This window comes from Nostoc sp. ChiQUE01b, from assembly GCF_034531255.1.
Classification (GTDB): Bacteria; Cyanobacteriota; Cyanobacteriia; order Cyanobacteriales; family Nostocaceae; genus Nostoc.
This window is the reverse complement of record NZ_JAVRBM010000027.1, coordinates 57,672-98,599: the sequence shown is the minus strand read 5'-3', so window position 1 is coordinate 98,599 and position 40,928 is coordinate 57,672. Positions and strand designations below refer to the sequence as shown.

The 40,928-nt window shown below is 42.7% G+C and carries 29 protein-coding genes and 5 pseudogenes (1 of these 34 only partly in view); 19 read left to right on the top strand and 15 right to left on the bottom strand.

Annotated features, from left to right (window positions below):
- Window positions 1–259: 259 nt before the first annotated feature.
- Both RMY63_RS19075 and RMY63_RS19070 read right to left on the bottom strand, forming a co-directional pair.
- Window positions 260–1,273: a glycosyltransferase family 2 protein gene (locus RMY63_RS19075; protein ID WP_322730198.1), complete on the bottom strand. Its 1,014-nt coding sequence runs from the start codon at window positions 1,271–1,273 to the stop codon at window positions 260–262.
- 14 nt (window positions 1,274–1,287) lie between these two features.
- The gene (locus tag RMY63_RS19070) at window positions 1,288–1,992 is read right to left on the bottom strand and encodes an NlpC/P60 family protein (RefSeq protein ID WP_322730197.1); all 705 of its coding nucleotides are present in this window, start codon (window positions 1,990–1,992) and stop codon (window positions 1,288–1,290) included.
- Window positions 1,993–2,001: 9 nt separating this feature from the next.
- Here RMY63_RS19070 and RMY63_RS19065 point away from each other — a divergent pair, with 9 nt between their 5' ends.
- Complete coding sequence (locus tag RMY63_RS19065) at window positions 2,002–2,934, top strand: serine hydrolase (protein WP_322730196.1); 933 nt, start codon at window positions 2,002–2,004, stop codon at window positions 2,932–2,934.
- Window positions 2,935–3,158: 224 nt separating this feature from the next.
- On the opposite strand, the pseudogene RMY63_RS19060 reads toward RMY63_RS19065, so the two are convergent.
- The 4 genes and pseudogenes from RMY63_RS19060 to RMY63_RS19045 all read right to left on the bottom strand — a co-directional run.
- Window positions 3,159–3,350 (bottom strand): annotated as a pseudogene (locus tag RMY63_RS19060) (IS5/IS1182 family transposase); the annotation flags it as partial.
- Window positions 3,351–3,431: 81 nt separating this feature from the next.
- Window positions 3,432–3,812 carry a calcium-binding protein gene (locus tag RMY63_RS19055; RefSeq protein WP_322730195.1) on the bottom strand — a complete coding sequence of 127 codons (381 nt, stop codon included), beginning with the start codon at window positions 3,810–3,812 and terminating at the stop codon, window positions 3,432–3,434.
- 445 nt (window positions 3,813–4,257) lie between these two features.
- Window positions 4,258–5,241, bottom strand: a complete 984-nt coding sequence (locus tag RMY63_RS19050; protein WP_322730194.1) for a DUF1517 domain-containing protein — start codon at window positions 5,239–5,241, stop codon at window positions 4,258–4,260.
- Window positions 5,242–5,571: 330 nt separating this feature from the next.
- Window positions 5,572–8,352 carry a DUF3536 domain-containing protein gene (locus RMY63_RS19045; RefSeq protein ID WP_322730193.1) on the bottom strand — a complete coding sequence of 927 codons (2,781 nt, stop codon included), beginning with the start codon at window positions 8,350–8,352 and terminating at the stop codon, window positions 5,572–5,574.
- A 581-nt stretch (window positions 8,353–8,933) separates the two neighbouring features.
- On the opposite strand from RMY63_RS19045, the gene cax reads away from it, so the two are divergent.
- The 3 genes from cax (at window position 8,934) to RMY63_RS19030 (ending at window position 11,638) form a co-directional block, all read left to right on the top strand.
- Window positions 8,934–10,025 (top strand): calcium/proton exchanger, encoded by a 1,092-nt coding sequence (gene cax / locus RMY63_RS19040; protein WP_322730192.1) that lies wholly within the window; start codon window positions 8,934–8,936, stop codon window positions 10,023–10,025.
- 207 nt (window positions 10,026–10,232) lie between these two features.
- Window positions 10,233–11,384, top strand: coding sequence for a protein kinase domain-containing protein (locus RMY63_RS19035; protein WP_322730191.1), 1,152 nt, complete (start codon window positions 10,233–10,235; stop codon window positions 11,382–11,384).
- A complete protein-coding gene (locus RMY63_RS19030; RefSeq protein WP_322730190.1) occupies window positions 11,381–11,638 on the top strand; it encodes a DUF4433 domain-containing protein in 258 nt (85 codons plus the stop codon). The genes RMY63_RS19035 and RMY63_RS19030 overlap by 4 nt, the downstream gene beginning before the upstream one ends.
- 258 nt (window positions 11,639–11,896) lie before the next feature.
- Here RMY63_RS19030 and gndA read toward each other — a convergent pair.
- Window positions 11,897–13,318: pseudogene (gene gndA / locus RMY63_RS19025) on the bottom strand (NADP-dependent phosphogluconate dehydrogenase); the annotation flags it as partial.
- A 216-nt stretch (window positions 13,319–13,534) separates the two neighbouring features.
- On the opposite strand from gndA, the gene RMY63_RS19020 reads away from it, so the two are divergent.
- Complete coding sequence (locus tag RMY63_RS19020) at window positions 13,535–14,272, top strand: Ycf66 family protein (RefSeq protein ID WP_322730189.1); 738 nt, start codon at window positions 13,535–13,537, stop codon at window positions 14,270–14,272.
- A gap of 45 nt (window positions 14,273–14,317) precedes the next feature.
- Here RMY63_RS19020 and RMY63_RS19015 read toward each other — a convergent pair whose 3' ends face one another.
- Both RMY63_RS19015 and RMY63_RS19010 read right to left on the bottom strand, forming a co-directional pair.
- Window positions 14,318–14,770 (bottom strand): nuclease, encoded by a 453-nt coding sequence (locus tag RMY63_RS19015; RefSeq protein WP_322730188.1) that lies wholly within the window; start codon window positions 14,768–14,770, stop codon window positions 14,318–14,320.
- Window positions 14,767–15,051, bottom strand: a complete 285-nt coding sequence (locus RMY63_RS19010; RefSeq protein ID WP_322730187.1) for a hypothetical protein — start codon at window positions 15,049–15,051, stop codon at window positions 14,767–14,769. Before RMY63_RS19010 ends, RMY63_RS19015 begins: the two co-directional genes overlap by 4 nt.
- A 403-nt stretch (window positions 15,052–15,454) precedes the next feature.
- Here RMY63_RS19010 and RMY63_RS19005 point away from each other — a divergent pair, with 403 nt between their 5' ends.
- The 6 genes and pseudogenes from RMY63_RS19005 to RMY63_RS18975 all read left to right on the top strand — a co-directional run.
- On the top strand, window positions 15,455–15,718 hold the full coding sequence (locus RMY63_RS19005) for a hypothetical protein (protein WP_322730186.1): 264 nt from the start codon (window positions 15,455–15,457) through the stop codon (window positions 15,716–15,718).
- Entirely contained in the window at window positions 15,699–16,106 is a 408-nt protein-coding gene (locus tag RMY63_RS19000) for a type II toxin-antitoxin system VapC family toxin (protein ID WP_322730185.1), read from the top strand. Before RMY63_RS19005 ends, RMY63_RS19000 begins: the two co-directional genes overlap by 20 nt.
- 207 nt (window positions 16,107–16,313) lie before the next feature.
- A complete protein-coding gene (locus tag RMY63_RS18995; protein ID WP_322730184.1) occupies window positions 16,314–18,194 on the top strand; it encodes an SUMF1/EgtB/PvdO family nonheme iron enzyme in 1,881 nt (626 codons plus the stop codon).
- 75 nt (window positions 18,195–18,269) lie between these two features.
- Window positions 18,270–19,480 (top strand): annotated as a pseudogene (locus RMY63_RS41840) (ISAzo13 family transposase).
- 136 nt (window positions 19,481–19,616) lie between these two features.
- Window positions 19,617–19,970 carry a diversity-generating retroelement protein Avd gene (gene avd, locus RMY63_RS18980; protein WP_322730202.1) on the top strand — a complete coding sequence of 118 codons (354 nt, stop codon included), beginning with the start codon at window positions 19,617–19,619 and terminating at the stop codon, window positions 19,968–19,970.
- A 59-nt stretch (window positions 19,971–20,029) separates the two neighbouring features.
- A pseudogene (locus RMY63_RS18975) lies at window positions 20,030–20,788 on the top strand (reverse transcriptase domain-containing protein); the annotation flags it as partial.
- 52 nt (window positions 20,789–20,840) lie between these two features.
- On the opposite strand, the gene RMY63_RS18970 reads toward RMY63_RS18975, so the two are convergent.
- Entirely contained in the window at window positions 20,841–21,866 is a 1,026-nt protein-coding gene (locus RMY63_RS18970) for a diguanylate cyclase (protein WP_322730182.1), read from the bottom strand.
- 1,368 nt (window positions 21,867–23,234) lie between these two features.
- Between RMY63_RS18970 and alaS the strand changes: the two genes are divergently transcribed.
- The gene (gene alaS / locus RMY63_RS18965; RefSeq protein ID WP_322730181.1) at window positions 23,235–25,877 is read left to right on the top strand and encodes an alanine--tRNA ligase; all 2,643 of its coding nucleotides are present in this window, start codon (window positions 23,235–23,237) and stop codon (window positions 25,875–25,877) included.
- Between the two features lie 499 nt (window positions 25,878–26,376).
- Here the strand turns inward: alaS and RMY63_RS18960 are convergent, their stop codons facing one another.
- Window positions 26,377–28,179, bottom strand: a complete 1,803-nt coding sequence (locus RMY63_RS18960) for a hypothetical protein (protein WP_322730180.1) — start codon at window positions 28,177–28,179, stop codon at window positions 26,377–26,379.
- Window positions 28,180–28,189: 10 nt separating this feature from the next.
- On the bottom strand, window positions 28,190–29,941 hold the full coding sequence (locus RMY63_RS18955) for a hypothetical protein (protein WP_322730179.1): 1,752 nt from the start codon (window positions 29,939–29,941) through the stop codon (window positions 28,190–28,192).
- Window positions 29,942–31,027: 1,086 nt separating this feature from the next.
- On the opposite strand from RMY63_RS18955, the gene trpB reads away from it, so the two are divergent.
- The 6 genes from trpB to RMY63_RS18925 all read left to right on the top strand — a co-directional run bounded on the left by trpB (window position 31,028) and on the right by RMY63_RS18925 (window position 36,510).
- On the top strand, window positions 31,028–32,263 hold the full coding sequence (gene trpB, locus RMY63_RS18950) for a tryptophan synthase subunit beta (protein ID WP_322730178.1): 1,236 nt from the start codon (window positions 31,028–31,030) through the stop codon (window positions 32,261–32,263).
- Window positions 32,264–32,294: 31 nt separating this feature from the next.
- Window positions 32,295–33,452, top strand: coding sequence for a class I SAM-dependent methyltransferase (locus tag RMY63_RS18945; RefSeq protein ID WP_322730177.1), 1,158 nt, complete (start codon window positions 32,295–32,297; stop codon window positions 33,450–33,452).
- A gap of 134 nt (window positions 33,453–33,586) precedes the next feature.
- Window positions 33,587–33,874, top strand: coding sequence for a hypothetical protein (locus RMY63_RS18940; protein WP_322730176.1), 288 nt, complete (start codon window positions 33,587–33,589; stop codon window positions 33,872–33,874).
- Window positions 33,875–34,300: 426 nt separating this feature from the next.
- Window positions 34,301–34,831, top strand: a complete 531-nt coding sequence (locus RMY63_RS18935; RefSeq protein WP_322730175.1) for a CAP domain-containing protein — start codon at window positions 34,301–34,303, stop codon at window positions 34,829–34,831.
- A gap of 411 nt (window positions 34,832–35,242) precedes the next feature.
- On the top strand, window positions 35,243–35,791 hold the full coding sequence (locus tag RMY63_RS18930; RefSeq protein ID WP_322730174.1) for a CAP domain-containing protein: 549 nt from the start codon (window positions 35,243–35,245) through the stop codon (window positions 35,789–35,791).
- A gap of 89 nt (window positions 35,792–35,880) precedes the next feature.
- Entirely contained in the window at window positions 35,881–36,510 is a 630-nt protein-coding gene (locus RMY63_RS18925) for a ribonuclease D (protein WP_322730173.1), read from the top strand.
- 579 nt (window positions 36,511–37,089) lie between these two features.
- Here the strand turns inward: RMY63_RS18925 and RMY63_RS18920 are convergent.
- Window positions 37,090–37,536 (bottom strand): annotated as a pseudogene (locus RMY63_RS18920) (rhodanese-like domain-containing protein); the annotation flags it as partial.
- Between the two features lie 1,362 nt (window positions 37,537–38,898).
- On the opposite strand from RMY63_RS18920, the gene RMY63_RS18915 reads away from it, so the two are divergent.
- Entirely contained in the window at window positions 38,899–39,618 is a 720-nt protein-coding gene (locus RMY63_RS18915) for a response regulator transcription factor (protein ID WP_322730201.1), read from the top strand.
- A gap of 123 nt (window positions 39,619–39,741) precedes the next feature.
- Here RMY63_RS18915 and RMY63_RS18910 read toward each other — a convergent pair whose 3' ends face one another.
- Entirely contained in the window at window positions 39,742–40,587 is an 846-nt protein-coding gene (locus RMY63_RS18910; protein ID WP_322730172.1) for a hypothetical protein, read from the bottom strand.
- 125 nt (window positions 40,588–40,712) lie between these two features.
- Window positions 40,713–40,928: the end of a hypothetical protein gene (locus RMY63_RS18905; RefSeq protein ID WP_322730171.1), read on the bottom strand. Its footprint extends 2,157 nt past the window's final position; only the last 216 of its 2,373 coding nucleotides appear in the window; the start codon falls outside the window, past its right edge; it ends in the stop codon at window positions 40,713–40,715.

The following is a 40,928-nucleotide window of genomic DNA, read 5'->3' as shown; positions in this document are numbered from 1 at the left end:
ATTTGTCATTTGTCATTTGTCATTTGTCATTTGTCATTTGTCATTTGTCATTTGTTTAGAGTCAACTAATATTTATTCTTAAACCGCATCTACGTTGAAAACCATAGTTTTTGGGTAAAGCTCAGAACTTAAGCCACGAGAGAATAATATACTCTCCTGAAAAACTCTAATTTCAAAATGGACGAGATTTAACTCTTTACTAATGACCAATGACCAATGACCAATGACTAATGACTAATGACCAATGACTATTGTTACATTACTTAACATTTTTTGCTACCACCTCTCGCACGCGATAGATAGGGCGTCCTTGGGATTCGTGGTATGTACGCATGAGCAATTCTGCTAAAAGTCCGAAGCAAAACAACTGTACTCCTGTTAGTAGCAGGAGAACTGCTAAAATCAGTAAGGGACGATTGCCAATCATCTCACCTAAAGCCAATTTGACGAAAGTTAAGTAAATTCCGATCGCAGTCCCTGAAAACATTGAAATCAAGCCTAACAGCCCAAAAACGTGCATCGGACGGGTGAGGAATTTTTTCATAAACAAAATGGTTAACAAATCCATCAATACCCGGAATGTCCGCCAAATTCCATATTTACTACGACCAAAGCGGCGGGCGTGATGACGTACAGGTATTTCGGTAATTCTAGCTCCTTCGATGTACGCCAAAGCAGGTAAAAATCTGTGTAATTCCCCGTAGAGGTTCATATCTGCTAGCAGTTCTGCACGATAGGCTTTCAGCGAACAACCATAGTCATGAATATTCACGCTAGTGGTGCGGCGAATTAGCCAATTGGCAATTTTGGAAGGAAGTAACCGATTTACGGCCCCATCTTGGCGTTTTTGCCGCCAACCACTTACTAAATCGTAACCTTCGTCCAGCTTTGCTAATAACATGGGGATATCAGCCGGATCGTTCTGGAGATCGGCATCTAAAGTAACGATCGCTTTACCGACTGCATAATAAAATCCAGCAGCCATCGCCGCAGTTTGTCCGTAGTTGCGACGCAAAATCACCGCCTTTAAATCAGTGCGGATTTGTGCCTGTTCTTTAAGAAAATCCCCAGAACCATCTGTAGAACCATCATCCACACAAATGATTTCATAATTTATCTGACCAGAGGATAAAGTAGAGGCGATCGCTTCTAGTAAAAGTGGCAAACTCTCCACCTCGTCATGTATTGGTACTACCACCGAAACATCTGGGACAATTGCTGAAATCGCCCCATTCTCCTCACTACTCCTTTCAAAAACCAACCCACTCCTCATAAGCCTCAGCGTCCTCAGCGTCTCTGTGGTTCGTAACTCTTAAAAACTTTACCAGCACCTCGCAGCTGCTGATAGTACGACTGACTAACCGCATCTCCCTGTTCCGAGAGAATATCAATTCCGATCCCATTCCGTCCCTGCTCTTTCCCAGAACTATGGATATAATAACCATCCGCCAAATAAAGCCCGACATGGGTGGCTTTTTGGCTAGTTCCAAAAAATACCAGATCCCCGGCTGCTAATTCTGCAATCGTAATTGGTTGAGTGAATCCTTCCTGTTGATAGGCATCTCTAGGTAGCCAAATACCCACCGAAGCAAACGCCGCCTGCATCAACCCAGAACAGTCATAATTTGGCCCAACCGTACCACCCCAAAGGTAATAATTTGATTGTTGCATTGCTTTTTGGGTAAAGGCGATAATCTCTGCTAGAAGTTTTTTAATCTCCGATTCAGAAAATGTTGCAGCCTGATAAGGTACAGTAGCAGATTGTAATGAATCAAAATCTGAAACAGATACCCATCCCGGATAGTCATCTTCACATAAATACACCTCAACCGCCGAATTTTGATGATTTGATGTTACCCACAAATGTCTTCCAGATGCAGCTTGAGTTGCTAAACGCGTACATTCAGGAGAATCATATAAATTCAGGTTAGCTAAACACTGATATTCCCCTGATTTTGGATTTTGGATTTTGGATTTTAGATTAAAGGACATTATCAGAGAATGATTTTTTTTAATAAAGACGAACAACTCGAAAATCTTGGGTTAGGCATTTTAGATGCAACTTGGGCAGCATTTGGGACTTTAGCACGAAACCAAATTGCCCTGACTTGGGTTATTTACGATCCACCTGTGCGAGTAAATACTGGTGGGGCGCTGACTCCTAATGCTTTTTGGGATCACCCTGTTCGTGGTTTCACTTATCGCGGTGTTGAGCGGATTTATCCTGCCAGTGTAGTCAAGTTATTTTATCTGGTGGCGGTAAACGAATGGCTAGAAAAAGGCATGAGTCAAACCTCCAAGGAGTTGGAGCGAGCTTTGCGGGATATGATTGTCGATTCTAGTAACGATGCTACCAGTTTAGTTGTGGATATTTTGAGTGGCACCACATCAGGCCCAGAATTACCAATCGGCCCCTTTGAAACCTGGAAATATCAGCGTAATATTGTGAACCGCTATTACCAATCTTTGGGTTGGGAAGAATTGGAGACAATTAACGTCTGTCAAAAAACTTGGGGTGATGGCCCTTATGGACGGGAACGGGCATTTGTGGGAGAGTTACTAGAAAATCGTAATATGTTGACCACAAATGCGATCGCCAGATTACTGCATAGTATTGTAGGTGGGGTGGCGGTTTCAAGTGCGCGATCGCAAGCCATGATGGCTTTACTGAAACGTCCTCTCAACGATTTGCCCACTGACACCGAGGAAAATCAGGTGACAGGTTTTTTAGGTGATGGACTGCCTAAAAATGCTCAAATTTGGTCAAAAGCAGGTTGGACAAGTCAAGTTCGCCATGATGTTGCGTATATTGAGTTACCAGAACAGCGTCCTTACCTCTTAGTGGTATTTACTGAAGGTAAAGCCCAGGCTAAGAGTCGCGCTATTTTGCCCTTTGTTTCTAAACTAGTTGCCGATGCGATCGCTAGTCTATAGCAATCCTAAATCATTTGCGAACAACAAGATCCCCGACTTCTTAAAGGATACAGCTGGCGAATAGGGGGTCAGACCCCCCTCAATAACAAGCCAGTTTAACAATAACAGAGCAATAAGTAGGCAACCTCAAAAAAGTGTGATACCTACCGGACTTTATTTGAGCATGACAATTTCAGACCAAAACACAAGCAAAGCAGGTGTACTTGGACAAAATTGAACAGTGCTAATTGTTCTCGCTCATTTTGATTTTTCGGTAAGCGGTAATTATCAAATCGCCCACTGTATCTCTCAAACCACTCATCACTAATAATCGCTTTCAACCATAATGGTGCAACTGACGCTATTTCGTTAAGTGTTGCTCTTAATGTTTCTCCTACCAATTCCAAACGATTGACTTGACGTATTGCTGCTATCACCAAAACAGTGCTGTTAGCGGAAGCGGGGCGTTTAGCCCGTGCCTAGTTATGAGTGCTAAGTAAAAAGTAAAATCGGAGAATTTAAAACTTATAACCTCTAGCAATCCAATAGAGCCAGTCTGCGATCGCTTCTTGAGTTTCACTGTCAACATCAATAGCTGCTATTTCAGATAATTTTGCAGAATATACATCATCATCCTTACCATTAATATAAGCCACTTCTACAAGCATATCTTTTAAGCACTCATCATCTGGGGCCATTCCCAGTACTTCAACTTGTTTCTCTTCGACAGCACCTGATTTGCGTCCCTTCTTAGTCCATTTAGCCATAAAGGGAAAATTCAGAGCCTCTTCGAGGTAGTAGTACCAACCCATGGCCCGGTCTTCTTTGTCTTCAGCATCTACAAGGATCTCTGTTTTAATGCGATGCTCTCGGTTTTCGTCGGCTTCAACACTAGGCATAAGATAACACTTTGCGTATAATTCATTTTGATAATACTACCAAAATGTTTCTAAAATCATAGTTAAATATATCTATTATGTCCACTTAATTACTTATTCACCTCCTTGAACCCCACCCCTTAAACCAATTCGCAATTCGCAATTCGCAATTCGCAATTATGTGTTGTAACGGGGATAAAGACAAGCAGCCCAACACTTGCGGCTTGATAGAAGCCGGGGATTTAAACCCCTACACTTTGTTAATCTTCTCTTTGGAAACTCTTAGGGTAAGGTGGGGTGAAATGACTGTGGCAATCATAACTAATTATCTGGAAATGATATAAACTCTACAAAAAACCGCTTGTCAATGACAAACGGTTTTCTAGTTATTGTTCTTAAGGGGAACTTATTCGTTGCACTAAGATGCAAAGTTTTTCTTAGCGCTCAAGCGCAAAATTTTCACAGATTAAACAAGTCTCAAATCAGGATAATTTGCTAACACATCATCAGATGTGAGGGTATCATTTTCAGCTTGTGGAGTCCAAAGAACTTCAATTGCTAGAAGCTTATCGCTAGGGATACTACCAATTCGCCGCAAAGCTTGACGCAAATCATCACCACTATTAATCGCTGTGGGGATTTCAAACTTACCTAGTGTCGCCGCCAACAAGGTGACGATAATGTATTCACCAGGACCTTCGGTAACTAGGCGGGTGGGGTTGTCGAGTTCACCAGTCGGAGGTAAAGCATCTTTGGCAAGGGCTGCTTTTAGCTGGTTGTTGACGTTAGAAAGAGTTTCTTCGCTAAACTTGCTGCGTTCTGCCAGTGACAGTCGATTAAACTGACCTTCAGCTGAATTCAAACTGGCTTGTTGAGTGCCACCACCTGCATATACAAAGTATTCGGGATGGCGGAGTAAAGCGAGGCTGGCTTCTTGGAGAATTTCTGCTCTGCCTTCTGGGGTGTTAGTATCAGCAGTTTCAGCAATGTGGTTGAGTTCATTTTGCAATTCACGAGCTTGAGCTAACAAACCTACTTGCAAACGAGTTACAGAAACAGGAGAATTACTGCTGTAATCTGCTTCTAGAGTTTCACCGCTAGAGACGCGGCGGAAAGTTTGCAATAAGAAATTAGCGATCGCAAAGAAAATTAAGATGCCAAATAGACCACCAAATCCTCCTCCAATACCCCAGAAGGGAAGTAGGAAGGGAAAGCCAAAGCCACCACCAAAACCACCACCAGGATAGTATCCGCCCCCGCCCGGAGGTGCATAAGTGCGTGGTGTATAGGTGCGGCTAGAAGGCGCTCTAAAGGAGCCACCACCGATGCGACCCCCACTGCGGGCTGCTAATGCGCCGTCAGCATGACCAAGTGCCAAAGCTAACACCAAGCTTAGGGCTAAGAAGGCTTTTAACAGCGGTTTGATGGTTTGTTGTAGTTTTTTACGCATAAGACTATCGCTTCAAAAACGGAATCATTATTTATGATTTCTCCCATGTTGGAACCAGTGTTGCAAGATGTTGCTAACGCTAGCCCGTAACAAGCAAGTTTGTAGCATTCACGTAGCATTCCCTTTTAGAGGCTACATATTTAATTTACCGCGTCTTATCTTGGGTAAGTAGCGATCGCAGGGGGGATTTCTCGACAGGGAAACCGTACCTGAAGACATGTTTATCATCACATGAAAAACTCCATCGCCCAAGTGGCGTGGAGTTTCCCGTCGCTTTCAATGAGGTTTTGACTGAAGTTGATGCTAATGTAGGGACTCACAGCCCTACATCTATCCCAACTGATTTGAGATCGAGCTAACATCAACGGCTAATTTTTTACCCAACTTGAGCAACTGAAGACACTGATTATCTGCTTCATTACCAAGGCTAGTGATACACACTGGCGCTATCTGACTGTGCAGACAACTAAAATATAATTCTTGCGATCGCTGTAGGGAAATATGAATATTTAGTTGATCCCCGACATCAATCAATCGCTCCAATAGTTGGATATCTGCATTAAAACTACCATTGGCATCGTGCAGCAATTGCCAGAGCGATCGCGCAATTAACTGTTCTAACATCTGCTTACCGTCGGGGATATTCAGCCGACAACGCAGATGTTTTGCTTCAGTAGCGATCGCCTCTAATTCTAAGATGTGACTCCAATTCTTTTGGGGATCGGCAATCTCTTGCTCAAGCGATCGTAATGTCATCAGACAGCGATGCCCTAAAGCAATATCTGCTGCTACCTGCAATTCTTGCGGTACTGCGATTTCATCTCGATGAAACGCCATCAGCACACCATAATTATCGCGGTAGGCTTGGGTATACAACTGCCCTAAACGTGCCAGTGTTTCCTGACTCAGCAGCCCCATAATCCGATGGCGTTCTTCAGCAAATAGATTTTGCAAGCTGAAAGCTTCTTCTCCAAATAGCTGGGTCATCGCCAAAATAGTATGAGCCGCACTAGCTTGTTTTAGTGCCCCAAACAGCTTTTCTTTGATTTGGCTGTAGTCACGCCGCCCAGTAAATTGCTGAATGCAGCAGTGGAAATCCCAGCCTCCCAAATGCAGAACCGCAAATACCAAATGCTCACTTTCCCAGGTAATCTCTGATACCAGCTTTAAATTTCCCACAGCCAGAGTTAGCGATCCCATGCGTTGCAGTTGGTAATCTAGCTCATTGGCAGTGTAGCAATAAACCCGCTTCTGGTAACGCTGAGATTGTTTGTCAGCAGCATCTTTTCTCGGTAGGGAATTATGTGTCTCTGCTGGTTTCTGATTGGTAAACAGGGAAGTAATGGCGTAATGGGCTGCTACTTGCTTAAATCCCAGTTGGGCAGTTAACACGAGTTGCCGATAAATTTCCGCACCGTGTTTGAAGTCATCCACATTACTGGGGGCTAAACCAAGACGTTTGACGAAGCCTTTTTCCAATTGCACACCGGCGACTTCCCCTGCCAATTCCAAAGCACGGGCGGCGTAGCGCAGAATTTGTGTCCCCTCTGGACGGGAAATTTCTTCAAAAAACCAACCGCAACTAGTGAACATTAACAACGCGTGACGCTGCATTTCTAACAAGCGCAAAGCGTCTACTTGTTCGGCTGCGGTTAGTTTGTGGGTTTGATGACGGGTGAGGAAACGGTTGACATTGCTAGCAGAGCGATCGCGTATCACTTGGATATATTCATCCCGCGCTAGCCAGGGATCGCGAAATAACTGTCTACCATGTTCTGCATACACTTCAGTTAGCTGATCCCGCAGCCAATTTAGGGCATCCCGCAAAGGACGACGCCATTTCTGATGCCAAATACTGCCTTCCCCACCACAACCACAGTCATCTTCCCATCTGCCGACACCGTGGGCGCAGCTCCAGGCTGTGACTGACTTCAATTCCACTTCCCAACTGGGAGAATTTAAACTCAGGTAGTGGGCGAAGTTCGTCACCGTCCAACCCTGTTGAGGAAACTCTTTGGTAAAGGCGTAGGCTAAAGTTTTCTCAGTTCCCTTTTTGTGGTGTCCAAAGGTTTCCCCATCCGTCGCCACAGAAATCAACTGTGCTGGGCGATGATCCCCACGCACTGCTGAACCGATACGTCCGGCAAAGTGACTAGAATTATAAACGACATCACTAAAACCCATGTCCCGCGATATCGGGCCATCATAGAAGAAGATATCAATGTAGGGGGGGGAGTGGGTAGAGACGCGATTAATCGCGTCTGTACTGGGGAGTGGGGAGTGGTTACTATCCCCATTCCCTACTCCCAATTCCCTACTCCCTTCTTTGATCCCACTTAGAGGTGAAGATGAAGTGTCTAGTGTCGGCTTCAAATAACAACGATAGGGACGGGTAGAATCAATCTGACTACCACCGACTTCGATCCATTCAGGATGGGGACGATCTGGAGTCGGGAGGGGACGGCAACGCAGTGCTTGAGACGGTGCCAGGACAATGAAGCGAATACCCTCAGCAACAAGAGCTTCTAGGGTGGCGTAGTCTACAGCAGTTTCTGCTAGCCACATCCCTTCGGGATCGCGGCCAAAGCGGGAGCGAAAGTCTTCTTTACCCCAGCGAATTTGGGTATATTTGTCGCGTTCATTCGCCAGAGGCATGATGATGTGATTGTATACTTGCGCGATCGCATTGCCATGACCATGCAAGCGTTGGCTACTTTTGGCATCCGCCTCTAAAATTCGCTGATAAACTTCCACATCGTAGCGTTCTAGCCACGACATCAGCGTTGGCCCAATATTAAAACTGAAATATTCGTAATTATTGACGATCCTCACTACTTCGCCTTGGTCATTTAAGACTCTGGCAAAAGCATTTGGACGATAGCATTCCCAATGAATCCGCTCATTCCAATCATGGAAAGGTGCAGCGCTCGGTTGGCGTTCAATTGCGTCCAGATAAGGGTTTTCCCTTGGTGGCTGGTAAAAATGACCATGCACCGTCACGTAAACACCATTAGCCTTTCTCAGGGGATCGGTTTCTTTAGTGTTATTGGGATCTGAATGTAATGTTAACGTTGAGCCAGAGCTAGCTGGCATTTGGTCAGCAGAAGTCATGTATATTTATCCAAAACAAAAAACTTGCAGTTGCACCGAAAAGATTGTGCATAAACCTTTCTACAATAGTTTTTACACCAAATCCGGTATAAACGACAACTAGAGAATCCAACCAAATTTTTGACAAGCCGGTTTTATCGTAGTGGGAAATCTGCGTTATCGCACAGCGCAAAGTTCGTTGGGCGGCTCTGCCGACTTAAAGGAACTTTGCAAAACAGCCCTTTCCCTCAAGGCTTAAAATAATTAGCCATTGAACAAAGCCTCAGTTAGGGGTTTATTCTTCTTTAGCGCCAATCAAAATTTTAATTGTCTTTTAATATATTAAACCCCATTTTTGGTGTAATATTTTGGCTCAAATTCATAGTTTTGCAACAAAAGATTACGAAAACTCATTATATCGCAATTTTGCTTTACACAACATCCACAGCGGTGAACGGAAAACAGTACAATCTCTGAATTGTTCTACAGGCGGTTGAGAGTACCATATCGGAGTGCTGAATGAAAGTGATGTTAATTCAACACTCCAAATTTGAAACTTAGGATTGCTCGCTGTGAATGATACCCTCAACTTAAGACAACAAATGTCAACCAAAAACATTATTCTTTTCGTTTTACTACTCTTCATCCCGGTTTCTGTAGCAGCCCACTTTCTGGAATGGGGAGAATTGACAGTTTTCATTACAGCTGGATTAGCAATTTTGCCCCTAGCAGCTTGGATGGGTACAGCTACAGAAGAAATTGCTGTCGTAGTTGGGCCATCGCTGGGGGGCTTGTTAAACGCCACCTTTGGCAATGCTACAGAATTAATCATCGCCCTAGTAGCGTTGAACGCTGGGTTAGTAGATGTAGTCAAAGCTAGTATCACGGGATCGATTATTAGCAACTTACTACTGGTGATGGGTTTTTCCATGCTTTTGGGAGGACTGCGCTACAAAGAACAGACATTTCAGCCAATTGTGGCGCGGGTGAATGCTGCTTCGATGAATTTGGCAGTGATTGCCATTTTGATGCCAACGGCAATGAACTATACCTCTCAAGGAATTAACGAACAAACACTGCAAAATCTTTCTATTGCTGTTGCCGTAGTTTTAATCTTGGTTTATGCCCTAACGCTGCTATTTTCGATGAAAACCCACTCCTATTTGTATGATGTGGGTGTAGCAGAGACAGAAGAAGAGGAAACCTCTCACGGGAAACCAAATATGATTTTGTGGGTTGGCGTGCTGCTAGTATGCACCTTGTTAGTGGCAATTGAGTCAGAAATGCTAGTAGATTCTCTGGAAGTGGCTACATCTCAGCTAGGTTTGACGGCGCTGTTTACAGGGGTGATTTTGGTTCCCATCGTCGGTAACGCGGCTGAACACGCTACAGCAGTCACCGTGGCGATGAAAGATAAGATGGATCTTTCGCTTTCGGTAGCTGTGGGATCGAGTATGCAGATTGCCCTATTTGTTGCACCCGTATTAGTGATAGCAGGGCGGGTATTGGGGCAACCAATGGATTTGGATTTCAAACCCTTTGAATTAGTCGCTGTGGTTGTGTCAGTGTTGATTGCCAACAGTATTAGTTCCGATGGTAAGTCAAATTGGCTGGAAGGTACTTTGTTATTAGCTGCTTATACAGTGTTGGGATTCGCCTTCTACTTCCATCCAGTGATGGAAAGTATGGGGTAGTACCGTAAGGCGGAAGTCAAAAGTCAAAAGTTTGTATATCAAGGCTTTTGCTTGTTTAAAATGGTGGCTTGATTTCCGCCGCGCTGTACTAGCAAGTAGTGCGACGCCGAATAGCCGATCGTACAGATTGCTCATATTTTAACGGATTCGCAAAAGTCTCCACCCTTAACGCCAGTAAAATAAAGAGATATAAGAGCGATCGCCTGTATGAGCTACTGCCTTAATCCCCATTGTCCCAAGCCTGAAAATCCCGATCATGTCAAGTTTTGCGTGACTTGCGGTTCTAAGTTACTCCTCAAAGAACGTTACCGTGCTATCAAACCAATCGGACAAGGTGGTTTTGGCAAAACCTTCTTAGCTGTGGATGAGGATAAACCTTCAAAACCACGCTGCGTAATTAAGCAATTTTATCCTCAATCCCAAGGCACTAACACTCTGGCAAAAGCTGTAGAGTTATTTAACCAAGAAGCAGTACAGTTAGATGAATTGGGCAAACATCCCCAAATTCCCGAACTACTGGCATATTTTACTCAAGAAAATCGGCAGTATCTTGTACAAGAATTTATTGACGGGCAAAATTTAGCCCAGGAGTTAGCACATAGAGGTGCTTTTAGCGAAACACAAATCTGGCAACTATTAAACGATTTATTATCAGTTTTGCAATTTTGTCACGCCAAACACGTAATTCACCGCGATATTAAGCCAGAAAATATTATTCGTGAGAGCGATGCCCAAGGCAAACTAGTATTAGTAGATTTTGGTGCTGCTAAATCTGCTACTGCCGCTGCCTTAAATAAAACTGGTACTAGTATTGGTAGTCCAGAATATGTTGCCCCTGAACAAATGAGAGGTAGGGCTATTTTCGCCAGCGATATTTACAGTTTGGGTGCGACTTGTATTAATTTATTAACAGTGCGATCGCCCTTCGATTCTTATGATATCAACAACGATACTTGGGTCTGGCAGCAATACTTGCAGACTCCCGTCAGTAATGAGTTGAGCCGCATTCTCAACAAGATGTTAGAAAGTATCCCGATTCGGCGTTATCAAACAGTAGACGAAGTTCTCAAAGACTTAAATAAATACTTGCCAGTAGCATCAAAGCCAGCAGTTACACCAAAACCTATCCCTCAATCACCACCAAATTCTCCACCCGCTTTTGTATCGAAATCTCCTAGTCAAATCGAGAAAGAATTAGAAGAAATGAAAACCCAATTTTTGGGTAACAGCAAACCTCAACCAAATAAAATACAGCCACAAAATCCCACACCTCAACCTTCTAGTAAAAGCAAAATAGATGAAGAACTAGAAGAATTGAAAGCTAAATATCTTGGGAAGAATAACACGCCAAATCAATGAGAAAACCAGATATAAAAAGCCTCTATTACATCACACACATTGAAAATCTGCCCTCAATACTTCAAAGAGGTATCTTATCTCACAAAGCAGTTGAGGAGTTAGGTGTTTCATATACACCAATCTACGATAGTGGGATTGTTAGCAAGCGTAAAGACAAGTCTACGCCTGCAAGGAGTAGTTTGTGGGAATACGCTAACTTATACTTTCAGCCACGTAACCCAATGATGTATCGGGTGGTTCATGAAAAGGACTAATGATTACTTGCTAAATCGCTCTTGATTCGCACTTTGCCGTAGATGCCTTTTCTCTAAAATGAAAAATATGTAAGTTAAAAGTGCATTAGCTTAACAATGAATAATTAACAGTGATAATTGACAAAAAAAAGTGACTCTGACAGAGCCACTTTTAAATTTACAAACTAAAACTCTCTAAACTTTTGGAGATGTTGTAGGTGTTGTAGGTGTAGTTGGTTCTGTAGCTTGCAGCTCTCTTGGTGTGGAAGTTTGCACGGATGCTTCCGAAATCGGTGTCCATTCGGTGTGGAAGGCTCCAGGCTTATCAAGTCGCTCGTAGGTGTGCGCCCCGAAGTAGTCGCGTTGAGCTTGAGTGAGGTTTTGGGGCAAGCGATCGCGTCGATAGCTGTCAAAATAATCTAATGACGCACTGAATGCTGGTACTGGAATTCCCAGTTTTGCTGATGTTACCAACACTTCGCGCCAAGCTGGTTGTCTGTCGAGAATTGTCTGCTTGAATTCAGGAGCCAATAGCAGGTTAGGTGGCGCTGGATTTTCGTTAAATGCGTTCTTAATCTTATTCAAAAATCCAGCACGAATAATACAGCCACCCTTCCAAATGCGCGCCAATTCACCCAAATTCAAGTTATAGTTGTAGGTTTTTGAAGCTGTAGCTAACAGTGCCATGCCCTGAGCGTAAGAACAGATTTTCGAGCAATACAGAGCATCTCGCACCATGTTGATAAAAGCTTTGGTATCTCCCTCATACTTGCCAGAAGGGCCTGTAAGTATCTTGGATGCTGCTACCCGCTCTTTTTTGAAAGAAGACATGATTCGGGCGTTCACCGCTGCAATCATTGTTGGTACAGCAACCCCCAAATCCATTGCAGTTTGCACTGTCCAGCGTCCGGTTCCCTTTTGCCCTGCGGCATCAACAATCAAATCGACTAAGGGTAGATTTGTTTCTGAGTCAATGTAGGGGAAAATCTTTGACGTAATTTCAATCAAAAACGAATTGAGTTCGTCGGTGGTGTTCCATTCGGCAAAAACTTCGTGTAGCTGATTATGGTCTAGTCCAGCAGCATTTTTCAGTAAGTCGTAGGCTTCTGCAATTAACTGCATATCGCCGTACTCGATGCCGTTGTGTACCATTTTGACGTAGTGACCGGCACCACCAGGACCGCAATAGGTTACGCAAGGGCCATCATCAACTTGGGCAGCAATTTTATTGAAAATTGGTGAGAGATACTCGTAGGAGCTTTCTGTACCTCCAGGCATCAGTGAGGGGCCATTTAGCGCCCCTTCTTCACCACCACTAACACCCATCCCGATAAACCGAAGTCCAGCAGGTTCTAATTCCTGAGTGCGTCGTTCGGTATCTTCAAACCAAGAGTTGCCACCGTCGATAATGATATCGCCTTCGTCTAACAAGGGTTTGAGTTGAGCAATCACCGCATCCACTGGCTTACCAGCTTGCACCATCACTAGGATTTTGCGAGGACGTTCCAATGCAGCAACAAATTCTTCCAAGGTAAAGGCGGCTTTGACATTCCGTCCTGGCGCACGCTCTGCCATGAATCTGTCGGTTTTATCGCGCGAGCGGTTGTATACTGCGATTGGAAAGCCATTACGTTCGACGTTTAGAGCGATGTTCTCACCCATAACGGCTAATCCAATCACACCAAAGCTTTGTAGTGTCATAAAAAATTTCTGGCTAACTCTTGCAGATCCTTTTACCTTAAGGGTAGTCCGATATTTTCCCTTCTCCCCTAAAGAAGACCTTAAGACTTGATCTAAACGACAAAAATCCACAACTAACATGGATAATTAATTTTAAATTGTATCTAAATCAACAATTGACTTGCAAAATTTGCAAAATTGAAATAATCAAAGGACGCAGTAAGGAGTAACCAAATAATGCTGGCATTTGTCCTAGCTTTGGTAGTGGGTCTTGGTAGTTTAGCCATTTATATAGCAGCTTTCTTTTTCCCAGAAATCCACCGCAAGAATGACTTTATCTGGAGTGGCATAGGATTGTTCTATGCTTTAGTCTTATGGGTGTTTGCACCACGCATTACTGGGGGTTTGTTGCTCGGTCATCTGGCTAGTGTGGCTCTTTTGGTCTGGTTTGGCTGGCAAACTCTATCATTACGTCGGCAATTGACCCCGCAGGCACAACAAACCCAAGTACCCAGTGCTGAGACGGTAAAAACTGGCATTCAAGAACAGGTGAATAAGTTGTCCCTTCAGGAACGGCTGGGCCAGTTGCAAAAAGGTCTTAGTAGTACCTTCAGTGGCGCAAAAGACAAAGTGCAGCAGACTGTGAGCAAAAAGACACCCACAACCCCCAAACCTGAAGATATTACTTCTGTACTGTCAGAGAAACCTGCTATTGAGATTATTGACAAAACTATTGTCATACCAGAACAACCAGGAGAAAAGACAGTTACTACTGACACTGAAGCAAAAACCGAGAGTGTACCGGAAGCGATTCCCCCACATCCCCCATCTCCTGAATTGGTGGAAGCAGCGCAACCAGATTTTGAAATTGAGAACAAGCAACCGATTTCTGTAGAGGAAATTGCGCCGGATGCGGTACTTGCTCCCCCAGGGGAAACGCCACCTGAGCAAATACCGCCTAATCAAGGTAGTTAAATTCTGTGAAACCCAACGTTAACCTAATATAATGTTGGGTTTCACTCAACTTGTTTTAATCTTTTGCCACAAATTGGCTGCAACAAATCTAGATAAATGACCAACATTAGTTGTTGCGATCGCAACATCTGCACCAATAATAGTTACAGCTTGGGCTACTAAAATTATGTCACCGTCAATTGTCTTATCACCAGCTGTTGGTTGTCCTTGTTGACGAGCTTGTGCCCAGAATAATGCAGCTTGACGCATTGCAGCTGTTGTGATGGGTAAATATTCTAGAAGTTGACTTAATTCATCTAAGCGAGCAATACTTTTAACTTTGTTTGCGCGTAATAATTCTCGCCGCACTTCATAATCGGCGATTTCAGGAATTATAACTCGACTGCCAGAGGAAACGAGTAGTTGCAACCATTGAGTACAAGCAAGGCTTTCAGCAGACAACTTTGGATTTGTGACTAAACCTAGTGGCCCTGAATCTAACAGAATAACTTGACTCACCAAGTTATACCTTTTAACTCAACAGGGAATAATTTTCGATTAGATAAACGATCCTCATCTAAGGCATGAATTAAGTACTCTCCTGTTTCTTGCTGCTCATCAGTGTCACCTTCATCAATCCAAGACTGAAGCGCATTGACTAATTTAGACTGTTTCTCTTTTGGCAGAATATATTCTTGCAAAATCTGCAAAGTATATGTTTCAACAGAAAGCCCTTGCTGTTTAGCTTGTTGTGCAAGATACTGTTCTAATTCTGGTGGTAAGTTCAGGGTTAAGGCCATAAGTCTCTTTTGAGTGACAGCATATATTTTAAACCTCTAGGACTTACGCACTATACAAACGAATCATCTTGTGTATAACGTAAATAGGTTGTTTCAGCTGTTTACAAACTATCCTTTGTTAGCCGCGATCGCAAAAAGACAGTTGAAAAATCTGGTCAAAAGCCTTGAAAAGCATACCTGCTATTTCGGCTTTTTTGTCAATGCGTAAGTACTAACCTCCTTCCAGCCTTAACCCGATTTTGTAGGGCAATACGTTGACACTACGCTCTTTTGAAAGTTTTAGGCTCTAAAAAGTACAATCATTTAGATGTGCGACAGCTTACTAAAATCCCGCGACTTTAGTCGTGGGGAATGCGTTAGTTATATTAAAATTAAAAATTGGAAAATCAGGAGAGATTAGGTAATGCACGATTTTGAATGGAGAGTTAAAGTCTTAGAAGAAGTGCAGCAAATCCCAGATGCTAAGTTAGCACAACTCTATGAGATGATTCACGGATTTAGACTTAGCTCAGAAACTAACAGCCACAACACTGCTGCTATTATGCAGTTCGCAGGTTGCTGGAGCGATATGTCAGATGAAGCATACTGCGAATTTTTAGACGAGATTGCTATCCGTCGTCAGCAAGCATTTTCTCAAAGACGAAACCGTGAAACCAGCATTGATTGATACTGATATTTTGTCCTTGTTCTTTCGAGGCAATACCAATGTAGTAGCTCAGTTTCAGACTTACTTGATAACCTATCGTCAAATCAACATTAGTATCATCACTTATTACGAAATTCTCAGTGGCTTAAAGCACCGTGATGCCCAAAAGCAACTCACCTTATTTTTGGAGTTTGTCGCCCAAAATACTGTCTTGCCCGTTACTGAACAATCAGTCACCCTATCGGCAGATATCTACGCAAACTTGCGCCTCCAAGGGATTCCCATCGACGATATTGACTTGCTCATTGCTGGGGTTGCCATTGCCAATAATCTAGTTATGATTACTCATAATCAGCGTCATTTTAGTAGAGTTGAAGCACTAGAGTTGCAAGATTGGAGTCAAGCTTGACGTGCTTTGATTGCGATAAAAGTTACCCTATCGATTTTATGCAGCGATCGCAGTAGCATCAGAATGGAATAGCGATCGCAATTTTATATCTTTGGGTTAAAACGATGAGGAGTTGCACTAGCGATCGGGGTTAGTTTATCAAGGAAATCACGCAAAAATACTATAATTTGTAAGAAGCGTAATTTATACTACTCCTAAAGACGCAAAATGGCAGATGTTTCGTTAGAACCACTCAAGGTGTTTTGTTCCTACTCTCACAAGGACGAACCCTTAAAGGATGAACTGGCTAAACACCTGACTATGTTGGAACGGCAAGGTATTACTTCAACTTGGCACGATCGCAAGATACCACCTGGAAGAGAATGGGATCGGGAGATTAATGAAAATTTAAATACAGCCGATATCATTTTATTACTAGTCAGTTCAGACTTTATATATTCTAAATACTGCTGGGATGTTGAAGTTACCAAAGCGATAGAACGCCACGAAGCTGGAGAGGCTTGTGTCATTCCAATTATTCTGCGAAACGTTTTTTGGCAAGACGCACCATTTGCTAAACTACAAGCTCTGCCCAAAAATGCCCAACCTATTAAGTCTTGGAGTAATCAAGATGATGCATTCACAAATGTAGCTCAGGGAATTAAGTTTGCAGCTGAACAATTAATTAAACAGCGTCAACAACAACGGTTCATCAGGGAAGCCGCAATAGTTGAGTATCGCCAAAAGGCTGAAGAATTTGCGTCTGATGGCGAGATTTCTCTTGTGGAATCTGATATATTAAAAGACTTACAAGAAAAATTAAAATTAACAGATCGAGAAGCTAGTGCAGTTCGAGAAAAAGTATTAGAACCTTACGGTATATATAAGAAAAATCTAGACAAATACAAGCAATACTTGACGAGTTTTGTAGATGAACAAGGATATCCATTGGCTGAAAAAGCTGAAGCTGAATTAGAGAAGTTCCAAAAATATTATCTGCTTAAAGATGAAGATGTAGTTCGCCTAAAAAAAGAACAAGAAATAGAGTATCAAAAACGACAAGCTGAAAAATTACGTCTAGAGCAAGAAAGAATTGAATATCAAACACAGCAAGCAGAAAAGTTACGCCTAGAACAAGAAAGAGCCGAAAATCAAAGACGGGAAGCAGAATTACGAGAAAGGGAATCATCTCCCCCAGGTATTCAAACTCAGCCGTTTGAGTTTAACACTGCCATCCTAACGCCCAAATCAGCAGGATTTTTGGGTATGGGGAAAAAAACTTATGAAATTAACCGCAGTCGTGGACGCACCGAGTTTTTTAGAGAAAACTTGAGTAATGGCGCAGTTCTGGAGATGGTTGCAATTCCGGGCGGTAAATTTCTTATGGGTTCGCCAGACAATGAGCCAGAAAGATTTGACTGGGAAAGTCCACAGCATTCTGTTACCATTCAATCTTTTTTCATGGGGAAATTTCCGGTAACTCAGAGTCAATGGGCAGCTGTTGCCGCTTTACCCAAGGTTAATATTGATTTAAATCCCGACCCATCCAATTTTAAAGGTGCTAATCGACCTGTTGAACAGGTTTCTTGGGATGATGCAATTGAGTTTTGCGCTCGACTATCTAAAAAAACTGAGAAAACCTATCGCTTACCCAGTGAAGCAGAATGGGAATATGCTTGTAGGGCGGGAACGAGTACGCCGTTTTATTTTGGCGAAACGATTACAACTGATTTAGCGAATTATCGAGGTACTGACTGGGATTATAACGAAACACTATACCCAGGTAATTATGCTCAAGGGCCAAAGGGTGAATTTCGTGAGCAAACAACAGATGTAGGAAAATTCCCTGCTAACCCCTTTGGTTTATTTGATATGCATGGTAATATATGGGAATGGTGTCTGGATGAGTGGCACAAAAATTATAACGGAGCGCCAAAAGACGGAAGCGCTTGGTTAAATGATAATGATAATCAAAATCGGCTGCTGCGTGGTGGTTCGTGGAACGACTTTCCCAGGGATTGCCGCTCGGCGTTTCGCGTCAGGTTCGCGCGTGTCGGCAGGTACCTCAACGTGGGTTTTCGGGTTGTGGTGGTTGGGGGCAGGACTTAGGAATGAGGATTAAATAAAGTGCAAAACTGGTGACAGAGCATAGTAGATTGAATTCGTAGGTTTGGTGGGCGCAGTATGGTGATCAGAATCTATTCTCCAATGATAGAAAAGCAGATGCAATCTTACTATAAATCGCTATCAGAGAAAGACCGTCGGCGATATGCAGCGATTGAAGCGGAAAAGCTTGGTTACGGGGGTATCCGCTATATAAGTAAATTGTTTGGATGTAACTACAGAACAGTTAATAAAGGGATTACTGAGCTAGAACAGCAGAGTTTAATCAGTAGCCCAAGAATTCGTCGGTCAGGTGCAGGAAGAAAAAAAGCGCTTGAGACGATACCCGGAATAAACGTTGCATTCCTGGCGGTAGTAGAAAGCTACACCGCAGGTTCCCCAATGGACGAGGAGATAAAATGGACGAACTTAACCCGTCAACAAATAGCAGACTTATTAGCAGAAAAAGGAATCAGCATCAGCGTTACAGTTGTAGACCAATTACTGTTAAAACATAAATTTCGTAAACGAAAAGCAGTAAAAACGACTGCTTGTGGAAGCAGTGAACATCGCAATGAGCAGTTTGAGAATATTGAAAATCTCAAAAATGAGTATTTTTCTCAGGGGAACCCAGTGATGAGTATGGATAGTAAAAAAAAGAGTTAATTGGTAATTTATACCGAGAAGGTAGTATTTATACTACCAGTCCAATTAAAGTGTTAGACCACAATTTCCCAAGTCTGGCAACGGGAGTAGCAATTCCACATGGGTTGTATGATTTGAATGAGAATATTGGTTTCATACAGATTGGTACTAGCCATGATACAAGCGAATTTGCATGTGATTCTATCCGTTATTGGTGGAATAACTACGGAAAAAATCGCTATCAATTGGCTACCTCCATACTAGTGTTATGTGATGGCGGTGGTAGCAACAGTTCTCGTTACTACGTATTTAAAGAAGCCTTGCAAGCTTTGGTTAATGATATTGGTATTGAAATTCGTATTGCTCACTATCCTCCTTATACATCAAAGTACAACCCAATTGAGCATCGCTTGTTTCCACATCTAAGTCGGGCTTGCAAAGGTGTTATTTTTGACAGTGTAAATACTGTATCCAAATTTATGGCAAAAGCTACTACCCACAAAGGTTTGCAAGTTTTTACTGCCATCATTGATAAAACTTACCAAACAGGTAAGAAAGTTGCTGAGGGTTTTAAAGACACTATGGAGATTTTCTTCGATGATTTTTTGCCACAGTGGAACTATACTGCTCAACCCCAACGACACTGAGAATTGTAACTTATTTAATCCATGTTCCTTAGTAGCCCTTTACACTCTTGCCCTTTAGCACTCTGCTCTTTATTTCTTTACTCTTCTTAATGTCTCGCGCTCTGCGCGATCATTTTTTTTGGAAAATTGTGTCTGGATGAATGATTTATCTATCATACAGAAAACATCCGATTTAATCAAGTGGTATGTGCCAATTTTAAACCGTCTGCCTAGAGATCATAAATTTTTGCTAGGAAATCGGATTATTGCAGAACTATATGACTTATTAGATGGTTTAATTGTAGCACGGTATGCAAGGCAAAAATTAGCTCAATTAGAAGACTTAAATAGCAAGCTAGATATTTTACGTTATCAAACTCGATTACTTTTAGAGTTTAACTTAATTAAAACAGAGCGTTATGAATATGCCCAAAAACTTTTAAATGATATTGGCATGGATTTGGGTGGATGGATTAAACAGCAAAAAATTAAACCAAGTACTTCTAATTAAACCAGGCAATTATAAATCGCGGCTATACAGACAAAACCCGCCTGCGCGGGTTAATCTAAATGAAAAGATATGGAAATCTTTGGAATGAAATTATAGCATTTGAGAATTTGCTATCAGCCGCCCAGCAAGCACAGCGGGGTAAACGTTTCCGAGAAAATGTTTTAGAGTTTAACTACAATTTAGAGCAAGAGTTATTTCAACTGCAAGAAGAATTACAGTCAAAAACATACTCTCCCGGTAACTACACCACATTTCAAATTTTTGAACACAAACCGCGAATGATTTCAGCGGCTCCCTATCGAGACAGAGTTGTACATCATGCTCTCTGTAACGTAATTGTTCCCATATTTGAACGTACATTTATCAGTGATTCCTACGCCAATCGTGTTGGTTTTGGCTCCCATCGCGCTTTACGTCACTTTACAAAATTTGCTCGTTCAAACCGTTATGTTTTGCAAGCTGATATTCGGAAATATTTTCCTAGCATCGACCATGAAATTTTAAAGTCGCTTGTGCAACGTAAAATCAAATGTTCTGATACAATCTGGCTAATTAATACCATTATTGATAGCAGCAATTATCAAGAGCCAGTACTTAATTATTTTATTGGAGATGATTTATTAACACCTCTTGAAAGAAGACATGGTTTACCAATTGGTAATCTAACCAGCCAATTTTTTGCTAATGTATATCTAAACAATTTTGACCATTTTGTTAAAGAAAAAATCAAAGCATCTCAATATATTCGTTATGTAGACGACTTTGCCTTATTTTCAGATGACAAACTATTTTTAGAAAACGCCAGAATCAAAATTGAGTCGGATAGCTTGGTAGGCTGTAAAGTCGAATAGTTGTCCGATTCATCTAATTTCACGAAGAAACAGCTTTCAAATGTGAGCCATGATGAGATAAGTAGTTCGAGTTAATCACCCGATTTCGCCCAGAAGTTTTAGCCTGTAATAGACATTGATCGGCACGATGCAGCAAACTCTCTCCTTTTTCATCATCTTCAGGTTGCAGAGAGGCTGTACCCAGGCTAATGGTGACATTAATTGTCAGTTTATTGTTGAGTGCAAATGGTTCGTCGCTGACTACGCGATTGAGACGACGGGCTACTAATAGTGCTTCCTCATCGGTAGTGTTAGCTAGAAGAATTACAAATTCTTCGCCACCATAGCGGAATGCTGTATCTTGACAGCGCAGATTGTGGCGCAAACGCTGACATAATACTTGCAAAATGCGATCGCCTACTAAATGCCCATGAGTATCGTTAACTTTCTTAAAATGATCTACATCCAGAATAATCAAACTCAGGGAAGTTTTTTGAGTCCTGGCTCTTTGAATTTGTCTGGGCAAGTCCCATTCTAAAGCACGACGATTATTTAATTCTGTCAATGAATCTGCTAAGGCGATCGCAGATAACATATCATTTGTCCGAATCAAATCTCGGTATTTTTGTGCTTTCCGCAAACCAACTGTCAATTGAGCAAATATTAGTCCATGATTGGCAGTCAACTCTGCCAAGCTATAGTCTGTTTTTTCTTCAATAAGATGCCAAATATATGCATCGGCTCCTTGCTTTAGGGCCGCAGCACTCATCTCCAATTCCCTTTGCCAACCCTTATTTCTATCAGTCAGCTGCTGGGAACGATCCTCGAAAAGAATACAATATATCCACGATAGTTTTGTCTGATCTTTCAACCAACCGCAGAGTTCCATACTGCCATCTAGGCTAGCCTGCACCAGGATTATATCGGGGGGTGTTGTTTTAATTTGTGACACTGCTTGATCCAAATTGTCTATAACTTCTACACTAAAAGCAGTCGCATAACGGATCTGATCTGGAAGTGTGGCGATAAAATTATTTTTTCCAAAGATCAGAATAGAAATATTCATTGCTTTATTTTTTATCCTATTCAAATTTTAAATAAATTCACTTGGGTAACTACTGCTCTTGTCGTCTAATACTAAATATGATGTTCTCAGCTAAATTATATTTTTTGACATCTTGTTTTTGGAGTATCGATTAGATAGTGAACTTTCAAATTTAATCTCATTTTAAAATTTTATATTTACTACTAATTTTCTACTATCTTTTTGGAAATATTCATTTCTAACAACTAATGTCTTCTTTACAGTTTATTTTTAAAACAGTAGAAATACTGAATATTATTTAAATGTATAAAACCTATTGCTGTGGTTTCTTAAGTACTATTTCCCTGATGAAATTACCGAAATAAATAGTTTGTAAGAACCATTGTATTACGTAACTAAATTTATTTTTCAGTAGAAAAATAAATAAAATATAAAATTTTTTATTTACTTATCAAATTCAAAATTCGATTATTTAATTAAAAATGTTATTTTCCATAAACTTTTTTAGCCCTTTCCTTTACAAACTAGTTTTGAACAAATATTAAAAAAGTATTTAAATTTTTTTAATAAGAATTCAGAATTCAGAAGTCAGAATTCAGGAGCAAAGCCGGAGACGTTTCCGTTGCAAGGAGTCAGAATCAAGACGCGACGCTCGAGTACTCGCTAACACTGCGCTATCGCGGACTCGCTCTAAGCGTTCGCGTAGCGTCTCCAAGAGTTGCTATGCCGTTGGCGTTCGCGTTAGCGTCTCTGAAAGAGAAGCCTCTCGTTCGCGTTAGTGTCTCTGAAAGAGAAGAGAAGGCTTTACGCTTCGCTATCAGTCGGGGATTCAGACCCGCGACTGAATTGTTGCACCACCAAATCGTAGATTTAGTGGGGGTTTTAAACCCATTTATTCATCCGCCACTCGTTCAGAATTCAAGCCTGTATTCTGACGACTGACGCCTTTATTCTGTTTTGATAAAAATATATAGTAAAACTACCTCCTGCGATGTACAGTAGCTCTTTGGGGCTTACCTACCTCGAAATAAAAACAGAATTTGATACTTTCAGTTTTAGTTCCATTTGTTACCTCAATATGGGAATTTTAAAGTATTTCTTAATGATTAATTTTAAGCATCGAAATGCGATGTCTACGACGGTTACTGAGCTTTGTCGCTGGCGTAGCCTCTCGTAGAGAAGTGCAGGCTACGTCTACACGTATCTTGCCAGAGTCGGATTATGTTGTAAAAGCGTCCTAATGAATGCATTTTGCTCACCCACTAGCAGAATTCGCTGGCAGTAATATGAAACAAAATGCAAGAATATATAAAGCTATTTATGAAAATACACCTACCTAGTGCCGCTACTCCCAAGTCGAAAGTCTAAAGTCTAAAGTTAAAAACACCTATGTCTTCAAATCGCCAGTACCTAAGCGGTAACGAAATTCGCAACATATTTCTCGACTTCTTTGCTCAACGGGAACACCAAATTCTCCCAAGTGCCTCCCTCGTGCCAGAAGACCCAACTGTACTGCTGACGATCGCGGGGATGCTACCATTTAAGCCAATATTCTTAGGGCAGCGCACACCAGAATTTAAGCGGGCTACGACTTCGCAAAAGTGTATCCGCACCAACGACATCGAAAATGTCGGACGCACCAAACGGCATCACACGTTTTTTGAGATGCTGGGCAATTTCAGCTTTGGTGATTATTTTAAAGAACAAGCGATCGCTTGGGGTTGGGAAATCTCCACACAAGTCTTTGGCTTTTCCCCCCAAAATCTCGTCGTTAGCGTTTTTGAAGATGATGATGAAGCTTTTGCAATTTGGCGCGATCAAATTGGTGTGCCGATAGCGAGAATTAAACGCTTGGGCGAAGATGATAACTTTTGGGCATCTGGGCCGACTGGCCCTTGTGGACCTTCTTCGGAAATTTATTACGACTTCCACCCTGAACGCGGTGACGAAAATATAGATTTAGAAGACGATTCCCGATTCATTGAGTTTTACAACCTCGTCTTCATGCAATATAACCGGGATGCTTCCGGGAATTTAACGCCGCTGCAAAACAAGAACATCGACACCGGTATGGGTTTGGATAGAATGGCGCAAATTCTCCAAAAAGTGCCCAATAACTATGAAACTGACCTAATTTTCCCAATTATCCAAACAGCAGCGCAAATTGCTGGTGTTGATTACCACAAAAGTGATGAGAAAACCAAAGTCTCTCTAAAAGTTATTGGCGATCACGTTCGTTCTGTTGTCCACATGATTGCTGATGAAATTCGCGCTTCCAACGTCGGACGCGGTTATGTGCTGCGGCGATTAATTCGGCGGGTGGTGCGTCATGGGCGATTAATTGGGATTTCTGGCGAATTTACTACCGAAGTTGCTGAAAGTGCGATCGCTCTTTGTGAATCAGCTTACCCCAATGTGCGCCAACGGGAAGCAGCAATTAAAGCTGAGTTGCAACGGGAAGAATCTAATTTTCTCAGAACTCTGGATAGAGGTGAAAAACTGCTAGAAGAAATCATTCAAGAGGTGAAACAGCGAGGAGAAACTCAAATTAGCGGTGAAAGTGCATTTACCCTCTATGACACCTACGGATTTCCCCTGGAACTTACTCAAGAAGTTGCCGAGGAAAATAATCTGACAGTTGATGAAGCGGGATTTGATGCCGAAATGCAAAAACAGGTGGAACGTGCCAAAGCAGCACATGAAACCATCGATTTAACTGTGCAAGGTTCCCTCGATAAATTAGCAGAACACATCCACGCTACCGAATTTATCGGCTATACCCAACCTGCCGCAACTGCAAAAGTTGAAGCGATTTTGGTAGAAGGTGTTTCCCAAGAAGAAGCAGAAGCCGGGACACAAGTGCAAATAGTCCTTGACAAAACGCCATTTTATGCTGAATCTGGCGGACAAATCGGCGATCGCGGTTATATTTCTGGTGATGGTATCGTAATTCGGGTAGAAGACATGAAGAAAGAATCTGATTTCTTTGTTCACTTCGGACGCATCGAACGCGGTACACTGCGTGTAGGCGATCGCATCACCGCCCAAATAGATCCGGCTTGTCGCCGTCGCGCCCAAGCTAACCATACCGCAACGCACCTATTGCAAGCGGCATTGAAAAAAATTGTTGATGAGGGCATATCTCAAGCAGGTTCCCTGGTTTCCTTTGACAGATTACGCTTCGACTTCAACTGTCCCCGCGCGTTGACAGCAGAGGAAGTTCAACAAGTTGAAGAACAGGTGAACACTTGGATTGCTGAGGCTCATACTGCAAAAGTGGAAGTATTACCTTTAGCAGAGGCGAAAGCTAGGGGTGCTGTTGCCATGTTCGGGGAAAAATACGGTGAAGAAGTGCGGGTAATTGACTTCCCCAGCGTATCAATGGAACTATGCGGTGGAACTCATGTGAGTAATACTGCTGAAATTGGCGTGTTCAAGATTATCTCAGAAGCTGGCGTGGCTTCTGGGGTGCGGCGGATTGAAGCTGTTTCTGGGCCAGCAATCCTAGATTATCTGAATCTGCGGGATAAAGTAGTTAAAGATTTGAGCGATCGCTTTAAAGTTAAACCTGAAGAATTACCAGACAGAATCACAAGTCTGCAAAGCGAACTAAGAAATAGTCAGAAAGAATTAGAAACCTTAAAGGTACAACTAGCGATCGCTAAATCAGACAGCTTGCTACAAACAGCCCAAACCGTAAGCGATCATAAAATTATTGTCGCCCAATTAGAAGATGTCGATCCAGAATCATTGAAAACCGCAGCCGAACGCTTGTTGCAAAAAATTGGTAATGGTGCAGTGGTGCTGGGTTCTGTTCCAGAAGTTGGGAAAGTAAGTATAGTTGCAGCTTTTAGTCCAGAAGTGAACAAAAAAGGTCTGCAAGCTGGTAAATTTGTGGGTGCGATCGCTAAAATTTGCGGCGGCGGCGGCGGTGGAAGACCGAACTTAGCCCAAGCCGGCGGACGCGATGCAAGTAAATTACCAGATGCATTAGGACAAGCGGAAAGTGATTTAAAGTCCGCATTGGGTTAATAAGCTAACGCGAAACCTAATCTCCAAACCCCATTTTCTATAGGGGATTTCCAAAAAATAAAACATCCCCTTTAAGATAATGCTCAATGGAAAAACAACGGTAGAAACGCGTTATTTTATTAGCAGTCTTACTGATAACCTGAGGGGGTGACAAGCATCTGCAAAACCAGACACAGCAAGCCTTTTAGCCCAACCACCTTCAAAAAGATTGTCTGGCTGTTGTGTAACAAAACTGGTACATTTAACCAGAGTATGGGATCAATCCATAAAATGATCGCAATTTGATTGTCAATAAAACTCTATCTTTTCGGAGGTCAAATAGATTAAAAGCTTGATGGGCCAAGGTTTTAGGGGTCTTGTCACCCCGTCAGCTGATAACGCTCAAGAATTTGCTCTGGGTATTCGTTCGGTGCATCGCTGTTCTCAAACGTCCACAAACCTTGTTGGGTGATGTTTGACCGCTCATCTTTAAGTTTGTTATTGGCAAAAGAAACTATGGTCAGATTACGTCAAAGACGTGGTCGAGCAGCATAATTACTACACAGCCGAAGACTTGCCCGGACGTATGCGAACTCAACAGATGGCCTCCAATAGTCGTTGCAGCAACTTCAGGTTTGGTGCCTTCAGACACAGGATTAATGTTTTGCACTGTCAGATGGACATCCCATTTACCCGGATTTTCGTCAGGCAGCAGTTGAATACTTCCTGTAAAACAGCACCGATTGACCTGTATCTGCGAACTTGTCAGGTTGAGGTTCGGCAGTTCTGTACGAATACTCACCGCCAGTGGTTCACCAAGATTAACCATAAAATTCTCGCTCTGAAGGGGAGTGATGCAGTAAAAGATCAGCAGTCCCTCGTTTCCACCGCTCCGCAGAAGCACATGCACAATGCCGTTGCCACGCAGCACCAGTTCATGCATCACGTCTCTCTCGGCTGATTCGGTCACTTGATCTATGATCTGCCCTGCCGCATTAAAGGCTACAGCTGTAATTGGGTCACCTGCTCCATGAGCTACGCACAAACGCACTTCGCTAGCAGGAGCGTGTTCCAGTGACAACCCTCTGCTGGAAAATTGCAGAGCTTTGGTATTCTGAAACCAACTGACGACATACACTGGGGTTTGTGCAAGATTGGTATAGCGCAGCCACGCAAACGCGCCCTTGTAAATATATTCGCCCTCCTGAAAGTTCTCAAAGGTCAAACATACTTCTTCCTGCGGCTCGTTCGCCTTAGGTGGTTCAAGCGGGATGGTACGTGGGCAAGTACTGGGGTGCAGCACGACACGCAGCGCTGTATCGGGCTTGTTGTGTGAGATAAGGTGCGCAACGACATGATAGCCATCGCAAGGACGCGGTTGATAATCCCAAATCGCTGCGGTGAGCTTAACGAACTCGCCAGGGCGGTATTGTGCTTTATCAGTCACCACAAGTTTGCCGAGCAAGATTTGGGTGTTAGTGTTCGTTTCAGCAACCTCATGGGTCAGCAAACGGTCAGTCGTTTCACGCGCATACGCCCACTTAACTTCCGTTTGGAAAGGGATGCCCGGAAGCGGCAGCGTGGGATATTCAATCGTCATGTCCACCGTTTCGCGCAGGGTCAATTCGCCGGGATTAGTGGGTGTGTTGTCCTGTCCACGCCGCGTTGGGTCTCGATAGTCGCTGGCAGCGGCAGCAGCAGCAGCAGCAGCAGCACCTCCATACAAGCCGAGCGTGAGCGGTGACGGTGCACTCCATTCAATGAGCGAGGTGAGCAGAGGCCCACAAGCGGCAACCTTGCTGATAGCTTCGAAATGATCACCAGTAGTTGGGTACCCCGGTTGGATAATCCGGTCGCCCTCGTCACCACCATTGCCCCAGACATGCCAATTGGATAAGGCCACTGGCGAACCGTCGGCGTTATCACGGGCGAGGATACCGAGGGTACCCCATCCGTTGAACCACAGAATGTGTCCTTCGGCATTCCCAGAGGCGACACCACCCCGTAGAGGGTCGAATTTGATTTCGTTACGGTCGCCCGCGGCATCCGCATGTGGACGTACTTTTAGCTCCTGCACATCAGTCCTGAAGCCTTCGATCTCAGCCGGAATTAGCTGCGAGCCTACACCTTGTATGCTACGTTCGGATGGCAGTTTTTGCTTAACATAAAAGACGATGCTGATACCATTTTCTGGATTGCCACCGCGCTGTGCCAATCCCCACCCAACCGTTTGAACGTTCGGGTCGTTTGCGTATTGATGGCGCAGGCGCTCGACCAGTGCTTTCACCCTTTGAATCATGTCTTCTTGTTCTTGAGAGGGCATAAGATTCTTCCTATATTGTGATATTCATGCGGGTTTGTACATCCGCAAGCAGGGATGCAAACGCCATCATATTGTCATCGTTGCCGCTGTGGTTAAGTCCCACAGGGCGGCGGCTCGATGTGTGTACCCAAACCGAACCTGAGTCACCGTGATCGCTTACCGGTTCGCCAAAATCTGGATCGCTGATGATAATCACCTGATCTATGTTCCACGTAGCCAGATCGTGACCTGTCGGAGCAAAGCCGGAGATGATGCCGTGCGTAAGCCCCGTGCGCCCCCCCGACTTGTGTAATTTGCGTTCCGGCGCATCAATCGGCAGCAGCATTAGTGCATCAAGTTCAGTGCGGGTCATTACGGGGCCGACGAGGTCAATATTGCCATTCAGCGAGATGATTGCATTCTGAAAATCCTCGTTCGACTGTGCATCGAGCGTCTGAAGGAATGCAAGGGCGCGGTCGGTGTCCAGCATACACAATGCCGCGTCCACATCATCGCGTTGAGTGCGTCCTAGCGTGCCAATGACAAGATCTTCGTCCTGATAGGCTGTATCCGCTGCTTCCGAGCTCGCACCTGCGATGAACAGGATGAGCGCGATGATGAGCAGCAGTACTTTCCACCACGGATCGTCAAACGGAATTGGGCCATATTGACCGGGAAACGGTGTGCGCGGTATGACGCTGTACGAGAACTTGGTCGGGAAAGCATAGATAGGTTTGTAGCAAAAGCGCCCGTCGCGCGGGTTGAATGGATCTATGCTGCCTCTACCATCATCCCTTGGAACAACGGTACAGTAACACGCCAAAATCTGTTGGATGACGCATGGATCAACGGGCTTGCCATCGAGCAACGCTTGCAGGGTGTGGCGCAAAGTATCAATCGTACCACTGTCTTGCTTGCGACGTTTGGAAGGTGGACAGCGCCTGCGACCCTTGCGTCCATTCTTCATATCGATTGCCAATTCCTTCAGTTTGAAGCGCAGCGTCCCTTCTTGCACCTCGGCAACGAGTTCGCCAGTGGCGGTGTCAGCCGTTGTGCGGCTTACGAATATTTGTTTGCGCACGCGCCGAGCAGGATGGTTCGGATCTGCCATGCCCATCATGTTACGACAAATGAATTCCACCTGATGTTTCCGTGGCGCCGCGTTGGTGACGTTCACTTTGAAATATACCGTGCGTGCTGCACCGGGCACTAGCGGCCCAAGCACCATACCAGTGCCATTTTGTGTCTGTCCCAGTGCCGTGAGTTCGGCGTGTGACCAAGCGTCAATAATCTGGACGCCACGCATGGCGAGTTCAGCGCGACTTGCTGCCGAAATGTCCAGCACATGATTGTTGGTGAAAGGCAGTCCCCAACGATTAACGACACGGACGCCCATGTAATACGTCCCAAATGCGGTTTCAAAAATCCCATCGGGCATTTGGAATAAATCTTCGGGACGGATGGCATAGGGGCGATACGGAATGTCCAACATCGTGCCGTCCAGATACTCGGCTTGCCATTGAATGTCTTCAAAATCGCGTTCGGGTAGGGGATCTTCTGCGCCAATGATTGCCTGAATGTCCACACGTTCCAAACCAGGGTCAATCATCATTTCATCTGGTTTCCACGAATCGGCTGGTGACTCACGGTATTCACCGCGCAGTTGCCACGAGGGGCCGTCGGCGGTGACATCCACTCCCACTGTCGCTGGATAGACACCACTGCCGGACGTTGCACCATCAATGACGAACCGATTTTCCCAATTGTGAATGGCTTTGGTCACGTTTAGGTACCAGCGCCCATACAACTGTATGCTCAAAATAGTCCTCCTTTGCAATTCATCTTCTGCTCAAAATCTTTAAAATCTAGACTTTGTAAGGCTTCTGAGACTCTATTTCCGCTTTTGCAGGGAGATCAGCTCTATGCCTAGTTGCCCCTGAAAAACTTCGTCGATTTTCGCGGTTTTACTCATTAAGTGGTACTGGAGAAGGAGTTTGGCAGTAAAATCTCGTCAACTGGCATTTTTGCACTACCCCTGAATCGGTGTTTGAAACCTTCCAAAGGACACTAATTTCACTAGGTTTTGCAATAATTTGAGCTTTTTTTGCAATTTCAAACGGGATTTTAGAGGCTGAAAGCCTTAATTATAAAGGGCTAATTAGGTTTTTCAGGGATGACTAATTCTGTATTAAATAATGTCCATTTATCTTCTTCTCGATACGTATGCGAAATCTTACGCAAATTCTTACAAAACTTAATATGCTTTCCCATCACTATGGGTATTGAGTCGAGATGACTACGAAAACGGAAATAGAAGCTGGAAAGCCTTGCCCAATTTAGACTTCAAAGATTTAAATACTTATATAAATATTGCAGCGAATCCTTAGTGACTGGCCAGATGCGATAATCGGACGGGGTTTTGGCTTGTCGTAACTAAATGCGCCGTGCCCGTAGTGATGCCAGCAGTGTGTAAGGCTCCTGCCTGTTTAGCTGAAAGCGGTCTTAATTAGCTTTAGCTTCATGCTGACAATGGGGGAAGAAATCGGCAGCAAACGGCTGCTGGTTTCTTCACCATAGTAATGATTATCATTATGGAATAACTGCCCAAAGGTTAATTCTTTGGGACAATTTATTCTTTAGAAGTCCCTAGAACTTACGTACACGCGCTTAGGGGCAATTCATGAATTGTCCCTACCTAAAAATCAGGATTTTAACTATTAGTTTGCGTCTTTTCTTTTTACTTTTTACTTTTAGCTTTTGACTTACTAGCCCCTGCCCCCGGCCCCCTGCCCCCTTGCTTCCTCCTCATTCCCCAGATATACTTCAGACTTTTCTATAATTAAGTCATTCCCGTCATCAAAAACAGCCTGTGACTACCACTCCCCTATCTCCAAGTTCAACTGCTCAGGTTCCAGATACGCTAGGCCGCTTCGGACGCTTTGGCGGTAAGTATGTACCTGAAACGCTCATGCCTGCCCTGGCTGAATTAGAAACAGCTTATCAGCAATACCGTAATGACCCTGGTTTTCAAGCAGAACTACAGCAGTTGTTACGAGACTATGTAGGACGTGCGACACCATTGTATTTTGCCGAACGCCTGACTGCTCATTATGCCCGACCCGATCGCACCGGGCCACAAATTTACTTGAAACGTGAAGATTTAAATCATACTGGCGCTCACAAAATCAATAATGCCCTTGGTCAGGTATTGTTGGCGAAACGCATGGGTAAGCAACGGATTATTGCCGAAACGGGTGCTGGACAACATGGAGTTGCTACAGCCACAGTTTGCGCTCGTTTTGGGCTGGAATGTATAATTTACATGGGTGTTCAGGACATGGAACGCCAAGCTTTGAATGTTTTTAGAATGCGGCTGATGGGGGCAGAAGTGCGACCTGTGGACGCGGGAACCGGAACTTTGAAGGATGCTACTTCCGAAGCAATCCGAGATTGGGTGACAAATGTGGAAACTACTCACTACATCCTGGGTTCGGTAGCAGGGCCTCATCCTTACCCAATGATGGTACGTGATTTCCATGCAGTAATCGGCGAAGAAACCCGCGCGCAAGCAATCCAAAAGTGGGGTGGATTACCTGATATTCTCTTGGCTTGTGTAGGTGGTGGTTCCAATGCGATGGGACTATTCTATGAGTTTATGAATGAGCCTTCTATACGCTTCATTGGGATTGAGGCAGCCGGGGAAGGTGTCAATACCGAAAAACACGCAGCTACCTTGACAAAAGGACGAATTGGTGTATTGCATGGAGCCATGAGCTACCTACTGCAAGATGAAGATGGGCAAATCATTGAGGCACACTCAATTAGTGCGGGGTTAGATTATCCCGGTGTGGGGCCAGAACATAGCTATTTAAAGGATACTGGTCGCGCTGAATACTATAGTGTGACAGATGCAGAGGCATTGGCGGCATTTCAACGATTATCGAAATTGGAGGGGATTATCCCGGCATTGGAAACAGCCCATGCGATCGCTTATCTCGAAACCCTCTGTCCTCAACTAACCGGCAGTCCTCGGATTGTAATTAACTGCTCTGGACGTGGTGACAAGGATGTACAAACGGTAGCCAAATTATTATATCCAGCGTAAATCTACATAAAATATTTGGGAGAAAACAATAATGGATCAACAATTCCAACACCCAATGTTACCGCAACCCACTCATGACGAGTTGGCACGCCAAAGCTTTGTGCAAACTATGAAAATGCACATTTTCAAGAATATCCTTCCTGGTAATAAAGAAATTTATGAAAAACTAGCGAAGCCGAAGTTTGAACAAGCACATCAGCGCCCTCCCCAGAATCGTTATGAAATTCGGAAAGTAATGCAGCACGAACCCTACTATCGCTGGACTAGTGCCCTGAAGCGCATCAACCAGGAAATGTTATGGGATGCTGTAAATGCCAACGTTGATAGACAACTACCAGAGTTGATAGAGCGTGCCAAAGATAAGGGCGGTGAGCTGGGTACTTTAAGCCTCGATCCAAATTTTCAAATACCTACTTATCAAAAGGCTGTAGACATTCACTGTATGCCCGGAGGATATCACAGTGAATTCACTGCTGATGATGTCGCAGCTGGTGCAACCTACGATCGCGGCGCTTACGTTTATGGACTCGGTTGGTTGGGGCCGCTCAACGATGATATGGGGCTATCTATAGTCCAAAACTACCTTTTAGCAGAGTTTCCCAACTTTCGACCGAGAAAAATCCTCGATATGGGATGTTCTATTGGCAATAGCACATTACCTTATGTCGATGGTTTCCCAGATGCAGAAGTCCATGCCATAGATATAGGTGCATCTATACTGCGTTATGCTCATGCAAGAGCCGAAGCCTTGGGAAAACCCGTACACTTCTCTCAGCAAAATGCCGAACATACTAACTTCCCCGATGAATCATTTGACTTAGTGGTTTCTCACATTTTGCTGCATGAAATCCCCCCGTCATCTGTGCGTAAAGTTATGCAAGAGTCTTATCGTCTACTGGCTCCCGGTGGCATGATGATTCATCTGGAAGCACCCCTGTATCATCACATGGATGTTTATAAACAGTTTATTTCTGATTGGGAAACTGCTAACAACAACGAACCCTTCTGGAGTGCTGTACGTGATTTAGATTTGGTGCCGCTAGTTACTGAGGCTGGTTTTGCAGCAGATAAGACATTCGAGAAATTTGTCCCCAATGGGGCATGGAAAGCAAAAGAAACTAATGGTATGTTTCAAAATCGGAACTCAGCCACCCAAGGCACTTGGTTTGTGGTTGCTGCAACTAAGTAAGCAGAGAAAGTTTCGTAATTCGTAATGGGCTATGGCCTGCTACGCTAACGTAATTCGTAATTGAGAAAGTCAGATTTTATCTGGCTTTCCTCGTTTTGTATGTCTAGTCTTATTTTTGGAGAATTGGTATTAGGATGACAAAAATAGCCAAGGGTAAACGACCTGTTTACTTAGAAAATCCGCAAACTGATAAATTGTTAGCGATCGTCATGGCTTTGACTGGTGAGGTGTCCGTGCTGCATGAGCGGCTAGACACCATTGAACGGTTGCTAGAGGTAAAAGGTATTTTATCAACTAGTGAGATTGAAGCTTACGAGCCAGATGTCAAAGTAACCAAGGAACGGGAACAGTGGCGTGCAGAATATATTGCACGGGTGTTGCGCGTGGTACAGGAAGAGTTAGAAAACCTCCAAAACAGCTAGTTAAAATCACGTATAAATTTTGCTGAATAAATCTAGCCATTTTTATCCGACATTCCACATCTTCGAGTGTCACAATCGGTCTTTACTGTTTTTTTACATATAGAAGCTATTTAAAATACTTAAGCACAGCAAAATGACTGAGTTTATGAAGCTAAAAAAGTATTATATAAGACTCACAGATTCTAATAAACTTAGTAATTTTACTAGATAATAGCCTAAGTACGGAATCTGAAATAAAAATAATTATCCTAATAAGATAAAACGATTATTGATTAAATAGTAGCATTTTTGCGTAATATCATGATTTTAAACGTTTGCTAGTAGTTTTTAAACAAAAAAGCCTACAAATAGAGCTATATAGACCTATAATCAATTTGTCACATTGATATTAGTTGGTTACATTGTCTAAAAGTTTACTTCTAGCAAATGATTAAACCAATAATTTACAGCGTTGCTTTAGGCACTATTATTCTCAGTAGTGGAGCTATCGCTACTCCTGTAACAAATCCAGCTTTTACGCCAATGAATTCAGATGTGTCAAATAATACTGTTAAAATTGCAGCATCTAGCATCGACACTGCTGCTCTAGAACAGTCGATTTTTAACCAAATTAATAACTACAGAATTTCCCAAGGGCTACCAGCGCTGACTCGTAATGCTGCCATCGATAATCAAGTAAGGATTCACAGTCAGAATATGGCTAATGGTACTGTTCCCTTTGGACATAATGGATTTTCAGAACGTGTTAAAGCAACCCGTATTTCTTACAGATCAGCTGCTGAAAATGTCGCTTACAACCAGGGATATAGCGATCCTGCCACAAAAGCTGTTCAAGGCTGGCTCAAAAGTCCAGGGCATCTTGCCAATATCAGAGGTAATTATAATCTGACGGGGATTGGTGTTGTTAAAAACAGTCAAGGCGCAATCTATTTCACACAAATGTTCATTCGCTCATAAGTTTGACGCAATGTGCAATTTAATATTCTGACCTCACTTCCATTCTTGTCTTTGGTAAAGAGAAAGGCTTTGAAAGCAAGGGGCTGAGAAATGAAGTTTGAGTAAAAATTGCACACAGCGTTAGATTTGAGAAAAGTTAGGTTTTTTCTCAAATTTCGCAGACTTCAACCTGTTAGCAAAGATTTTGCGAGATATTTCCTGAAAATCTGAAATTATCAGCAAAATTAACCGTGATTTTCATGAAGCTGACCTATTGAAATACTGACAATTAGAAATGATTGTTTGTGTTATTTGTAAAGGATGTAGCCAAATTGCCGAAATTCATCATTACTTAACAGTATTGTGGTATATATTTTCGGAACAATAGGGTAGAGTAGAAGTCTTATATCTCTACACATTACGCAATTCTCCATGTTCCGACAAACTGCTTTTGGCATCGCTTTAAGTGCGCTTGTCCTTGCTAGTGGATTAACGACTGCTCCGATACCAAATCATACTTCTACGAATACATCCACCCGTAATAAGCTGTTGTCGCTTTTTTCTAGTCAGGTTGCAATATCGACTCCTACTTTTAAAACTACTGAGTTAGAAAAATCAGTATTTGACCAAATTAATCGATATCGGGCTTCTAAAGGGCTGCCAAAGTTGACCTTAAATGCAAATTTAACTCGACAGGCAAGAATTCATAGTCAAAATATGGCTAAAGGTAAAACCCCATTTAGCCATCAGGGATTTGAAGGGCGAGTCAAAGCTATCCCTATTCGCTACAACAGTGCAGCGGAAAATGTTGCTTTCAACCGAGGATATAGCAACCCCGCAGCCGAAGCTGTTACTGGTTGGATCAAAAGCCCCGGACATCTCAAGAATGTTAAAGGAAATTACAACCTGACTGGAATTGGCGTTGCTACTAATAGTCAGGGCGAAGTCTACCTGACGCAAATCTTTTTTCGCACAAGGTAGATTTAATTTTTGATATTTTTGCACAATAATAATGTAGTGTCTGACAAGACTTTTGTCTGCTGGACACTGCTATTATTTTTGAACAATTGATGACATTACCAGATTTTCAGGTGAGCGATCGCGACCTCAGTGACGCAGCCCTTAGCCAGTATTTAGAATCTACAGCGATCGCAGTTGATACAGAAACGATGGGATTGTTGCCATTGCGCGATCGCTTGTGTCTTGTCCAACTGTGCAATCTTGAAGGGAAAGTGACTGCAATCCGTATAGCCAAAGGACAAACTGATGCTCCCAACTTAAAAAAACTTTTGGAAGCAGTCAATGTTGTGAAAGTGTTTCACTTTGCTCGATTTGACCTTGCCACTTTGCGAGCCAATCTGGGTATTCAGGTAGGGCCGATTTTTTGCACCAAAATTGCCAGTAAATTAGCCCGTACTTACACAAATCGCCACGGACTCAAAGATGTGGTACAAGAGTTAGAACAAGTGGAACTAGATAAAAGCTCTCAAAGTTCCGATTGGGGCAACGCCGTTAGTTTATCTGAAGCTCAACTAAGTTATGCTGCCAATGATGTGCGCTACTTGCTTAGTGTCCAGCAGAAGCTAATACAAATGCTCAAACGAGAAGAACGCTGGCAAATTGCTCAAGAATGTTTTGAATTTCTCCCAACGATAGTTTCCTTAGATTTATTACAATTTAAGGATTTGTTTGAACACTGATCAAACCGTAAGCCTATTGCAAAAGTTATTGATCTGGAGGACAAACATCACTAGACAGAATATTCTGTCTTCTGAATCGGAGCAACAGAAACGTCTCCGGCTCCATTTGTGACTTTTCTGCTCATGAAAAATCAAGATTAGACCTCTTGGAAAATTTTCTAACACCCCACCCCTAACCTCTATTCGCAATCAAAGAGGAGAAACTTTGACGTTAGTCAAAGGCAGAGTGGCAAGAGGTCTATTCACTAACTTTCTAAGTTATTTTTTGCCTAAGATCCAATATTGGAATTATTCAGTGTCTCTAGGAGTTTTAGATTCACTAATGCCTTCTTTGACATTACTGGCTCCCTCTTGAACATTTTCTTTGAGGTTACTGGCTTGCTCTTGAACATTTTCTTTGAGGTTACTGGCTCCCTCTTGAACGTTTTCTTTAAGGTTACTGGCTTGCTCTTGAACATTTTCTTTGAGGTTACTGGCTCCTTCTTGAACGTTTTCTTTAAGGTTACTGGCTCCCTCTTTAATGCCTTCCTTAAGGTTACTGGCTCCCTGTTTAATAGATTCCGTCGCGCTAGTACCGCCCTTTTGCAGATTTTCTTGGTGATTTTTTAGCCGATCTACCACATTGTAATCGTCTGCACCTGCGGGAGTTTTTGATTCAACGATTCCTTCTGTTGGGCCACCGATCGCCTTCCATGCGTCAAGACCACCTTTAAGTTGGGAGACATGCTCAAATCCATTAGAACGCAGTTGTTGTGCGGCTTGGGCACTTTCTTCTTCGTTGCCACCGTAAACGTATATATCACGGCTCTTATCCAAAGAAGGTACTGCGCGCTCTACCAATTCATCTGCTGGCATTGGCATTGCTCCCATAATGTGACCTTCGTTGTAGGTCGACCGATCGCGCACATCCAGGATTGTAAAAGCTGGTTCACCCCATTCCAGACGACTCTTTAAGATGTGAGCATCAGTTTGTGCTTCTATTGGTGGTTGTGGGGGAATGATGCCGCCGACTAAATCATTAGCCATAATTTTTTCCTTACTGACGATATTAATAGCAATTTAGCGAACTGAAGATATTTAATTGATCTTTCTCTGGTATGAATATCCTCAAACTCTCTCCTCAGATAGATGGAGTAATTTCCAGAAATTCTACCAATTAATCAATTGTAAATAATGCCATTTGAGAGTATGGATAGACAAGATTTCCTTTAAATCTAATTAAATATAGGAAGGTACTGGGGACACTTCGTTGAGCTTCAGTGCATCGCTGGGGAAGGTGGGGCCCCCTCTGGGGATAAGGGGTAATGGGGACTGGGTGAAAAGTCTTTTTGTGTCTAAGTTTTCTCATCTTTTGATGTCTTAATCACCAAGGCTTGTGCTATATATTTAAAGTTTATGTTTTTGATATTTTAGTAATTTTATTTTTCATTTTACTAAATTTTTCATAAATCGAGAAAAATATTAGTTGAAAATCCAAAACATTTATCGATGAATATAGTAATTGATACCTTTTTAATATCAGCGTAGGCGTAGCCCGCCGCAGGCATCGCTAATAATAATGTCTCCTCAATCTCCTGCCACACTTGTAGAGTTATATACAGCAATTAGAAGTTTGTGAGGTAGACAACTATTTATCTGTTAACCAGATATAAAGGGTGTTTTACTTCTGTTAGCGTAGCCCATTCTGAATTTTGCTGTCAGCAACACTATTGAGGCAAGCTATCAGCAATTTATTAACATTATATATATTGCTAGAGCAATTTTTTTTGCTGTTGCTTTTGTCTGTTAAATCTGGTTTTGCTGCGCTATATAGCTTGTGGCGTTGCTTTGGGTCGTTGGCTTGTCATAGTCTCAGGCTGAAACTTGTAGTATAGTATATGCTTAAGAGGGCAGCTACATGTAAATGCACCAGGGTAGATTTTCGTAGACCTTCTTCAAGAGAACATACCTATTGGCTAGAGTAGAGTCGAGTAAGTAAAAGTTGAGAATCTAGATTGGCTGATAAGTTAGTTTGTCAGCTTTTGTAGAAACCTAATTAATCAGGGAGTGTGTTGCTCTTTTAAAGTTGTAGCAATTGCCGTCGCTTCTGCATGTGTCTTTTGACTATTTGCGGTTACGGAGATGGGTTTTAATTACACTTATCAAAAATGTAAAAACTCAGTATTATACAATATAAATTTAAAATTATGCAAGAATAGTGCCATAATTATGAATTTTATCGGCATGACAATGGCTGAGGTTGTAATAAGCTTCATGGAAATTAAATGTGTACAAGTACTACAGTAGCGATGGTACTCAGCAGAGAAGCGCGTAAATAAACTCTCAATAGAAACACGTAAAGTAAAACTGGTGCAACAGCAAATCGCCCAATCTACAATAGACAGCATTATGGTTATGGTTACTGCTACTACTCCCAAAATTCTGATCGTTGATGACGACTTCGGCGTTCGAAATCTCGTCTATCGTTTTTTAAGTCGGAAATATCAAATAGAGTCGGCAGCAGATGGTAGGACTGCCTTATCGTTGTTTGAGCAATTCAACCCAGCTTTAGTAATTCTGGATTGGAATTTGCCGGATGTTACTGGTTATAGCCTTTGCCAAGAAATGCAGAGTCGTACTAATGTTTTAGTACTGATACTAACTAGTAGAACTGACGAGGCTGATAAAATTAAAATCTTAAGCGCAGGTGCTGATGATTTCATGACTAAACCATTTAGTCTTGCAGAAGTTGAAGTTAGAGTAGAAGCTCTTTTGAGGCGGATACGCTACATCAATCCGTCTCCAACACAACGTATCGTCTTCAAGCAGCTAGTAATTAATCCAGAGGGCCGGGAGGTAACACTTAACGATAAAATCCTTGCCTTAACAGCGCTGGAATTTAATATCTTACATTTTTTGGCAAGTCATCCTAATCAGGCTTGGAGTCGTCCACAACTAATCCAACAAATCTGGGGTTGCGACTACGTAGGAGATGGCCGGGTGGTTGATGTGCATATTGGTCAGCTTCGCAAAAAGATGGAAGTCGATCCCAGCATACCGGAGTTTATTAAAACTGTGCGGGGCTATGGTTACAAATTTGAAGCGCCCGACGAAAATACCACAGTTTAGGGAATTTGGGAGCGATCGCACTTTGAGGTAGAGTGGAAAGGAGCGATCGCTTTTGCAAATTTTTATGGCTCACCCCACTTACAAGCAGATATAGCTTTTTCTTGACAGGTTTCTACAAGAAGTCTATTGAGAAATACGTTGAGACTTGTTAATCATCCATTTACTATTTTGGTCATCCCAGACTAACCATAAGCGTAGAGACTCTGGAGGAGATAAACTTTGAGTTTTTTTCATAAAGTATTGTAATTTTAACTCTACTACAGCAGATTTATTATCTTGCGATACCAAGCTAATTTGATTAAGCTTTACTCGCTCCACCTTTCTTCCCCACCATTCTAAATATTCACTGTAAGATACTCCATTTTGAAATTTAGGAGATAAACGGTTCCATGCAATTGCCAACTTCTGATTATTAATATCTGAATAGTAATCTTGAATCGATTGTTCTGGGGACTGTACAATTGCTGAGGATAAAACTGTAAATAAATTAGGATAGACAGACATCAAAACTGCACCAACAGCTGTTACACCTACTAATCTTAGAACTATATTTGGTTTTACTGGTTGATTATTGGTTGGTTGACGTTTTATTGGCGGATTGGGAATTGGCAAAGGTAGAGTTTCCAGCTTAGTCTTAGTAGGGGTAGGAATTACAGGTTCTGGCTGAACAGGTTTTGGCTGAGGCTTTGGGGTAGGAGGTACAAACTTATCTTTCTGCTTTTCCCAAACAGGTAACGGGTATAATATTATCTTGTCATTCTGCTGAATTCCAGCATCCTTAAAAGTCCCATCATTCCCTAGTTCTTTTTTAGTTCTATCCAGAATTAGTACGAAAGGCAATCCATATGGAAAACGAAGCAGTATCTGTGCTGCTTTGCGGAATTCACTTAACTTTACATCTAATGAAATATTTTCTGTCCTTTCAGCAGTACCGTCATGCTTTTGGAAAGTTACTGTAATATTTTTCATGGCTTATTTCTCTTTATATTATTGATTAGTAGCTCTTTAGCTATTAATCAGATAACAGTACGACTTAGAAATATTCCCTCAGCAACCAAGTATTAAATAAGAATTTAACATTGATTGCCTACTGCTTACTCGCCATCTTTTTTGTCTTCTCCTAAAAGCTTTATGTCACTACCAGAAGTGATAGCTGGATTATTTTTATTAGTTAGCCGCGTAATTTGCTGTGTAACTTCACCAAGACTTTTAGATTTCGGCTTTTCAGGCTTCAATAAATTCAGCTTCTTTTTAGCCTCTTCTAAAGAAGGAGTAGGAATCTCTTTCACTAAATCATTGATTTTCGTATT

Coding starts and splice junctions, on each gene's coding strand:
- RMY63_RS19075 (WP_322730198.1), bottom strand. CDS start 1,273: ATGAGGAGTGGGTTGGTTTTTGAAAGGAGTAGTGAGGAGAATGGGGCG.
- RMY63_RS19070 (WP_322730197.1), bottom strand. CDS start 1,992: ATGTCCTTTAATCTAAAATCCAAAATCCAAAATCCAAAATCAGGGGAA.
- RMY63_RS19065 (WP_322730196.1), top strand. CDS start 2,002: ATGATTTTTTTTAATAAAGACGAACAACTCGAAAATCTTGGGTTAGGC.
- RMY63_RS19055 (WP_322730195.1), bottom strand. CDS start 3,812: ATGCCTAGTGTTGAAGCCGACGAAAACCGAGAGCATCGCATTAAAACA.
- RMY63_RS19050 (WP_322730194.1), bottom strand. CDS start 5,241: ATGCGTAAAAAACTACAACAAACCATCAAACCGCTGTTAAAAGCCTTC.
- RMY63_RS19045 (WP_322730193.1), bottom strand. CDS start 8,352: ATGACTTCTGCTGACCAAATGCCAGCTAGCTCTGGCTCAACGTTAACA.
- cax (WP_322730192.1), top strand. CDS start 8,934: ATGTCAACCAAAAACATTATTCTTTTCGTTTTACTACTCTTCATCCCG.
- RMY63_RS19035 (WP_322730191.1), top strand. CDS start 10,233: ATGAGCTACTGCCTTAATCCCCATTGTCCCAAGCCTGAAAATCCCGAT.
- RMY63_RS19030 (WP_322730190.1), top strand. CDS start 11,381: ATGAGAAAACCAGATATAAAAAGCCTCTATTACATCACACACATTGAA.
- RMY63_RS19020 (WP_322730189.1), top strand. CDS start 13,535: ATGCTGGCATTTGTCCTAGCTTTGGTAGTGGGTCTTGGTAGTTTAGCC.
- RMY63_RS19010 (WP_322730187.1), bottom strand. CDS start 15,051: ATGGCCTTAACCCTGAACTTACCACCAGAATTAGAACAGTATCTTGCA.
- RMY63_RS19005 (WP_322730186.1), top strand. CDS start 15,455: ATGCACGATTTTGAATGGAGAGTTAAAGTCTTAGAAGAAGTGCAGCAA.
- RMY63_RS18995 (WP_322730184.1), top strand. CDS start 16,314: ATGGCAGATGTTTCGTTAGAACCACTCAAGGTGTTTTGTTCCTACTCT.
- avd (WP_322730202.1), top strand. CDS start 19,617: ATGAATGATTTATCTATCATACAGAAAACATCCGATTTAATCAAGTGG.
- RMY63_RS18970 (WP_322730182.1), bottom strand. CDS start 21,866: ATGAATATTTCTATTCTGATCTTTGGAAAAAATAATTTTATCGCCACA.
- alaS (WP_322730181.1), top strand. CDS start 23,235: ATGTCTTCAAATCGCCAGTACCTAAGCGGTAACGAAATTCGCAACATA.
- RMY63_RS18960 (WP_322730180.1), bottom strand. CDS start 28,179: ATGCCCTCTCAAGAACAAGAAGACATGATTCAAAGGGTGAAAGCACTG.
- RMY63_RS18945 (WP_322730177.1), top strand. CDS start 32,295: ATGGATCAACAATTCCAACACCCAATGTTACCGCAACCCACTCATGAC.
- RMY63_RS18940 (WP_322730176.1), top strand. CDS start 33,587: ATGACAAAAATAGCCAAGGGTAAACGACCTGTTTACTTAGAAAATCCG.
- RMY63_RS18935 (WP_322730175.1), top strand. CDS start 34,301: ATGATTAAACCAATAATTTACAGCGTTGCTTTAGGCACTATTATTCTC.
- RMY63_RS18930 (WP_322730174.1), top strand. CDS start 35,243: ATGTTCCGACAAACTGCTTTTGGCATCGCTTTAAGTGCGCTTGTCCTT.
- RMY63_RS18925 (WP_322730173.1), top strand. CDS start 35,881: ATGACATTACCAGATTTTCAGGTGAGCGATCGCGACCTCAGTGACGCA.
- RMY63_RS18915 (WP_322730201.1), top strand. CDS start 38,899: ATGGTTATGGTTACTGCTACTACTCCCAAAATTCTGATCGTTGATGAC.
- RMY63_RS18910 (WP_322730172.1), bottom strand. CDS start 40,587: ATGAAAAATATTACAGTAACTTTCCAAAAGCATGACGGTACTGCTGAA.